At 58.9% G+C, this 55,706-nt stretch carries 54 protein-coding genes and 1 pseudogene (2 of these 55 running past the window's edge); 34 read left to right on the top strand and 21 right to left on the bottom strand.

Going from position 1 to position 55,706, the window contains the following annotated elements:
- The 10 genes in view from tssK to JFT91_RS05190 are tightly spaced (at most 51 nt apart) and all read left to right on the top strand, a layout consistent with a single transcriptional unit that may run on beyond the window.
- On the top strand, positions 1-1,274 hold the 3' portion of the coding sequence (tssK, locus tag JFT91_RS05225; RefSeq protein WP_201229337.1) for a type VI secretion system baseplate subunit TssK. 58 nt of this gene lie to the left of the window's left edge; only the last 1,274 of its 1,332 coding nucleotides appear in the window; the start codon falls outside the window, past its left edge; it ends in the stop codon at positions 1,272-1,274.
- A gap of 5 nt (positions 1,275-1,279) precedes the next feature.
- Positions 1,280-2,155, top strand: a complete 876-nt coding sequence (gene icmH, locus JFT91_RS05220) for a type IVB secretion system protein IcmH/DotU (protein ID WP_008078709.1) — start codon at positions 1,280-1,282, stop codon at positions 2,153-2,155.
- A gap of 13 nt (positions 2,156-2,168) precedes the next feature.
- Entirely contained in the window at positions 2,169-5,708 is a 3,540-nt protein-coding gene (gene tssM / locus JFT91_RS05215; protein WP_201231743.1) for a type VI secretion system membrane subunit TssM, read from the top strand.
- Complete coding sequence (locus JFT91_RS05210; RefSeq protein WP_008078706.1) at positions 5,708-6,436, top strand: PP2C family protein-serine/threonine phosphatase; 729 nt, start codon at positions 5,708-5,710, stop codon at positions 6,434-6,436. The genes tssM and JFT91_RS05210 overlap by 1 nt, the downstream gene beginning before the upstream one ends.
- Positions 6,433-7,434: a serine/threonine-protein kinase gene (locus JFT91_RS05205; RefSeq protein ID WP_201231742.1), complete on the top strand. Its 1,002-nt coding sequence runs from the start codon at positions 6,433-6,435 to the stop codon at positions 7,432-7,434. Before JFT91_RS05210 ends, JFT91_RS05205 begins: the two co-directional genes overlap by 4 nt.
- 28 nt (positions 7,435-7,462) lie before the next feature.
- Positions 7,463-9,517: a type VI secretion system Vgr family protein gene (locus JFT91_RS05200; RefSeq protein ID WP_201231741.1), complete on the top strand. Its 2,055-nt coding sequence runs from the start codon at positions 7,463-7,465 to the stop codon at positions 9,515-9,517.
- A gap of 51 nt (positions 9,518-9,568) precedes the next feature.
- Positions 9,569-10,921, top strand: coding sequence for an SH3 domain-containing protein (locus JFT91_RS29455; protein WP_242489215.1), 1,353 nt, complete (start codon positions 9,569-9,571; stop codon positions 10,919-10,921).
- The gene (locus JFT91_RS29450) at positions 10,866-11,789 is read left to right on the top strand and encodes a hypothetical protein (RefSeq protein WP_242489214.1); all 924 of its coding nucleotides are present in this window, start codon (positions 10,866-10,868) and stop codon (positions 11,787-11,789) included. The genes JFT91_RS29455 and JFT91_RS29450 overlap by 56 nt, the downstream gene beginning before the upstream one ends.
- On the top strand, positions 11,786-12,271 hold the full coding sequence (locus tag JFT91_RS29445; RefSeq protein WP_242489213.1) for a hypothetical protein: 486 nt from the start codon (positions 11,786-11,788) through the stop codon (positions 12,269-12,271). The genes JFT91_RS29450 and JFT91_RS29445 overlap by 4 nt, the downstream gene beginning before the upstream one ends.
- Before the next feature lie 13 nt (positions 12,272-12,284).
- On the top strand, positions 12,285-12,821 hold the full coding sequence (locus JFT91_RS05190; RefSeq protein WP_201231740.1) for a hypothetical protein: 537 nt from the start codon (positions 12,285-12,287) through the stop codon (positions 12,819-12,821).
- Between the two features lie 307 nt (positions 12,822-13,128).
- Here the strand turns inward: JFT91_RS05190 and JFT91_RS05185 are convergent, their stop codons facing one another.
- Positions 13,129-13,515: a DUF6124 family protein gene (locus JFT91_RS05185; protein WP_201231739.1), complete on the bottom strand. Its 387-nt coding sequence runs from the start codon at positions 13,513-13,515 to the stop codon at positions 13,129-13,131.
- Positions 13,516-14,019: 504 nt separating this feature from the next.
- Here JFT91_RS05185 and JFT91_RS05180 point away from each other — a divergent pair.
- The 13 genes from JFT91_RS05180 to JFT91_RS05125 all read left to right on the top strand — a co-directional run bounded on the left by JFT91_RS05180 (position 14,020) and on the right by JFT91_RS05125 (position 25,569).
- Entirely contained in the window at positions 14,020-14,451 is a 432-nt protein-coding gene (locus JFT91_RS05180; protein ID WP_207196823.1) for a hypothetical protein, read from the top strand.
- A 10-nt stretch (positions 14,452-14,461) separates the two neighbouring features.
- Positions 14,462-14,923: an XAC2610-related protein gene (locus tag JFT91_RS05175; protein ID WP_201198975.1), complete on the top strand. Its 462-nt coding sequence runs from the start codon at positions 14,462-14,464 to the stop codon at positions 14,921-14,923.
- Positions 14,924-14,934: 11 nt separating this feature from the next.
- Positions 14,935-16,311, top strand: coding sequence for a lysozyme inhibitor LprI family protein (locus tag JFT91_RS05170; protein ID WP_201198974.1), 1,377 nt, complete (start codon positions 14,935-14,937; stop codon positions 16,309-16,311).
- Between the two features lie 138 nt (positions 16,312-16,449).
- Positions 16,450-17,844 (top strand): TIGR01777 family oxidoreductase, encoded by a 1,395-nt coding sequence (locus tag JFT91_RS05165; RefSeq protein ID WP_201231737.1) that lies wholly within the window; start codon positions 16,450-16,452, stop codon positions 17,842-17,844.
- A 9-nt stretch (positions 17,845-17,853) separates the two neighbouring features.
- Positions 17,854-20,304 (top strand): PEP-utilizing enzyme, encoded by a 2,451-nt coding sequence (locus JFT91_RS05160; protein WP_201231736.1) that lies wholly within the window; start codon positions 17,854-17,856, stop codon positions 20,302-20,304.
- Between the two features lie 97 nt (positions 20,305-20,401).
- Positions 20,402-20,851, top strand: a complete 450-nt coding sequence (locus JFT91_RS05155; RefSeq protein ID WP_201205067.1) for a hypothetical protein — start codon at positions 20,402-20,404, stop codon at positions 20,849-20,851.
- A gap of 10 nt (positions 20,852-20,861) precedes the next feature.
- The gene (locus JFT91_RS05150; RefSeq protein WP_201198968.1) at positions 20,862-21,233 is read left to right on the top strand and encodes a hypothetical protein; all 372 of its coding nucleotides are present in this window, start codon (positions 20,862-20,864) and stop codon (positions 21,231-21,233) included.
- A 19-nt stretch (positions 21,234-21,252) separates the two neighbouring features.
- Complete coding sequence (locus JFT91_RS05145; protein WP_201198966.1) at positions 21,253-21,801, top strand: hypothetical protein; 549 nt, start codon at positions 21,253-21,255, stop codon at positions 21,799-21,801.
- The gene (locus JFT91_RS05140; RefSeq protein WP_201198964.1) at positions 21,788-22,633 is read left to right on the top strand and encodes a tetratricopeptide repeat protein; all 846 of its coding nucleotides are present in this window, start codon (positions 21,788-21,790) and stop codon (positions 22,631-22,633) included. Before JFT91_RS05145 ends, JFT91_RS05140 begins: the two co-directional genes overlap by 14 nt.
- Positions 22,630-23,052, top strand: a complete 423-nt coding sequence (locus JFT91_RS29440) for a lysozyme inhibitor LprI family protein (RefSeq protein ID WP_242489212.1) — start codon at positions 22,630-22,632, stop codon at positions 23,050-23,052. Before JFT91_RS05140 ends, JFT91_RS29440 begins: the two co-directional genes overlap by 4 nt.
- On the top strand, positions 23,049-23,390 hold the full coding sequence (locus JFT91_RS29435) for a hypothetical protein (RefSeq protein WP_242489211.1): 342 nt from the start codon (positions 23,049-23,051) through the stop codon (positions 23,388-23,390). Before JFT91_RS29440 ends, JFT91_RS29435 begins: the two co-directional genes overlap by 4 nt.
- The gene (locus tag JFT91_RS05130; RefSeq protein ID WP_242489210.1) at positions 23,387-24,391 is read left to right on the top strand and encodes a hypothetical protein; all 1,005 of its coding nucleotides are present in this window, start codon (positions 23,387-23,389) and stop codon (positions 24,389-24,391) included. Before JFT91_RS29435 ends, JFT91_RS05130 begins: the two co-directional genes overlap by 4 nt.
- A 74-nt stretch (positions 24,392-24,465) precedes the next feature.
- Positions 24,466-25,569, top strand: coding sequence for a hypothetical protein (locus JFT91_RS05125; RefSeq protein WP_242487229.1), 1,104 nt, complete (start codon positions 24,466-24,468; stop codon positions 25,567-25,569).
- A gap of 62 nt (positions 25,570-25,631) precedes the next feature.
- Here the strand turns inward: JFT91_RS05125 and JFT91_RS05120 are convergent, their stop codons facing one another.
- Positions 25,632-26,003, bottom strand: coding sequence for a DUF6124 family protein (locus JFT91_RS05120; RefSeq protein WP_201229289.1), 372 nt, complete (start codon positions 26,001-26,003; stop codon positions 25,632-25,634).
- A gap of 527 nt (positions 26,004-26,530) precedes the next feature.
- Between JFT91_RS05120 and JFT91_RS05115 the strand changes: the two genes are divergently transcribed.
- The gene (locus JFT91_RS05115) at positions 26,531-26,914 is read left to right on the top strand and encodes a helicase (protein ID WP_201231735.1); all 384 of its coding nucleotides are present in this window, start codon (positions 26,531-26,533) and stop codon (positions 26,912-26,914) included.
- A gap of 279 nt (positions 26,915-27,193) precedes the next feature.
- On the opposite strand, the gene JFT91_RS05110 is transcribed toward JFT91_RS05115, so the two are convergent.
- The 6 genes from JFT91_RS05110 to exbB form a co-directional block, all read right to left on the bottom strand.
- Positions 27,194-28,594 carry an aminoacyl-tRNA deacylase and HDOD domain-containing protein gene (locus JFT91_RS05110; RefSeq protein WP_201231734.1) on the bottom strand — a complete coding sequence of 467 codons (1,401 nt, stop codon included), beginning with the start codon at positions 28,592-28,594 and terminating at the stop codon, positions 27,194-27,196.
- 79 nt (positions 28,595-28,673) lie between these two features.
- Positions 28,674-30,749, bottom strand: a complete 2,076-nt coding sequence (recG, locus tag JFT91_RS05105; RefSeq protein WP_201229285.1) for an ATP-dependent DNA helicase RecG — start codon at positions 30,747-30,749, stop codon at positions 28,674-28,676.
- Between the two features lie 9 nt (positions 30,750-30,758).
- Positions 30,759-31,688 (bottom strand): hydrogen peroxide-inducible genes activator, encoded by a 930-nt coding sequence (locus tag JFT91_RS05100; protein WP_201229284.1) that lies wholly within the window; start codon positions 31,686-31,688, stop codon positions 30,759-30,761.
- A gap of 276 nt (positions 31,689-31,964) precedes the next feature.
- A complete protein-coding gene (locus JFT91_RS05095) occupies positions 31,965-32,711 on the bottom strand; it encodes a TonB family protein (RefSeq protein ID WP_201229283.1) in 747 nt (248 codons plus the stop codon).
- Positions 32,708-33,136 carry a TonB system transport protein ExbD gene (gene exbD, locus JFT91_RS05090; RefSeq protein ID WP_201149356.1) on the bottom strand — a complete coding sequence of 143 codons (429 nt, stop codon included), beginning with the start codon at positions 33,134-33,136 and terminating at the stop codon, positions 32,708-32,710. Before exbD ends, JFT91_RS05095 begins: the two co-directional genes overlap by 4 nt.
- 6 nt (positions 33,137-33,142) lie before the next feature.
- Entirely contained in the window at positions 33,143-34,096 is a 954-nt protein-coding gene (gene exbB, locus JFT91_RS05085) for a tonB-system energizer ExbB (protein WP_201231733.1), read from the bottom strand.
- A 188-nt stretch (positions 34,097-34,284) separates the two neighbouring features.
- Here exbB and JFT91_RS05080 point away from each other — a divergent pair, with 188 nt between their 5' ends.
- Positions 34,285-35,142, top strand: a complete 858-nt coding sequence (locus JFT91_RS05080; RefSeq protein ID WP_201231732.1) for an SDR family oxidoreductase — start codon at positions 34,285-34,287, stop codon at positions 35,140-35,142.
- Between the two features lie 139 nt (positions 35,143-35,281).
- Here JFT91_RS05080 and JFT91_RS05075 read toward each other — a convergent pair whose 3' ends face one another.
- From JFT91_RS05075 to JFT91_RS05050, 6 genes are all read right to left on the bottom strand, one after another.
- The gene (locus tag JFT91_RS05075; protein ID WP_201231731.1) at positions 35,282-36,022 is read right to left on the bottom strand and encodes a putative periplasmic lipoprotein; all 741 of its coding nucleotides are present in this window, start codon (positions 36,020-36,022) and stop codon (positions 35,282-35,284) included.
- Between the two features lie 69 nt (positions 36,023-36,091).
- The gene (gene ridA, locus JFT91_RS05070) at positions 36,092-36,472 is read right to left on the bottom strand and encodes a deaminase RidA (RefSeq protein WP_003229509.1); all 381 of its coding nucleotides are present in this window, start codon (positions 36,470-36,472) and stop codon (positions 36,092-36,094) included.
- Positions 36,473-36,496: 24 nt separating this feature from the next.
- Positions 36,497-38,602, bottom strand: a complete 2,106-nt coding sequence (spoT, locus tag JFT91_RS05065) for a bifunctional GTP diphosphokinase/guanosine-3',5'-bis pyrophosphate 3'-pyrophosphohydrolase (RefSeq protein ID WP_007920338.1) — start codon at positions 38,600-38,602, stop codon at positions 36,497-36,499.
- Positions 38,603-38,659: 57 nt separating this feature from the next.
- A complete protein-coding gene (gene rpoZ / locus JFT91_RS05060; RefSeq protein WP_007894670.1) occupies positions 38,660-38,923 on the bottom strand; it encodes a DNA-directed RNA polymerase subunit omega in 264 nt (87 codons plus the stop codon).
- A gap of 167 nt (positions 38,924-39,090) precedes the next feature.
- Entirely contained in the window at positions 39,091-39,711 is a 621-nt protein-coding gene (gmk, locus tag JFT91_RS05055; RefSeq protein WP_201231730.1) for a guanylate kinase, read from the bottom strand.
- 10 nt (positions 39,712-39,721) lie between these two features.
- Entirely contained in the window at positions 39,722-40,585 is an 864-nt protein-coding gene (locus tag JFT91_RS05050; protein WP_201229277.1) for a YicC/YloC family endoribonuclease, read from the bottom strand.
- Positions 40,586-40,854: 269 nt separating this feature from the next.
- Between JFT91_RS05050 and rph the strand changes: the two genes are divergently transcribed.
- The 3 genes from rph to gltS all read left to right on the top strand — a co-directional run bounded on the left by rph (position 40,855) and on the right by gltS (position 43,585).
- Positions 40,855-41,577, top strand: a complete 723-nt coding sequence (gene rph / locus JFT91_RS05045; RefSeq protein WP_201231729.1) for a ribonuclease PH — start codon at positions 40,855-40,857, stop codon at positions 41,575-41,577.
- Between the two features lie 28 nt (positions 41,578-41,605).
- Positions 41,606-41,974 carry a DUF4870 domain-containing protein gene (locus JFT91_RS05040; protein ID WP_201229275.1) on the top strand — a complete coding sequence of 123 codons (369 nt, stop codon included), beginning with the start codon at positions 41,606-41,608 and terminating at the stop codon, positions 41,972-41,974.
- Positions 41,975-42,376: 402 nt separating this feature from the next.
- On the top strand, positions 42,377-43,585 hold the full coding sequence (gene gltS / locus JFT91_RS05035) for a sodium/glutamate symporter (protein WP_201231728.1): 1,209 nt from the start codon (positions 42,377-42,379) through the stop codon (positions 43,583-43,585).
- Positions 43,586-43,693: 108 nt separating this feature from the next.
- On the opposite strand, the gene crc is transcribed toward gltS, so the two are convergent.
- The gene (gene crc, locus JFT91_RS05030; protein WP_007920349.1) at positions 43,694-44,473 is read right to left on the bottom strand and encodes a catabolite repression control protein Crc; all 780 of its coding nucleotides are present in this window, start codon (positions 44,471-44,473) and stop codon (positions 43,694-43,696) included.
- Positions 44,474-44,555: 82 nt separating this feature from the next.
- Here crc and pyrE point away from each other — a divergent pair, with 82 nt between their 5' ends.
- Entirely contained in the window at positions 44,556-45,200 is a 645-nt protein-coding gene (gene pyrE, locus JFT91_RS05025) for an orotate phosphoribosyltransferase (RefSeq protein WP_076564544.1), read from the top strand.
- 161 nt (positions 45,201-45,361) lie between these two features.
- Here pyrE and argB read toward each other — a convergent pair whose 3' ends face one another.
- From argB to coaBC, 4 genes and pseudogenes are all read right to left on the bottom strand, one after another.
- Positions 45,362-46,267, bottom strand: coding sequence for an acetylglutamate kinase (gene argB / locus JFT91_RS05020; protein WP_003229488.1), 906 nt, complete (start codon positions 46,265-46,267; stop codon positions 45,362-45,364).
- A gap of 17 nt (positions 46,268-46,284) precedes the next feature.
- A pseudogene (locus tag JFT91_RS05015) lies at positions 46,285-47,661 on the bottom strand (phosphomannomutase/phosphoglucomutase); the annotation flags it as partial.
- Between the two features lie 317 nt (positions 47,662-47,978).
- Entirely contained in the window at positions 47,979-48,434 is a 456-nt protein-coding gene (gene dut / locus JFT91_RS05010) for a dUTP diphosphatase (protein ID WP_034152055.1), read from the bottom strand.
- A gap of 5 nt (positions 48,435-48,439) precedes the next feature.
- Positions 48,440-49,648 (bottom strand): bifunctional phosphopantothenoylcysteine decarboxylase/phosphopantothenate--cysteine ligase CoaBC, encoded by a 1,209-nt coding sequence (gene coaBC / locus JFT91_RS05005; RefSeq protein WP_201231726.1) that lies wholly within the window; start codon positions 49,646-49,648, stop codon positions 48,440-48,442.
- A 135-nt stretch (positions 49,649-49,783) separates the two neighbouring features.
- On the opposite strand from coaBC, the gene radC reads away from it, so the two are divergent.
- A complete protein-coding gene (gene radC, locus JFT91_RS05000) occupies positions 49,784-50,458 on the top strand; it encodes a RadC family protein (protein WP_201147456.1) in 675 nt (224 codons plus the stop codon).
- 135 nt (positions 50,459-50,593) lie between these two features.
- Here radC and JFT91_RS04995 read toward each other — a convergent pair whose 3' ends face one another.
- Positions 50,594-52,180: an ABC transporter substrate-binding protein gene (locus JFT91_RS04995; RefSeq protein ID WP_201231725.1), complete on the bottom strand. Its 1,587-nt coding sequence runs from the start codon at positions 52,178-52,180 to the stop codon at positions 50,594-50,596.
- A gap of 448 nt (positions 52,181-52,628) precedes the next feature.
- Between JFT91_RS04995 and rpmB the strand changes: the two genes are divergently transcribed.
- Entirely contained in the window at positions 52,629-52,862 is a 234-nt protein-coding gene (rpmB, locus tag JFT91_RS04990) for a 50S ribosomal protein L28 (protein ID WP_007920377.1), read from the top strand.
- 11 nt (positions 52,863-52,873) lie between these two features.
- On the top strand, positions 52,874-53,029 hold the full coding sequence (gene rpmG / locus JFT91_RS04985) for a 50S ribosomal protein L33 (protein WP_003177274.1): 156 nt from the start codon (positions 52,874-52,876) through the stop codon (positions 53,027-53,029).
- Between the two features lie 179 nt (positions 53,030-53,208).
- Here the strand turns inward: rpmG and JFT91_RS04980 are convergent, their stop codons facing one another.
- On the bottom strand, positions 53,209-53,571 hold the full coding sequence (locus tag JFT91_RS04980; RefSeq protein ID WP_150649022.1) for a cupin domain-containing protein: 363 nt from the start codon (positions 53,569-53,571) through the stop codon (positions 53,209-53,211).
- A gap of 240 nt (positions 53,572-53,811) precedes the next feature.
- On the opposite strand from JFT91_RS04980, the gene JFT91_RS04975 reads away from it, so the two are divergent.
- Complete coding sequence (locus JFT91_RS04975) at positions 53,812-55,305, top strand: aldehyde dehydrogenase (RefSeq protein WP_016985821.1); 1,494 nt, start codon at positions 53,812-53,814, stop codon at positions 55,303-55,305.
- Between the two features lie 261 nt (positions 55,306-55,566).
- Positions 55,567-55,706 carry the 5' portion of an MFS transporter gene (locus JFT91_RS04970; protein ID WP_201231724.1) on the top strand. The gene runs 1,006 nt beyond the window's last position, so 140 of the gene's 1,146 nt are visible here — the first part of the coding sequence; its start codon is at positions 55,567-55,569; its stop codon lies beyond the right edge, outside the window.

Here is a 55,706-nt window from a genome sequence, read left to right as displayed (position 1 = left end):
AGCACAACGATCGCTACTACGATCACCAGATGAAAACCCGCACCCAGTTGCTGGGGGGTTACACCTGGGGTTTCCTCAATCTGGAGATCGACCTGCAGTTTCTCAACATGGGCAAACTGGTGATCAGTGCTGCCTCGGGGATCTTGCCGGACGGCAGCCTGTTCGAACTCGGCGGCAACACCGAGCCGCTGGCGCTGGACGTGCCGCCGAATACCGGCAACACGCCGATCTACCTGGCGCTGCCGCTGGTCACCGGTAATCACATCGAGTCGCGCCGTCCGGAGCAGTCCGACGTTCTCGCGCGCTACACCGCGTACGACGCCGAAGTGGCCGACTCCAACGCCGGCGACGATTCCGCCAGCCAGGTCAGCTGTGGTCGCCCGGACTTCAAACTGCTGCTCGGCGAGCAGCAGAGCGATCAGGCCTACGTGAAGCTGAAGATCTGCGACGTGCTCGACACCACGCCCGACGGCGTGATCAGCCTCGACCCGGACTTCGTGCCGACCTACATTCAGGCCCACGCCTCCAGCTACCTGCTGTCGTGCCTGAAAGAAGTCATCAGCATGCTCAACCATCGTGGCGACACGATTGCCGAGCGGATTCGCTCCAACGGCAAGGTCGGCGGTGCGGAAGTCGGCGACTTCATGATGCTGCAACTGATCAACCGTACCGAACTGCTGCTGCGCCACTACCTGGGGCTGGAGCAGGTTCATCCGGAAGAGTTGTACCGCACGCTGCTGACCATGCTCGGCGATCTGGCGACTTTCTCAGGCGACAGCAAACGCCCGCGTCTGGACAGCCGCTACTCGCACGCCGATCAGGGCGCAAGCTTCCGCAAACTGATGGACGCAATTCGTCAGGTACTGTCGATGGTGCTCGAACAGCACGCCATCGAGCTGATCCTGCAAGCGCGTCAGTACGGCATCATCGTGTCGCCGTTGCACGACCACAAACTGCTTGGCACGGCATCGTTCGTGCTGGCGGCCAGTGCCAACTGCGACTCCGAAGAACTGCGCCACCGCTTGCCGGCGCACCTCAAGGTCGGCCCGGTGGAGCGCATCCGCCAACTGGTCAACCTGCACCTGCCGGGGATCAAGGTCAAACCGTTGCCGGTGGCCCCGCGGCAGATCGCGTTCCACTCGAACAAAACCTATTTCATCCTCGAACTCAGTTCCGAAGACCTGGCACAACTCGAGCGCTCCGGCGGCTTCGCGTTCCATGTGTCCGGCGAATTTGCCGAGCTTGAACTGAAATTCTGGGCCATCAGGAACTGACCGACATGATCAAGGACATGGAACACAATCAGGACGACAAAACCGTCCTGCTCGACCGTCAGGGCCATGGCCCGGCGTCGAGTCCGCTGACCGACTTCGCCGCGCCGCCGCGGTTCGAACAACTCGAAGAACGGATGATCTACGCCGCGCGTCTGCGCCCGGCCGAAGCGTTCAACATCAGCCTCAATTCGCTGGTGGCCGCTTCCTCCGAACTGCTCTCGGAAGTGGTGCGCCTCAAGCACAGCGAAACCCGCGAAGATCTCTACGCGCTCAACGAGCGCCTGACCGCCGGGCTCAAGCTGTTTGAAGTGCGCGCCCTGCACAACGGCGCCGAGAGCAGCCAGGTGATGGCCGCGCGTTACGTGCTCTGCACCGTGGTCGACGAAGCTGTCGTGACCACGCCGTGGGGCAACGAAAGCGAATGGTCGCAGATGAGCCTTTTGAGCAGCTTCCACAACGAAACCTTCGGTGGCGAGAAGTTCTTCCAGTTGCTCGATCGGCTGTCGAAGAACCCGGTCAAGCACCTGCCGATGCTCGAACTGATGTACCTGTGCCTGTCCCTCGGTTTCGAGGGCAAGTACCGCGTCCAGGCACGCGGCATGCTCGAACTTGAAGGCATCCGCGACGCCTTGTACCGGCAGATCCGTCAGTTGCGTGGCGACGTGCCGCGCGAGTTGTCGCCGCATTGGGAAGGCTTGAACGATCAGCGCCGCAACCTGGTGCGCATCGTGCCGGCGTGGATGGTGGTGTTGTTCACCTTCGTCTGCCTGGTGGTGATGTATTCAGGCTTCGCCTGGGTCTTGGGCGAGCAGCGCGACACCGTTCTGCAACCATATCAGCCGCTTGATCCGGCCGCGGTCCAGCCGCAGTCGCAGCCGTAAACAGGGACGTGTGATGAAAAAGTTTTTCAAGAAAGTCGGCGCCTTCCTGCGCCAGACCTGGGTCTGGACCCTGCTGCTGGTGCTGTTCGTGGCGCTGCTGGTGTGGTTCGTCGGCCCGTTGTTGGCGGTTGATGATTACAAGTTCTGGGAAGGTTCGACCTCCCGTCTGTTGACCATCAGCGTGCTGTTCCTGATCTGGGGCCTGACCATGGTCTTCGTCAGCTGGCGCTCGGGCATTCGCAAGAAAGCCGAAGAAGAGTCCGAAGACGGTCAGGATCGCATCCGCCGCGAAGAGCAGATCGACGAAGAACAGAAAGAGTTGAAGGCGCGCTTCAAAGACGCGCTGAAAACCCTGAAGACTTCGAGCCTGTATCGCGGCCGCAGCGAACGCTGGCGCAGCGACTTGCCGTGGTACCTGTTGATCGGCCCACAGGCCTCGGGCAAGACCAGCCTGCTGGACTTTTCCGGTCTGGAATTCCCGATCAACAAGATCGACCGCAAACTGACCCGCGACACCCTCGGCACCCGTCATTGCGACTGGTACTTCGCCGATCACGGTGTGCTGATCGACACCGCCGGCCGTTACCTGACGCAGCCTGACGCCGAAGTCGACGGCAGCGCCTGGACCACCTTGCTGGAGCTGTTGCGCAAGCGTCGTCGTGGCCGTCCGTTGAACGGCGTGCTGGTGACCATTCCGGTGGAAACCCTGCTCGGCGGCAGCGAACAAGATATCGACACCCTGGCGCGCCAGGTGCGTGCTCGCCTGCAAGACGTGCATCAGAAACTGCACGTCGACGTGCCGGTGTACCTGGTGCTGAGCAAGGCTGACAAGCTGCTTGGTTTCGACGAGTTCTTCGATCAACTGACCCGCGAAGAAAGCGATCAGGTGCTGGGTACCAGTTTCCGCAAGGATCAGGTCGGTACCGACGTGACCGTGCTGCGCAACGAGTTCGAAGAACTGCTGCGTCGCCTCAACAGCCAAGTGATCATGCGCATGCACTCCGAGCGCGACACGCAGCGCCGTGGCCGCATCCTCGACTTCCCGCATCAACTGGGGCAGATCGGCGAGCGCATGTGCCTGTTCGTCGACATGGCGTTCACCGGCAACCGTTATCAGCGTGCTACGCAACTGCGCGGTTTCTACCTGACCAGCGCACCGCACCTGACGCAAGAGATGGATTCGACCACCGCCGGCATCGGCGCCAGCCTCGGCCTGAACGCCGGTGTGTTGCCGACCCTGCGCAGCGGCCGTTCGCGATTCATTCATCACCTGCTCAGCCGAGTGATTTTCCCTGAAGCCGATCTGGCCGGTCTCGACAAGCGCGAGCGCAGCCGCATCCATTGGGGTCAACGTGCGTTATACGTCGGCGCACTGGCGGCATTGGCACTGTTCGGCATGCTTTGGGCTGGCGGTTTCTCGGCCAACTACGAGCGTCTGGAAAACCTGCGCAACCTGGCGCAGAACTGGACACAGCAGCGCTCGGCCTTGTCGCCGCGCGATGATGCGATGGGTGTGCTGAAAACCCTCGACACCAGCTACGCCGCGACCCAGGCCTTCCCGAAAAAAGGTGACGTCTCGTACCTTGAACGTGGCGGTCTGTATCAGGGTGAAACGGTTAATCCGGTGGTGAAAGAGGCTTACGAGCGCGAGCTTGAAAAGCAGCTGCTGCCACGCGTCGCGACCATGCTCGAAGGGCAGATTCGCGCCAACATGAAGGACCGCGAAAAGCTGCTCAACAGCCTGCGCGCGTACCTGATGCTGAACATGAAAGACCGTCGTGACGCCGCATGGCTGAAGGACTGGGTCGCCACTGACTGGTCGCAGCGCTACACCGGCAACACCGCGGTGCAGAACGGTCTGAACACCCACCTCGAACGCCTGCTGAAGCTGCCGTTTATCTACCCGCTGAACGACCAGTTGGTCACGCAGGCGCGTCAGGTATTGCGCAGCGAATCGCTGGCCACCGTGGTTTACCGCATGCTCCGCGAGCAGGCGCGCAACCTGCCGGAATACCGTTTCAGCCAACACCTCGGCCCGCAAGGCGCGCTGTTTATCGGCACCGAATATGTGATCCCGGGCTTCTACACGCAGACCGGTTATCAGCAGTACTTCTCGGTGCAGGGTTCGGCGCTGGTCACCGACATCCTGCGTGACAACTGGGTGCTGGGCGAAGGTGCGGGCATCAGCGACATGGACTTGCGTCGCCTGATGGTCGAACTGGAGCAGCTGTATTTCCGCGACTACGCCAACTACTGGAGCGAAGCCGTTGGCCAGGTAGCCTTGCCGCCGATCAGCGACGCCGGTGAAGGCGCCGAGCAACTGGCGGGCCTGACTTCGGCCAACTCGCCGGTGCTCGCATTGCTCACTGAAGTGCGTGAAAACACCCGCTTCCCTGCAGCTGCCGATCCGGTCGATGAAGCCGGTGATGCCGCCGATGCACTGGCGGGGCAAAAGGGCAAACTGGGTAAAGTCGGCAAACTGGCGTCTGCCGTGGCGGATAAGGCTTCGGCCCTGAACGTCGCCAAGAGCCTGCCGGACACCGCGAAGAAGTCGCTGCAACGTCGCTTCGAACCGCTGCATCGTTTGCTCGATGACAACAACGGTCCGGGCGCCGACCTGACGCCTGCCTTCACCGCGCTCAACGACCTGCAACTGCAACTGTCCGGTCTGGCCCGTTCCAGCACGCCGGAACAAGCCGCGTTCGAACTGGCGAAAACCCGCATGAGCGGCCAGCGTGATGCGCTGACCAACCTGCGCACCGCTTCCGGTCGCCTGCCGCGTCCACTGAGCGTGTGGTTCAACGTGCTGGCCGAAGACTCCTGGCGTCTGGTGCTCAACGATGCTTACCAATACCTCAACGGCCGTTATCAGAACGAGCTGTACAGCGTGTATGGCAAGACCATCAGCAAGCGTTATCCATTCAGCGCCAGCAGCACCAGCGACGTGGCGATCAGCGACTTCCGCGAGTTCTTCAAGGCGCAAGGCACCGTTGACCGCTTCTTCGACAGCTACATGCGTCCGTTCGTCAGCGGCGATCCGGGCAACTACCGCATGCGCAGCATCGACGGTCACAGCCTGCCGGTGTCCAAGGTCTACCTCGATCAGATGGCGGCGGCACTGACGATTCGTCAGAGCTTCTTCTCGATCAACCCGGCCGAACCGACCGTGCAGTTCAAACTGGAGCCGTACACCCTCGACCCGGCCGTCAGCCGTTCCGAGTTCAAGTTCGGCGACAAGACCATGGAATACCGTCACGGCCCGATCCTGCCAATGTCGTTCAAGTGGCCGACCGATGCTGAAGACGGTCGCACCAGCCTGGTCATGGACAAAATGGCCGGCCGCCCGATCGGTATCGAGAAGAACTCCGGCCCATGGTCGCTGTTCCGTCTGTTCGACCTGATGCAGACCGAGTATCTGACCGGTCGCGACGTGCTGGTGCTGAAAGCTGACGTAGGCGGCCTGCGTGCCAACTACCTGCTGACCAGCCAGCGCACGCCGAACCCGTTCGACATGGGCGTGCTGCGCACCTTCCGTATGCCGGTGCAGCTCTGATGCTGGTGGCCAGTCCCTGGCGCAGCGCGGCGCGTACTGACCCGGGCAAGGTGCGGGCGCGCAACGAAGATGCCTTCCTCGACCATCCGCAGCAGGGGCTGTGGGTGGTCGCGGACGGCATGGGCGGTCATCAGGGTGGCGACGTCGCCAGCCAGTTGATCGTCGCCAGCCTGGCTGAACTGCCGGCACACGACGAGTTCGACGAACGCCTCAAAGCCATTCGCCAGTGCCTGCACTGGCTGAACCGGCGCCTGGGGCAGGAGTTGACCGTCACTGCCGGCCGTCACGACAGCATCATGGGCAGCACCGTCGTGGCGCTGCTGGTGGAAGGCAATCGCGCGGCCTGCATCTGGGCCGGCGACAGCCGCTGCTACCTGTGGCGCGGCCAGCGTCTGTATCAACTGTCCAAAGACCATTCGCTGCAACAGCAACTGATCGACGAGCAACAGATGAGCGTCGAACAAGCGGCAGCGCACCCGTCGGCTCAGGCGTTGACCCGAGCCGTCGGCGCCGCCGAACAACTGACCCTGGATGTCCTAGAACTCGAGGTCTATCCGGGCGATGCGTTTTTGCTCTGCAGCGATGGTTTGTATCAAGGCCTGAGCAGCGATGCCCTCGGCAACGCCCTCAGCCTCAGCGCGCCGCACGTGGCGCTGGAACGTTTGTTCGACGGTGCCCTGCGGGGCGCCGCTCGGGACAATTTGACCGCCGTGGTAATCCGCCAATGAGTGAAATCGAATCGCCAATCGATGACTTGCTGATGAGCGAAGAACAGGCCAACAACCTGACCTACTTCGCCTTCGCCAAAGCCCATAACGCGGAACCCGCGCTGGCCCCCACCAAGGCCAGCATCGGCGCGTTGCCGGACGTGCTGGCCGGCCGTTATCGCCTCGAGCGCCTGCTCGGGGCCGGCGGCATGGGCGCTGTATACCGGGCGAGGGATCTGCTGCACGAACAGTTCGGCGATCCCGACCCTTACATCGCGCTGAAAATCCTCAGCGAAGAATTTGCCGAATCGCCGGACGCCAGTGCCTTGCTCTACAGTGAGTTCGCCCTGACCCGACGCCTGCGCCACGACAACGTTGTGCGCGCACACACCTTTGAAGTCGACACCGATTGCCAGCGGGCCTTCATCACCATGGAATACATGCGTGGCCTGACCCTGGACAAATTGCTCTGCGAGCGGCCCCTCGGCCTGCCGTGGAAAGAACTGCGCGACATCGTCCTGCCGCTGCTCGACACGCTGGCCTACGCCCACCGTCGCGGCGTGCTGCACGGTGACATGAAACCGAGCAACGTCATGCTCAGCGAGGAAGGCTTGCGCCTCTTCGACTTCGGTCTCGGCCAGGCAGAAGAGGGCACGTTGCCCGGCCTGCCACACCTGAGCCGCGAGCGCTTCAACGCCTGGACCCCGGGCTACGCCGCCCCCGAACTGCTTGAGGGCCAACCCTTGTCGGCCAGCGCAGACGTGTACGGCGTGGCCTGCGTGATCTACGAACTGGCGGGCGGCAAACACCCGTTCCGCCGCTTGCCCTCGACCCAGGCCCGCGACGAGCACCTGGAGCGCGAGCTGCAAGCCCCGCAGAACTTACCGAAACACTGTTGGCCAGCGCTGCAAACCGCGCTGAGCTTCGATGCGGCAGAACGCACCATCACTGCCGAACAACTGCGTGACGCCTTGGGCGCCACTTCATCCTGGCTGCAACGTCTGCGGTTTCGGGCGTAACGGATGACATTCGAACAGGGAGCACACAATGTTCAACTCAGCTAACGAGACCCACTTCAGCCTCAAGGTCGAAGACTACGTGGGCGACCTGCAAGTGCTGGCGTTCACCGGCACCGAAGGCATCAGCCAGCCGTTTCGTTTCGACCTCGAACTGGTCAGCGAAAACCCCGATCTGGACCTGGAAAAGCTCCTGCACAAGCAGGCCTTCCTCGCCTTCGATCCACAAGGTTCGGGCATTCACGGCCAGATCTACCGCGTCGCCCAAGGCGATGCCGGCAAGCGCCTGACCCGCTACAAAGTGTCGCTGGTGCCGCAACTGCAATACTTGCATCACCGCACCAACCAGCGCATCTACCAGCAGATGTCGGCGCCGAAAATCATCGCACTGATCCTCGAAGAGCACGGCATCAAGGGCAACGCCTACAACTTTCAGTTGAGCCAGCCGTGCCCGGATCGCGACTACTGCGTGCAGTACGACGAAACCGACCTGCACTTCGTCCAGCGCCTGTGCGAAGAGGAAGGCATTCACTACCACTTCCAGCACACCCCGAAAGGCCACCTGCTGGTATTCGGCGACGACCAGACCGTGTTCCCCAAACTCGGCCAGCCGACCGCCTACATTCAGGGCAGCGGCATGGTGGCTGATGAACCAGTGATCAAAGGCTTCCGCCTGCGCCTGGAAACCCGCACCAGCCGCGTCACCCGCCGCGATTACGACTTTGAAAAGCCGCGTCTGCAAATGGAAGCGGCCTACAAACCTGACGCCGCTCCCGATAGCCAAAGCACCGAACCGGATCTGGAAGACTACGACTACCCCGGCCGCTTCATCGACCGCGCGCGCGGCAAATTCCTCAGCCAACGCGCCCTCGAACGCCACCGCGCCGACTACCGTCAGGCCGAAGGTCGCGGCGACCAGACCCGTCTGGTCAGCGGCCACTTCCTGGAAATGTCCGACCACCCGCGCAGCGAGTGGAACGACCTGTGGCTGCTCACCGAAATCTTCCACGAAGGCAAACAACCCCAAGTCCTCGAAGAAGGCGTGACCAGCGACACCACCGACAACAAGGACGACTTCCATCAGGGCTACCGCAACACCTTCCTCGCCACCCCGTGGGAAGTGTTCTACCGCCCGGCCCTCGAACATCCGAAACCCCGCGTGCTCGGCAGCCAGACCGCCCACGTCACCGGCCCCGCCGGTGAAGAAATCCACTGCGACCAATACGGCCGCATCAAAGTCCAGTTCCACTGGGACCGCGAAGGCCAGGCCGACGACAAAACCAGCTGCTGGCTACGCGTCTCCAGCTCCTGGGCCGGCGACCGCTACGGCGCCATCAGCATTCCGCGCATCGGCATGGAAGTCCTCGTCACCTTCCTCGAAGGCGACCCCGACCAACCCCTCGTCACCGGCTGCCTGTATCACAAGGAAAACCCGGTGCCGTACGCCTTGCCAGCGAACAAAACCCGCAGCGTGTTCAAAACCCTCAGCTCACCGGGTGGCGGCGGCTACAACGAACTGCGCATCGAAGACAAAAAAGGCGCCGAGCAGATCTACATCCACGCCCAGCGCGACTGGGATGAAAACATCGAGCACGACCAGAAGATTCGGGTCGGCAACGAACGCCACGACACCGTCGAGAAGAACACCTACACGGAGCTCAAGGCCGAAGAACACCGCACCACGGTTTCCGACCGCAAGGTTGAAACGCGAGTCGATGATTACCTGACAGTTGGACAGAACCAGCACATCAAGCTGGGGACTGCGCAACTGACCAGCGCCGGGAAAGAGATTCACCTCAAGGCTGGGGACAAGATCGTTATTGAAGCCGGGACTGAGCTGACCATTCTTGGCGGTGGCAGCTTTATCAAGCTCGATGGCGGCGGCGTGACGGTGGTTGGGCCGGTGGTGAAGATTAATGCTGGCGGGGCGCCTGGGAATGGGACCGGGATCGGGATTAAACCGCCGGTGCTGCCGGGGGCGGCGGATAAGGATAAGGCGGGGAGTTTGATGGATCAGGCGTTGGCGAATTCGCCTGAAGAACAGGTCAAACGCAAGCCGAAACGAATGCTCAATTTTTCCGGGTAAGACATCGACGGCAATCCAAGCCACCAGGGATCAGAATTCAGGTAATTGGTAATGACAGAGACAACCAAGAAAGTAGAAAAATGGTCGTATCCCCTGAAAGTAGGGGCAGCAGCAGCGACGGATCCGCATCAGTTTTATAAGGCTTTAGCCAATGCCAAAGATGGGTTCTATCCATTGGGGGCCAATGGCCTTTGGCATGGTGGTGTTCATTTCGATGAAGCCTCGGGTTTGGTAACTGACTTGGCGGAAGTTAAATGCATCGCTGACGGTGAAGTAGTCGCTTATCGCATTGACAGCACGTACCCGAAATCCGCTTATGGTACGGCTGAGGCTGAGTTTTCGACCGGTTTTGTATTGGTTAAACACCGATTGGAAGCGCCGGTGCAACCAGCACCCCCAGCTCCTGCTGGATCGCCCGCTTCACCGCCAGCGGCTGGTCCAAGCCTGAATTTTTTCAGTCTTTACATGCATTTGTTGCAGTGGAAGAACTACGAAGAAACTCCAGCATTGTCGCGACCACCCTTTTGGGGTGGGGGCACGTTGCAAGTCAAATCGACGGCTGACGACGAAATCCTCGGTTTGCGTGTACGTCAGGAACCGCGTGGTAAGCCAGGGTACGCAACCGTGTTAACGGTTTTGAGCCGCGGTACGGTCGTCGAGACGGGTGAAGAAGAAAACGGCTGGCTTAAGGTGGTCAGCGTCATGCCCGCTAACACCGACCTCCAGCCCGGCGCAGGCTGGGTATTCAAGAGAGAAATGACAGCGGGATCGACACCCAACACTTACGTCATTGGTACCGCTGCAAAAGACCCGATGAATCCACCTCAGAAAGGTCTCGTTGTTCGTGCTACTGCGAGCCAGTCAGGCGCTGCAAAAGCCATTTTGCCCCACGGCACGCAAGTCAGGATCGGGAGCGACGGGACGCGTGGCAAATACCAGAAACTGTTGGAAATTGTCAGCGGGAATGCTGTTCCACCGTTGGCTCCTGCTGAGGTGCTCGGTTATGTCTGGGAGGGGCAACTTGAAACCAAAAGTGAGCCTGCCGAAAAGGACGCTGTGCATATCCTGACAACTCCATTCCCGATTACGGCGGGGAGTCTGATCGGCCATGTGGGGAAATATCAAAACCATTCGGATTCGGCCCCGAAGAATTTATTGCACGTCGAGGTGTTTAGCTGCGAAGACGTAAAGGCATTTACCGGACTGAGTAAAGAAAAAGCTGCGGGGTTGCCTGCGGCTGGAAAAACGCTCGTAAAAATTCCACAAGACAGCGTGTTGGTCACTCACACGCAAGGAATGAGCGCAACAAATCCACCTAAGGTGACCGATCCCCACAAAAAAGTTGGATATGACTTCTTTGTTCCAGTCGGAGTGTTGGACGCGCTACCAGCGGAAAAAAGATAAAAGTTCCTGTTGTTATGGGGGAACCACCACCTACACGCTTTGGTGGCGTCTGGATGGATTGCTTGGTGATGCAGAGGGGAATGAAATTAGCGGGTGGTTTGCAGAGCCGGATACTGCGTTGTCACGCCATTCTCCTTTTGAATGGGAAGGTTTCAGCTTTATAGATGAGGCTGGGAGTAACGTGGATCATTTGGCCGCGTTTCTTCATGCACAGGAAGGCCTTAGTGAGGAAGAGCAAGCTAACTACCAGCCTAATATCGGTAATGCCGAAGAAGGTTCTACAAAGCAAAAGCTTTACAAAATTCTAGACAGAAACGGTGATAAAAAGCTCACGCCTTCGGAAATAAAAGAGGCTTTGAGTAAGCCATGGTTCGCACAGCCGATTTCTCAGATGGTTACACGCTATGAAAACGAGTGGCAATTCAAACAAGAAAAATGGGATTCTCTGGATGAATTGATGGGCCATAGTGAATCAGAGCCACATAATGAATGGATTGAAGAAAAGGCAAGAATTAAAAAGTTGAGCTGGTGGGACAAGCTTGTCGGGCAACATGGAATTACCAGTGATACTAATGTTCGGCATTTTCATCCGATTGCGCTTATTGGGAGTTTTACTGCTCCACGTGATCTTATTACCTTGGAAATGCTTCGGGCTGCTAATCCAGCAGGAGAGGAGGCGCATCACGCCAATATTTTACCCTATCTCAATAAATATGCTTTGGCGTATAAGCTTGAACAACCAAAGGCTATTGCGCATTTTCTGTCTCAAGTTGGTCATGAAAGTCAACTCAGAGTTGTCGAAGAAGGTTTGAAGTTTAGCGCGCGGCAAATGAAAAAACTTATGGGTGCAGATACCATAATAAAGTGAATGGCTATAATGAGCAGACGGATAGCTGTGATTTTGGTGTGTTGAGAAGCAAGCTTTGGACAGAGACAAGTCATTACGCGCTGAATGCTGAAAATCTTGCCAGTTACGTCTACGCCGATCGAATGGGTAATGGCAATGAGGCTAGTCGAGATGGCTATCGATACCGCGGCCGCGGGATGTTGCAGGTGACGGGAAAATCGGAATATCAACGGTTTACTAACGTACATAATCAACGCAACCCCTCGGATATTCAGGATTTTGTGGCAAACCCGGATCTTCTGGTATCGTCGACCGAATACGGTGTTGAGTCTGCGTTCGTATTCTGGTTCACGAAAACTGGTCAGGGAGGCACTAAGTTGTGCGAAGTCGCCAAGACAGGCAGTGTCGCCGACGTAACTCAAATGGTGAATGGTGGCCAAAACGGATACGCGGACAGGAACACTAGATTTCAAGCACTTGCTGCACTCATGAACATTAATTAAGAGGTCATTGGCTATGCTCCGTTTTTTCATGTTTGCTTTTGTTTTTCTTCTAGCAAATTCCAGCAGTGCGCAGGATGCGGATTATTTGCAGGGGCAGTTAATACAGGGTCCGTTTAAAACTGACGTCGTAAGCGGAGGCGCATTATCGTTCCTGCAGACGACTAGCGAGGAGTTCCCTGTTTCTCTGGTGCTGGATGTTGTTGGAGTCGACAATAAAAAAAATAGAAGTCTTGTCGATAAATACGATGTGGCTGGCTCAGATCCAAAAATTGAGTCGATTTTCTTTTATCCGGTAAAGGGTAAGAAAAATGTGCTTGTTTTGGTTTCTTGGGAAATCACGAGCAGGGGAATTGGAACGTACGGAAGCCTTTATCAAGTTTATGGGTATGAAAAGAGTGCGGACAATAAGCTGGTTGTTAATAAGCTTATCAGGTTTGATAAAAACTTGAGTGGGATGGAAGGGTATCAAGAAGGAGAGGAGCAACATTTCCCTTATGTTAATGCCGGTTTGATCAAGTCCTATATTAATAAAATCAACGCTGCTAAATAGTGATGGCTAGCAATTTTTTGTGTGTCATGGGGGATCGCCATGCCTTATCACTTGCGGGTAGATGCGGCTTGTCCCCGGATTCACGGTTTTGAGCCTCCCCGAGCAATGCATCACCTGATTCACCAAACGCAAAACCTGAATGACTCAAAGATTGTGGTGAAATGGGGACAGACCACGTTTTAGTAATGATCCGAAAAACGTGGTCTGTTCCCACTTTCCCCTGAGAAGTGCGTTGCCAAGTTAAATAACTGACCGAAGAATAGTTTAACGGGGGACGGATTTACTTGAATCCGTCCCCTTCTTATCTTTACGTCTTCGCTTCCTGCCTTGCCGCAATTAACTCCTCCAGATGATCCAGCGCACGCTCCACCATGAGCTGTGCGCCATCGGCGATTCTGCTCAGGGACAACGCTACGGAGCGGTTTGAGCCTTCGACGTCGTCCGCTAGTTTGGCGGCGATGGCGCTGATGGACAGCATGTCTTCGGAGGCGTTAGCCAGGAGGGCTTCCGGGTCAATGCCGGTGGAGATGGTAAAGAGCCTGCCTTTGCGGCGTTTGGACGGTTTGTCGTTGGTGGGTGGGAAGTAATGGGCGAAGGCGCGGTCGGCGGCTTCTTTGTCGAGCATTTCTGTGTCGAGGGATTGCTCGGCGGGGTTGCCAGTGTTGTCTGGCGGGTTGGGCGTTACTTTGAACATGGATACATCCCGATATGAGTATTTAAAGGGACTGACACCCGTTCGCTTGCATTCGAATGAAGGTGGCAGCTGTACGCAGGTGTGCAAGACCGGGCATATCGGACCCGGCAGACCCCAAAGGACCTCCCGCGCACAGCCGCCATAAAGCGTCATAACGAGCACTTGAAAGCTCGAACCTCTGACTAGGCGTTTGTGCGGCGATATGTACCGGACTTGCACGTCCGTGTCACCGTTTTTTGCGGTGACAAATCAAGGTTAGCGGTGAATGCAAGGGGTGGATAGTTCATGGATGGCTCGGCGTCTTGCGGGAAATGTCCGACGAACATGACATCCGTTTAGCCGCAGATCGAAAAATCGTGACTTCTGTTTAAGTGATCGCGACACAAAGAGGATCGGTCTGACAACAAAGGGCTTATCTGCGTAAATCAGTGGCTACCGATCACGGTTTTTTTGCCGAGGAAAGTCGGAAGTAAAAAAGCAGTGAAGCCGATCTCTCATAAGGAAATGAACGTGAAAAAAGTACTTTTTCTGCTATCCAGCCTCTTCCCGCTGGTAGCCCACAGCGCAGTCAGCAGCGAATCCTTTTGCTTCGAACTCTCCGAATCCAGCCCGGTAAAGTTTGAGTTCCGTACCTTTTACGACGCGTCCAGCAAATGGTCTGGTGGCTTCGTCAGGTACGCCAAGTACAACGACCCCATCTCCATTGTGTTGACGGATTCCGAGGAGGAGATGCTCGGTCCCGACGCCCCTTGGCAGAGAGCCACAACGTGGTCTGAAGTCGTCAATGGCAAGGTTGCGGGAACCTACGATTTCGTGACTCAAGGGACGCAGATCGTCTCGATGAAGTACACGAAAAAGTCCAACGGAAAGGTTTACCACTTCTTGAATAACCCCAACATCGACTCCTCCCAGGAGTCCGGATGCAAGTGGGAGTAGGGGCGAGCACATGCAATTCAAAACTCTAGCGGTATCACTGCTTGGCCTGCTGTGGGCGATCCCGGCACTGGCTGAAACCACTAAGTTCAGCCCAGTCACAGGTGTCGAAGCGACGCTGGTTATTGAGGGCGCCACACTGAATGTCTCGGTTAAAGGCGAAACGCCCAGCGAGCCCCGGACCATAGATTTTGAAGCCATAAACGAACTCAAGGTACAGATCGGGGACTTCAATTTCGACGGTGCCAAAGATTTCGCGATCTGGCAGCTGGATGACGGCATGGGCACTTACGACTACTTCAGAGTTTTCGTTTACCAAGCCAAAACCAGCACCTTCAAAGAGTTGCAGCCGGATTGCGGCGATGGCTTCGTCAATCTGCGCGCCGACAAAAAACGCAAAGTGTTGCTCAGCACTTACTGGGAAATGAACAGACCGAAGCAGTGCGTCACCCGATTCACCCAACGCAAAACCTGAATGACTCAAGGATGAACAAAGTGAAACGCTTAATCTTAATGCTGTTGGCCTCGCTGTTGCTGCCAGTTTCGGCAGCCTATGCGCAGGATGACTGCAGCAACGTCACCTCAAGCATGGAAATGGTGCCCTGCTCTGAGGCGGCGAAGAAGGCTGCCGATGCGCAGTTGAACGTTAGCTACAAGCAGCTGATGGCGCGGCTTGAATCTGACTATCGAACAGATCCGGCGTTGGGCGCGGAGTACGCGGCGAAGGTTAAAGAGTCGCAGCGTGCGTGGTTGAAATTGCGCGACGCGAACTGTCCGTTGGAGGCGTTCGAGATCGAGGTGGGTAAGCCTGCTTACGTGGCGGTCGGCAACTTGTGCATCGCCAGAATGAGTCGCGAGCGCTCGGCGTATCTGGACGAGATCGTCCCTGCTCTTGCGTCCGACAAGAGTACTTCGACGGCGCCGACCAGCGACGCATGCCCGTCGGAGGAGTTCGCGCCTTTCCTGACGGCGTTTTCCGCCAACAGCGAATCGCAACGCCGTCTCACGGCGTTGACGGTCAAGTCGCTGGTGTTGAAACCGGTAGCGGGAAAGGATCGAAGTACTTTTGAGCCTTCGACCTCGGGTGTCAGTGGAGCTACCTTCACCTATCCACTGATGGCTGCAATCACACCCGGCAAGACACCTGGAGTCGAGATCGAAGAGGTCGACGACAGTCACGTCAACGTGGTGGATAAGCGAGCGGGAAACAGCAATGTGAAAATCTTTAACTTCTCTCGGCAGGCCTGTTGGGTGCTGGAGGGAATTGAGGATTGGTCGATCAGCGAAAAGGATCTCGTCGCAACGGAAACCTCTGGAAGGAGTCGCGCCGAGAACTTCTGTTATCAACGTGCCGAAGCGTTAGGTGGATTGGGATTTCTTGAGCAATACCCGCTTACGGTGGAGTTGATTGAAGCGTCCCTGGAAAACTATTTATGTGCTGCAGAGTCGGGTGATGCACAGGCGAGCTTGTCGGCAGCAAGCCTGAGTCTTTCGCAAATGGCGTCGCAGTTGGAAACCCCTAGAGTTGAGGCATTGTTCAAAGCAGCCTCGAAAATACCGAGTGGTGCGTTGGGCTATGCCACGTTTTTTTGTTTAGGCAATTCCACCGACTACAGCGGTCCTTGCCTCCATCCCGCGGAGGCAGAAAAACAGGTTATTCGTGCTGTTTCCATGGGTTCCACAGAGGCGATGATTTATTTGGCTTCTTCTTTCGAAAGTGGCGATTTGGGAACGAAGGATATGTCCCGAGCCTTAGCCTGTTATCAAATGGCGGCTGACAAAGGTATTCAGTCGAGCATCGACAGCGTGAAACGATTGGGATCGCAAGGCGCGGAATCGATCAAGGCCAGTCACTGTATTTGAAATGCCAGGTCATGTTTGATGCGTTTTCGCAGGCGTTAAGTCTGAATCCGTTCGGTAAAACGTTTAGTTTTTGAGCGTCTGACGACTGCGATTTTCCTTTAAACTCCCCACCCCCAAGGTATGCGCTCAGGACACGGAATGCCAGCCCCCTCGACCTCGCTTCGCCCCGCGCTAGTGCTGTGGCTATACGCCGCCGCGATCGTGCATATTCTCGCCGGTCTGACCCTGACCTGGGCCGGTCACTCCGGTTTACTCGACGGCTATTTGCACACCCTCGAACGCGCATTCTGGGGCGCTGAAGCGGTGCCCGCGGCCGGCCACGAACAGCAGGTCTGGTGGCTCGCGCTGTTTGGCGCGACGCTGCAAAGCTATTCGCTGTACATGCTCGCGCTGGTGCACATCGGCAATCGTTCGAAAGCGCCGAGTGTGTGGGGCTGGTTGATCGCTGGTGTCCTGTTGTGGGCGCCGCAGGACATGTGGCTGTCAGCGCAACAACAGGTCTGGTCGCACCTGTGGCTCGACGGTTTTGCGCTGCTGATGCTGTTGCCGCCGCTGGTCTGGCTGTATCGCCATGACTGCCGGAAATCCCCTCGAGTAAAACCTCAGAGTACGTCCAATCCGTTTGCGGGCAGCGCCTACAAGCGCGTGCTGATCACCGGTGGCACAGGGTTTATCGGCGAGGCGGTGGTCAATCAATTAATCGACACCGGCCACACCGTGAGTGTGCTGGCACGTGATCCATTGAAAGCAGCCAATCTGTTCGAAGGCCGCGTCCGCTGCGTGCAATCCCTGAGCGAACTCAGCCACGACGAGACCTTCGACGTGGTGATCAACCTGGCCGGCGCGCCGGTCGCCGGGCCTCGCTGGAGCCCCAAGCGCCAGGCGCAACTGATCGCCAGTCGGGTCAACACTACCGAAGCGCTGATGACCTGGCTGAAAAACGCTCGGCAAAAACCGGCGCTGTGGATTCAAGCCTCGGCCATCGGTTTCTACGGCGTGCGCGATGCCAGCGAAAGCCTCGATGAACAGGCGAGCAAGGGCGACGGTTTCATGGCCGAACTCTGCGCGCGCTGGGAAGCCGCCGCGCAACCGGCCACGCAGTTTGGTGTGCGTCAGGTGGTGCTGCGCCTCGGCGTGGTGTTCGGTCCGGGTGGTGCGCTGTTGCCGTTGCTGATTCCGTTTCGCCTGGGCTTCGGCGGGCGCATGGGCGATGGTCAGCAGATCATGAGCTGGGTGCACCGCGACGATGTGATTCAGGTGATCGCTCGATCCTTCCACGATGAAAATCTGCGCGGCACTTACAACATGGTCGCGCCGGAAACGGTCAGTCAGGCAGCGTTCGCCGAGAACGTCGGCAAGGTCCTCAAGCGTCCGGTGTGGTTCCACATTCCTGCTGCGCCAGTGCGGGCGCTGGCGGGGGAGATGGCGCAGTTGTTCTTCGACGGTCAGCGTGTGGTGCCTCAGCGTCTGAGCGAGGCGGGCTACACGTTCCGCTATCCGACCCTCGACGCCGCGCTGCGCGATCTGGCCTGAGGATCGCCCATGAGCAAGCCCCTGATGTACCTGCTGGCCGGCAACGGCGGCGCCGCCGATTGGTGGGACGACGCGCTGCCGCACTTTCAGCGCTACGACGTGGTGCCGCTGGAGTTGCCGGGCTTCGGCGCCAACCCGCAGCCGCCCTGCGAGGATCTCGCGGACTACGCGCAGACCTTGCTGGCGATGACGCAGCAGGGCAGCGCGATCATGGCGGTCGGGGTCAATGCGTTGCTGGTGCTGCATGCACTGCAACGTCGGCCTGGGCACTTTTCGCGCAGCGTTTTGCTGGCGCCGGTCGGTGCGTTTTTGTGGCAGCGGCGGTTGCCGGCGCTGATGTCGCCGCTGCCAATCCGCAAGACCATTCACTGGCTGCTGTCGAACAAACCGACGCTGTTCGCGCGCAAGTTTTCCAATCAGACCTGGACGCCCGCGCAGTACCAACGCATGGGCGCCGGTTATGCGCGTTGCCGGGCATTTGTGCCGCATTGGGACTTGGTCCGCGCTGACACCGCGCTGCCGTTGCTGGAGTGGATCACCGATCCGGTCGAGCTGGTCTGGGGCGATCAGGACAACGTGTTGGGTATTGAGCAAGCAGCGGCGTGGTCGGCGATTCTCGCCCGCGCTGATCTGACCATCAGCCTCAAACCCGGTTGGGGTCATTACCCGTGGATCGACTCGCCCGCTGAATTTGCCGCGTGGCTGGAGTCCGGCGAACGTGGTTTTGTCGCGCACACCAAGGGTGGCCGTTTGCGCCTCGCTGAACTGGCCCGGCAACCGGTGCCGGCCGCGCTGAACCTCAACGATTGCGATGATCCGCGCCTGTCAGCGTTCCTCGCCGCACAACCCGACGTGACCTGGGCGGTGCGCTCCTCCAGTTATGGCGAGGATCAGGCCGACTCGGCGAATGCCGGTTTGAGCACCACTTACCTGCGCGAGCCGCGCGCCAACGTGCCGAAGCGCATCGCCGAATTGACCGCCGAAGGCGTCGAGGAAGTGGTGGTGCAGCGCTTTATCACGCCGCAGGTTTCCGGCATCGCGTTTGTCCGGCATCTGTCGGTTGAACTGGAATGGGTGGAAGGTCATCTGGAGTCGTTGGCCGATGGTCACGTCAGCCCTTCGCGCGCCACTCTGTCGCGGGTTGGCGAGGCCTGGCGCAGCGGTGCATTTACCGCCACGCACGGTTTGACCGAAGCGCTGCTGTGGCAGTTTCTGCAAGACGTGCTGCGCGTTTTCCACTACGTGCCCGGCGACGTCGAATGGGCCTGGGACGGTGCGCAACTGTGGCTGCTGCAATACCGGCCGATCAGCGACTACGGCTGGCGCCGCCACCTGACCGCCGCCAACATCGCCGAGATTCTGCCGCGGCAACCGAGCGTGCTGGTGGAGTACGCCCAGCGCCGCGCGGCAGCGAGTATCCCGGCGATCATGGCGCGTTGGGATGCGCGAGTGTTGCAGGACAACGAACCGTTCACTGCGGTGTTCGGCGGCGCGTCCTACATCAACAATGACCTGTTTCTCGCCCGGCTCGCCGACTGGGGCATCAGCGCCATCAACTACGCCGGTGAAGTCGGCGGCGCGACCCCGCACTTGCCGTGGCAACCGCTAAAGCTGCTGCGTTCGCTGCCGCTGTTCCTGTGCATGCAACGCATCGCTCGCGGGCATCTGCTGAGCCTTGAGCGCGGCTTGCAACGCTTCGATAAAGAGCTAGCCGAACTCGTCGCCCAAAACGCTGACGGCCAGCAACTGGCGGACTGGTTCACCCGGTTTTACGTGTTCGTCGTGCAAGGCAATCTGTGCATCGCCACGGCGCTGGCCAGCAGTGGCGGCGATTGGCTGGGGCGCCCGCCGACCGCTTACGACAATCTTGAAAACAGCCCGCATCGACTGCCCTGGGAAACCGATCCGGCGACCCCGCGCCCGGCGCCGAGCGAGCTGCCGTTGCAGGCCTTTCCGCAGTGGTCGAGCCTGATCCGCCTCGCGCATTCGACCGGCCTGCCGGGCCTGCGCGGCTACTACCTGCAAGTGCGCGAGTGGTACCGCGACAACCTGATGCGCATCTTCTTCCGCCTGCACCACGCCATGCCGCTGGCCGACCGCGAACACTGGTTCGCACCGCACCCGGACGTGCGGACGCGTGATGGCAGCTTCTGGCAGGACGGCCGTGAAGGCGCCGAGCAAGCGACCGGATTCATGATTTATCCGGGGCAGGTGCAGGGCATTCTGGGCGAGGATATTTTGCTCGAAGACACCCTCGATCCGGGGCGTCATGCGCACTATCAAGCGGCGCGGGCGGTGATTGCGCGGATGGGCGGGCGCTTGTCCCACGGTTCGACGTTGTTGCGGGAATTGCGCAAGCCGTCGGCGGTGATGCCGCAGGTTGATCAGGCGTGGTTGGGCTGTGAGGTGTTGTATCGGGATGGGGAGTTGAGTCTGGTCAATCCGGGCAATCAGAAATAAGCCTGCAGCCGTTGTTTTTTCAGGTCTTCCATTAAGGAGTTACAGCGTGAAAGGATTTTTGGTTCTACTCGGCAGCTTGCTGCTGGCGGTCTCTTCCATGGCTTTCGCCGCCGACCCGGATTTCAAGGATTACACCGTCACCCCGGTCTTCACCGGCACTCACCCTGCGCTGGTGCCGCAGGAAAACAGCAACCCGGTGATTGACAGTGCGCGAGCGAAGGCCCTGAAAGGCAAGGTCAACTTCGCCGGCCACTACATCATCAACCCACTGGGTTGTGGCGGCGGTGCCATCTGCGCCGAAGTGCTCGATGCACAAACCGGAAAAGTGGTCGGGGGCCTGCCGAATGCCTACGACGGCAGCACGTTCGCCATGGCGTACCAACCCGACAGCCGCTTGATCTTCATCACCGGCATCACCCTCGACGGCGAAGAAGACGCCCAGGGGAATTCGCTGGAGAGCGTCAACCGGGATCGTTACTACGAGTTTGTGAACAACGAATTTCGGCTGCTGACCATGGCCGACACGGAATCGCCGCCGCTTGAATAAGGATGATGGGATGAACCGTTTTTTCATTCGGTACGTGCTGAGCGCGCTGCTGCTTTTGCCTTTCGCCCTGCCGGCGAGTGCCAGTGAAGGCAGTTGCTATGGCTACCTCACCGAGATGGTCAGGAGCAGCGATTTCCCGTTTCAGTATGTCGGCAAGGACAAGGTCAATCTGCTGATTGATGAGGACAATGGAGACATGGTCCGTGCTCAGCTGTTCTTCGACACCGATGGCACCGGCACCATCGGCTGGATCAAATACACCCCGGCGACACGCGTATTGCTCAACACCTCGGCCGAACTGGACGAGCCGGTGACGTTGTCCTTCGACGCCAGGTTCGCCGATGGCTACGCAAAATGCCTGACGGAAAAACAGGCAGGATAACGGCGAAAGGGAATTCTCGATGAATCAGTTTTATCTCGCGGGCAGCCTCGCGTTGCTGCTCTGCGCGCCTGCGTATGCAGCGCCGGCGGATGCCTACACCCAGCGCGACGTGATGCAGTGCGGTGGGGTTGAAGTGGTCTTGGTGTCGTCGTGTCGATCGGTGACGGTGGATGACGCGGAAACCCACCTCATCGCGGTTTGTTCTGACCAGACCATCAATATCGGCGGCAAAGTGCTGCGGCGTGACATCGGTAAAGTTCTGCAACGTACCTCCGACGGTGCGAAGACGAAGATGTTGAACAACGTGGTGGTGGCAATGGATTGCGTGACAGGCAGCAAGGGCAGCCTTGTTTCAATCGGTGGCTACGGCGGTTGCGGTGCCTGCCCGGAGTGGCACGGGTATTACTCGACCGCCGGGCGACTGGAGCAATACAGCTTCGACAATACCCAGCGCTCGTTTGGTTCGAAGGGTTCCTGGGAGGAGCTGATTGAGGCGTATGGCGTTACCAAAAGGCAGTTGCAATCGCCAAGCTCGGCGGTGAAAAGGATTGAATATGGCCAGCGTTAAGTGGGTGTTGCTTGGCAGTCTGTTGGTCACCGCCAGTGCCTTTGCCGAGGATCCACCAGTAGTAGGCGTGAACGGAAATACTGTGACGTTTCGGGCGACGAAATGGACGTTGCCCGGTGTGGATTCGACGACTGCATGGTTCACCGCCAATGGCAAAACCTTCCCAGTCTTCAGCGCCGACGTTGGCGCCGATGGACACTCCGATTGGCTCAGCCCTGACAAGAAAACCTTGTTGCTCGACCCGGTCGTCTTCGGCATGTTGTCGGATGAGAATCAAGAAGAAAAACTGGTGTCGCAACAGCATTGCGATGTGATTTCGATGGAGACCGGTTGCGTGCTGGCTGAGCGCTCTCCTCGTTTTTGTCTCGGCAAATGGGTGGGTAATCAGTGGTTTTCGGAAGATGGCGAAGTCCTCACGCCCACCCTGGAAACGCAGTCCCCAAAGGACTGGTTGAAATACATCTCGACGATTAAAACTGCGCAGTCCCGCGCTAACTCCATCGAAGGCAGCCTGGACTTTTTAAGTCCCGAATCCTACATGGCGTGCCATCCCCCGGCGCAAAACGTTCAGGCCTACAACGACCTGGGTTTTTACTTGGCCGAGGGCGGTAGAGATGAGCTGGCGCTGAAGTTTTATCGCGGTGTTGAGGCGGTCGGCAAACGCACAGTGTTGATGCTGAACATCGCGGATTCACTGTGGCGATTGAACAAGAAAGACGAAGCACAGCGTTATTACCGCGAGTACGGCGAAGCGATGACTGCTGCTGGCAAGGCACAGAAAATTCCGCAACGAGTCGCTGAGCGATCCGAACTTCAGGGAATGAAAAATTGAACAGGTTGGTGCGCTTTATCGCGTTGTCCTTTGGACTGCTGTTCGCTTCAACCGCGTTCGCTGAGAATAATTGCAAAGTCATTACCGTGAGCTGGCAATACCTTGAATGCATTGAAGCCGAAGGTAAGGCGGCCGACGCGAAACTGAATGCCAGTTACAAAAAGCTGATGGCGCGCTTCGCGTCAGAGCGAGCAGAAGACCCAGCAGAAGCTGAGGCTTTCATGGCGATAGCCAAAGATTCACAACGTGCCTGGCTCAAGTTGCGCGACACAACGTGCCTGCTGGAAGCCACGGATATCGACCCTGATGCGGTAATGCATTCCACATTAATCAATAGCTGCATCGCCAGAATGAGCCTGGAACGTGCGGTGTATCTGGACGGGATCGTGGCGGACGGTTCGGGGATGTGGTTGATATGAACAAGGTCTCCAGATCCGGCGCGAAGCGTTACCAAGACGTAGTCGCGCGCTATCTCTACTCGTTCGACAATCCTTGCCTGACTGTTCAGATCCTCGCGCCCGACGGCAACTGGAGAGTGCTGTCGTCCAGGCAGTTTTGCAGTTTCGATGGCAAGACGTTCTGGAGCGACTATGCCGACGCGGGTTTCAAGGATCATGCGTTTGCCGAGGATGGGTTACACGTAACGCTCCGCCTGACCGAGCGGAGTGCGCCCGGGGAGAAGCGGCTGGCCTGTGTGATTCCGATTCAGAACGAGCAAATCAAAGAGCTGAAATGTGGCGCACCTGAGACGGCATGAAGATTAACCACGGAAGGAAAACAAAATTGGGCAGGCTTCCAGGTTTTGTTTGTGCACTTGGGCTTACGGCTGGTGTGTCGACTCAACTGGCACTGGCGAGCGATCCGCAGACCATCGGTGAGTTACATCCGCCGGTGGTGGCGTCGTTGGGCAATCAAAAGATCACGGTGTTCTTTCTGAAGAACAACCTGAAGAAGCAGACGACGGAGGTTCATGTTCCTGCCGCCGAAATCTTCTACTCAGCTATGAACGCAACCATACCGACGCTGAATTATGTGTGGAAGGTGGAGGGCGATCAGATTGCATCGGTGTTTTTCCATGAGCGCAAATCGCCGGGGCGGGCAGGGAAGTCCATGTACGTGCTGACGGAAACGCGGGTGTCGAATCGAAGTTTCGAGGGCGCGTCCTACTCGGTTCTGGAACTGCCACTCATCAAGGACGGCAATCAGTTGTCTTTGAATTATTTCCGTGGGGATCCACCGGAACCTGAGTTTCAGAACTGTCGCGACGGGCTGGATCTGGAGGAAAGTAAGGAAGTGGTGTGCGCTTACAAAGACGCGGCAAGTGTGAAAAAGCGCTTGTCTGTACTTGATGGGCAGGCTGCTGAACAGCCTCAGCCGAAGCCGGTCACGGTCAGCGCTAACGCAACTGCCAGGGCGTGTCCTTCGCCCGACTTCTCATTTTTCCTCGCAGCCTTTTCCGAACACGCGGATGTGCAAAAAGCCTTTGTCCAGCAGCCTCTGCAGATGGTCACAACGGTAGCGGGCGATCCCGAGCCGGAGCTGCAAAAGAGCAGCCTCAGCGGTGATGAACTCAAGTTTCCAATCATTCCGGATCTGGCAAAGCGAGAGGGCCAGGGCCTGACGTTGACCGTCAAGGAAGAGCGGGGCAACAAAGCGACCGCAATCCTGCAGAAACCGGATACCGACTATGTCTTCGAGTATCGGTTTGAGCGTGGGCAGTGTTGGCAGTTGAAAGAAGTGATGGATTACTCGCTTTAGAACGCAGGGCACAGGGTTCAGAGGCGAAATGCCTTCTGTTCAATCAGACCCGTAAATCATGACAGGAAGGCAAGTTGAAAAGATTAGGTTTGGTCGCGCTGTTGCTGTGTTCTTTCTCTGTGGCAGCGGGGCCGATGTTTCCGTCGCTCAAGTCGTGTAGGGACGTCGGCAGCGACTGTGCGCTGGCGCTGAAAGACGATTTCTTGGTGGACGCAAAGTCCGGGCAACGTCTCTCCGAAAGGCCGGTATCGGCGGGCGCGATGAGTGTTTTCTGGCTGTATCGAGATGGCGAGCGTTACATCCTGGAGGAAGAAAACTCCTCACAGGCGAAGTCGCGTCGTTGGCTGGTTTTTACCTACGACAGCGGCAAAGTGGTACTCGACGGCGCCTATATCTTCTCGATAGACATTGATATGAACACCGGGCCTTACTGGCATGGCTACGATTGCCGAGGTGATGCCAAGCCGTTCACCGTGCCAACGAAAGATTCGTTCAATGAAGTCGCCTTGGAGGAGTTGTGCGGGGAGGCCGAAGGCTGGGTCGTCTCGGGCCGGGATGCCGAAGTGCCGGTGTCTGCCAAGGGGCTGGCCGTCAGTGTTCCCGTTTACCACGCCCGCAATCGTGAGGGCTCAGCGACGTACCTGTTTACTGAAAGCGATGTTCCGGATCTTTCCAAGTTGGTGTGTTTGTCCAATTGTGCCGATGTCGCTCAAACACCAGAACGCGTTTCGCAAGAAACAGCGCTATTGAAGGGCGGGCAGGATGGAACGTTGTGTTCGGACGACGAAGACATTTATTTCAGTTGCCCGTTACAGGGCGGCAAGACGGTTTCCATTTGTGCGCGCGGAAACAGCAAACCCACGGCCGGTTCTGTTCAGTACCGATATGGTATTCCGGGAAAAATAGAGATGGTCTATCCGAAGACGGTTTTGCCGCCCAAGGGCAAAATCTTCGTTGTTGATGCGTCGGAAGGCAGCGTGAACCTGAACATCATCAAGTTCAAAAGCGGTGCCTACACCTACTTCGTTAGTCAGGCATTCGTGAGTTATCTGAAGGTGCTCAAAGAGGACAAAGTTGTGTTCCGCCAGTCTTGCAATGCCGGTGGCAACGCTTACGTCCACCGATTGGCGGACTTCGGGTTGGAAGCACGCGCAAAAAGCGCAGAGGACTTTCGCTAGTCGCTTTGGCTTAGGATCAGAAAAGGGGACTTACCGTCCCCTTTTTTCATCCAAACCTCTGGCTACGGCTTGATCGCCGCGCGCCGTATTTCGATGTGGTCGAGCGTGCCTTCCACCATCAGTCTCACTCCGTCCGCCATTCTGCTCAGGGCCAGCGCTACCGAGCGGCGTGAGCCGTGGAGGTCGTCGGCGAGGTCGGAGGCGATGACGCTGATGGACAAGAGGTCTTCGGAGGCGTTGGCCATGAGTGCTTCGGCGTCGGTGCCGGGGGAGAGGCTGAAGAGCCCGGTTTCGCGTTTGGGTTGCGGTTCGAGGGGCGGTTTGAAATGGTGGTCGAGGGCGCGCTCGGCGGCTTCGTGGAATTTCTTTGATTCCAGCGATTCGTAGGGCGAGATATCCGGGGTTTCGGGGGGATTGGGTGTTGGTTTGATCATTTGGTCTTACTCCAGTTTCAGGAGCCGACACCGTTTCGCTCGCACTTCGAAAGTGGTGGCAGCTGTGCATAGGTGTGCAAGACCGGTGGAGTCACCCGGCAGACCCGAAGGCCTCCCATACACAGCAGCCATAACGATCCGCGAGCATAGGAAAACGCTCGGCGAATTGCCATAACCAATGTGGACTCCCACCGAACTTGCACGTCCGAGTCACCGATTTTGCGGTGACACACAAAGCCTATCCACATCGCACCTGCTCGCCTAGTTCATGGACAGCCCCGCGGTTTGCAGGAAATTTCCCATAGATGTGCGGGGCGGAAGATCAAAAGATCGCAGCCTTCGGCAGCTCCTACATGAATGTGATTCTTAAGGTGTAGGAATGGTCGGTGGCTGGACTTTGTATCGTGACTTGGTGGTCATCGTGCGGGAAATGGTCTGCATCCTCTTCCAACAGTGGCGGATAGTGGCGTTATTGTGCGAATCCCTTACACTGCCCCGCCGTTCATTTTCCTTTTGAGGCTGTGCGCATGAAATTTCGTTTTCTCCTGTGGATGCTGGGTCTGTTGATGGGTAAGGCCAGTCGGAAAAATCCTGCGTTCCAGCAGCAGTTGGGCGACAAGGATCTGGTGTTTCAGCTACAGACCCTGGACGGCAAGGTGGCGCGGCATTTCGTGGTCAAGGATCAACGCATCACCAGCAAGGCCGGCGTGGTCGCGGAGCCGGCGTTTGCGATTGCCTTCAAAGATGCGGAGTATGGTTTTGCCACGATGCAGGCGAAGAACAAGCAATTGGCGTTCATGCAGGGGATTCAGGACAAGTCGATCCAGATCAAGGGCAACCCGGCGCTGGTGATCTGGTTTCAAGGGCTGACCAAGTATCTGAAACCGCGCAAGGCCAAGCCGAAGGCTTGAGAAGTAGAAGGACCTGAGTAGAAGAACTGTTGTGGCGAGGGGATTTAGCGAAACGTCGCACCGCCCCGCTGGGCTGCGAAGCGGCCCCAAAACCTGAGACCTCGGTTTTTCTGAAACACATTGTTGGCTGGGTTTGCGACTGCTACGCAGCCGAACGGTGCGGTGCGACGTTTCGCTAAATCCCTTCACAACAGGTTTTTTTGTGAGTCAGGTAAATCGGGGGGAATTCATCGCGGGCAAGCCTTGCTCCTACAGGAGTGTGGCTTGCCCGCGATGCATTCAGGCCTGGCTGAACTGTGAGGCCAGCTCACGCAGCAGGACTTCGGCTTCGAGGACTTTGCTGACGACGTCGTTGGCTTTTTCGCGGCTCAGGCCGACGCGTTCGAGCAGGGCGTCGGGGATGTCTTCATCCGGCCCCGAGCCAATCCCGCGACCGCGCAGCAGGCGCACGGCCAGGCAGACGAGATTCGGGTATTCGGCGTAGGCGCCGTCGTAGCTTGGGTCGTGCTGGAAGCGCAGGGCGGTGGCCAGCTCGTCCGGCATGTCCCAGTAGCGCATCAGCCACGAGCCGATCTGTTCACGGCTGATACCGAGCAGGTGTTGCTCGATGTAGCTGTGGCACAGGTGCGGGTTGACCTCCAGGTGGCGGCAGATCAGCGAGAAGTGCGGCGGAAAGACGTGGGCCAGCAGCAGATAACCGAAGTTGTGCAGCAGACCGGCGAGGTAGGTCAGGCCGGCTTCCGGGCGCTGGGCGCGCGGCATGGCGCGGGTCAGGCCCTCGATGACAGCGGCGGTGTAGATCGACTGCTGCCAGTACGGCGTGGTGTGTTGCGGGTGATCTTTGGGCAGGCTCAGCGTCTTGCCGAGGGCCAGGCCCAGCGCCAGGTTGATCACCAGATCGAAGCCGAGCACGCGGACGATGGCGTCTTCCACCGAACGGATCTTGCCCGGCGATGCGTAGTACGGCGACGCCGCCCAGCTCACCACTTGTGCGGCCAGCGCCGGGTCGGTTTCGACCACGCCGGTGATGTCGTCGATGGTGGCATTAGGGTCAACGCGCAGCTTGATGATTTTTTGCGCGGTTTCGGCCAGCGGTGGAATCTCGATGGTCGCTTCCAGGCGCTGCTGGATGCGTCGCGCGGTGAACGCTTGCACGGCCTGGGTGATTTCCTCGCGGTCATCGTCCGGGCGGTCGAGGTTGGGGCGAATGCTGCTCAGGGCTTCGCCGAAGTTGGCGGCGCTGGCCTTGGTCAGCATGGTCTTGAAGTCTTCGCTGGCGATTTCCAGCAGCAGGCCCGGCTCACCGGAGTTGATCAGCAGCTTCGGTTCGCGCAGCAGGCTTTCTTCGTACAGGCACGGCGAACTGGTCAGCGCCGGCAGGCCCGGCAGTAGGCTCAGGCTGTGTTTGCCGAGCATCTTTTCCAGACGCTCGGTGGACACCGCAGTCAAACGCCGGCCAGTCAATTCGGCGAGGCGATTGAGGTCGAGCAATTGGCTCTGTGGAAACAGCACCATCAGCGCGCCCACGGCGTCGTCGAGCAATACGGCTTGTACCTTGCGCGAGGCATTGAGGCCGTGATGGTCGAGCACTTCTTCGTAGGCGATACCCAGCTTGCCGAGCAACAGCCGAATTACCGACGGCGCGTGCAAGGGTTCGGGGGCGAGAGCTGCGTCAGTCATGGTGTGTATCCGTTTTTGAAACAATGGCAGGAGTATAACCAGCTCTGTCGGAACGAGCTGTCAGAAACTGCGACGGTGCTCACACTTGGCCATATTGCTGCCCGTGCCGCAGCCAGCGGTCGAGCAAGGGGCTGACGTGGGTCGGCCAGCGTTCCAGCAAGGCTTGCGCGGCGTCGCGTACGGCGGGCAACAAGTCGGCATCGCGCATCAGGTCGGCGACTTTGAATTGCAGCAGGCCGGTCTGGCGGGTGCCGAGCATTTCGCCGGGGCCGCGCAGTTCGAGGTCCTTTTCGGCAATGACGAAACCGTCGTTGGTCTCGCGCATGATGCCCAGGCGCTGACGACCGATCTGCGACAGCGGCGGATGGTAGAGCAGCACGCAATGGCTGGCGGCGCTGCCCCGACCGACGCGGCCGCGCAACTGGTGCAGTTGCGCGAGCCCCAGGCGCTCGGGGTTTTCGATGATCATCAGGCTGGCGTTGGGCACGTCGACGCCGACTTCGATCACCGTGGTGGCGACCAGCAGTTGCAGGTTGCCGGCCTTGAACTCGGCCATCACGGCGGCTTTCTCGACGGGTTTCATGCGCCCGTGAATCAGCCCGACTTTCAACTCGCCGAGGGCGAGGGTGAGGTCTTCAAACGTGGTTTCTGCAGCCTGGCAAGTCAGCTCTTCCGATTCTTCAATCAGCGTGCACACCCAATAGGCCTGACGCCCTTCGGCGCAAGCGCCGCGTACCCGCTCGATGACTTCGACGCGGCGCGTGTCGGTGACCAGCACGGTGTTGACCGGCGTTCGACCGGGCGGTAATTCGTCGAGGATCGAGGTGTCGAGGTCGGCGTAGGCGCTCATCGCCAGGGTGCGTGGAATCGGCGTGGCGGTCATGATCAGTTGATGCGGACACATGCGCCCGCCAACACCTTTCTGCCGCAACGCGAGACGTTGCTGCACGCCGAAACGGTGTTGTTCGTCGATGATCACCAGTGCGAGATTCTTGAACTGCACTTCGTCCTGAAACAGCGCGTGAGTGCCGACCACCATCGGCGTACCGCTGGCGATCTGCTCTAACGCCGCGACACGATTCTTGCCCTTGAGCTTGCCGGCCAGCCACGCCACTTCAATGCCCAGCGGTTCGAGCCAGCGCTTGAAGGTGATGAAGTGTTGTTCGGCGAGAATCTCGGTCGGCGCCATCAGCGCGACCTGATAGCCAGCCTCCAGCGCTTGCAGCGCGGCGAGGGCGGCGACCACGGTTTTACCGGCGCCCACGTCGCCCTGAATCAGCCGCAGCATGGGTTCATGCTGGCTGAGGTCGTAGGCTATTTCGTTGCCGACGCGCTGTTGCGCGCCAGTCGGGCTGAAACCGAGATTGGCGAGATATTTCGGTGGCAGCTTTTTCGCTTTCGGCATCGCTGGCGCGCGCAGCGAACGCATGCTTTCGCGCAAACGCTGTTGCGACAGTTGATGGGTCAGCAGCTCTTCGAAAGCGAGGCGATGTTGCGCCCAGTGATGGCCGAGGGCGAGTTCATCGACGTCGGCATCGGCGGGCGGGTTGTGCAGGTAGCGGATTGCATCGGCCAGTGGCGCCAGTTGATAGTCGCGGGCGAGCTCGGTCGGCAACCAGTCGGGCAGGGTGTCGGGCTTGAGCATCGTCAGCGTTTGCATGCACAACTGGCGCAGGCGCGCTTGGGTCAGGCCTTCGGTGAGCGGGTAAACCGGCGTCAGGGTTTCATCCACTGGCGGCGGCTCGTCGCCGGTGATGGCGCGATATTCCGGGTGGTAGATTTCCAGTCCTGACGCGCCGGGCCGCGCTTCGCCGTAGCAGCGAATCCGCGTGCCGCGCTTGAGGCCTTCTTTTTGCGCGTTGCTGAAATGGTAGAAGCGCAGGCTGAGGCCGCCGGTGCCGTCCTGCAAACGCACGACGAGGCTGCGACGGCGGCCCATGACCACATCGGCGCCGCTGACGGTGCCTTCGACCACGGCATCCTGTCCCGGTCGCAAATGGCCGATCGGCACCACGCGGGTGCGATCCTGATAACGCAGCGGCAGGTGAAACAGCACGTCCTGGAGGTTCTCCAGACCGACCTTGGCCAATTTCTCGGCCATGGCTTCACCGACACCCTTGAGTGCCGTCACCGACACTTGCGACAGCTCAGTCATGACGCTCGCTTAACCGGCCGTAACCGGTGCCGCTGGCTTGGCCACCGAACACAGGCGAATGGAGTCGGCGAGGATCTCGATGGCTTTCGGCCGTGGGAAACTCGCGCGCCAGGCAATGGCCACGGTGCGAAACGGTACCGGTGGCGACAAAGGGCGCACTTCGATCACGCCCGGGGCGTAGTGGTGGCTGTCGACTGCCGACAGCGGCAGGATCGAAATACCCAGCCCCGACGCGACCATGTGGCGAATGGTTTCCAGCGAGCTGGATTCGACCGTGGTGTGCTTGGCGCCGTCGTTGCCTTTGGTCAGGGTCGGGCAGGCTTCCAGCACCTGATCGCGGAAGCAGTGACCTTCGCCGAGCAGCAGCAGGCTCTTGTCGTTGAGCAGGCCGGCGTCGATGGTTTCCTTTTGCGTCCACGGGTGTTGAGCCGGCATCAAGACGTAGAACGGCTCGTCGTAGAGTTGCAGGGTCAGCACGTCGGCTTCGTTGAACGGCAGGGCGATGATGATCGCGTCGAGCTCGCCGTTGCGCAGTTTGTCGCGCAGCACGTGGGTAAAGTTTTCTTCGATGTACAACGGCATCTGCGGGGCGACCCGGTGCAGTTGTGGAATCAGGTGCGGGAACAGGTACGGGCCGACCGTGTAGATCGCGCCGACTTTCAGCGGCGCGGTCAGCTGGTTCTTGCCGGCCTGGGCCAGTTCGCGGATGCCCTGAGCCTGCTCCAGCACTTTCTGCGCCTGGGCGACGATACCTTCGCCAACCGGAGTCAGGCGCACGGCGCTCTTGCTGCGCTCGAAAATCAGCACACCGAGTTCGTCTTCAAGCTTTTTCACGCCCACCGACAGGGTCGGCTGGCTGACGTGGCAACGCTCGGCGGCGTGGCCGAAATGCTGCTCTTGGGCGAGGGTAACGATGTAGCGTAATTCTGTGAGAGTCATAGCAAGCGTCCATGAAGATGCGGGCCAAGCATACCGGCTGCAATCGATAGACGCACGTTATCAGACTGAGTGCGGAATGCGACACCGGGCAATGTAGGTTTGCAGTGCGCAGATACGCAAAAGGCACCTTTCGGTGCCTTTATCTCGATCTAACCGTCGCCACATAACCCCTGTGGGAGCGAGCCTGCTCGCGAAAGCGGTGGGTCAGACAAACATGAGCTGACTGACACGACTTCTTCGCGAGCAGGCTCGCTCCCACAGGTATTGCGGTGTTGCTTAGCGGCGGCGTTCGAGGGAGTACACAAACGGCGCAACAATTTCGATCGAGCCATTGGTCAACATGTCGGCCGGTGGCTTGGGCAGCGGTTGCGCGCGGCGGATCATTTCCAGGGTAGCCCGGTCCAGATCGGCGTTGCCGGAGCGGCCCACCAGTTCGAACGACAACACATTACCTTCAGCATCGACCACGAAGCGCAGACGGTTCAAGCCTTCTTTGCCCCGTGCCTGAGCACTGGCCGGGTACTTTTTGTACTTGGCCAAATGCGCGAGCAGGGTGCCTTGCCAACTGGCTTTGGCTGCCATCTGGGCAGGCGACGGGCCTGGCGCAGGCTGGGCGGATTTCTCCGTCGGTGCTTGAGTCGGTTGGGTGTCGGCCGGTTTCTCCTCGGAAGGTTTCTCCTTCGGCGGATCAGGCTGCTTCTTCTCGACCGGCTTCGGCGGTTTAGGCTTTGGCTTCGGTTTTGGTTTGGGCACCGCAATTTCAGCTTTCGGTGCTTCGGCCAGTTTCGGGATCGGCAACTCTTCAACCGGAGCCGGTGGCTGCGGCGGTGTGACGACTTTCGGCGGAGCAGGCGGTGGCGGGGCCGGAACCGGGGCCAGCTCGACCATCATTGCCTGCGGTGGCAATTCGATGGGCGGGCGAGCGGTCCAGTTCAGCGCCAGCGCGATGGCCAGCGCATGAACGCCCAGCACCACGGCCAGGCTACCGCTGTAACGCGTCAACTTATGGCGCGTTGTGATCATTTTTTGGCTGCCGTCTCAAGTCCGACCAGACCGACCTTCAGGTAACCGGCGGCGCGCAGTTTATCCATCACGCTCATCAGGTCGCCGTAATCCACGCCCTTGTCGGCCTGGAAGAAGATGGTGGTGTCTTTCTTGCCCTGAGTCTTGGCGTCGAGGAAGGCGCCGAGGGTTTCCGGCTTCACTTCGTCTTCGCCGATGTACAGGCGTTGATCAGCCTTGACGCTGAGGAACACCGGTTTCTCTGGCCGCGGCGCCGGTTTGGCGGTCGAGGCAGGCAGGTCGACCTTGATGTCCACGGTGGCCAATGGAGCCGCCACCATGAAGATGATCAACAGCACCAACATCACGTCGATGAACGGAGTGACGTTGATTTCGTGGTTCTCGGCCAGATCGTCGTCTGCGCCTTCTTTCAAATGCAGGCCCATGGCCGATTACCCCACTTTGACCATGTGCGGCTGCGAGCTGCGCTCAGGCTGGTGGTCCAGATCACGGCTGACCAGCAGCAGCACTTCGGCCGATGCATCGGAAACCTGTGCCTTGTAACCGGCGATGGAGCGGGCGAACACGTTGTAGATCACCACGGCTGGAATCGCAGCAACCAGACCCAGTGCGGTGGCCAGCAGCGCTTCAGCGATACCCGGTGCTACCACGGCAAGGTTGGTGGTCTGGGTTTTGGCGATACCGATGAAGGAGTTCATGATGCCCCACACGGTACCGAACAGACCGACGAACGGTGCGGTGGAGCCGATGGTGGCAAGTACGCCGGTGCCGCTGCTCATGTTGCGACCGCAAGCTGCCACGAGGCGCTCGAGACGGAAGCTGACGCGTTCCTTGATGCCTTCCTTCTCGCGGCTGTTGACCGACAGACGCATCTCTTCGAGCGCGTCGTGCACCAGCAGGTTGGCGAGGGTGCCTTCCTTGCCCGCCGTTGCGCTGGCTTCTTTAAGGGTGGTGGCTTTTTTCAGGGCAGCGATTTCGCCACGCAGACGACGCTTGGCACCCATCAGCTCGAAGCCTTTGGCGATCCAGATGGTCCAGGTGATGATGGAAGCGATGGCCAGACCGATCATCACGATTTTCACGATGATGTCGGCGTTCTGGTACATGCCCCAAGGCGACAGGTCGTGGGCCATGCCCAGGCTGTTGTCGGCTTCGAGAACTTCCGGCACGTCAGCAGCATCTACAGCTTGTACCGGATCGGTAGCGGCCGGGGCGGCTGGTGCGGCAGCAGGTATGCTCTGCTCAGTGGCTGCTGGTGTCGCGGGCGCTTGTGCATCGGCGAAAGCGGCAGTCGGTGCCAGCATCAGGCTGAGCAGCAGAGCTGCCACCGCGCTCCAGGCGCGAGGTCGAGTGGTTGGCGAAGCGGGGATTTGATTACGTGTCATGCTGGCCGGACCTGAGATAGAAAAACGTTGATGCTCTTCCAGGCCTCGTAAGGCCGAGAACAAAAGTGGCAGGCATTATTGCAAGTAATTCTTGTTAACAAAAGTAATAGAGTATCTTTTTTTCCTTGATTGCTAGCCGCTCGTCCTTTGCCGGCGCTAGTCTATGCCTTTGCGATGGGAGTTTTTTGATGTCTGCGCCTTCTGTTTTGATTGCCGGTTGTGGTGATGTCGGCAGTCGTCTGGCCACGCAATTGTTGGCGGCTGGCTGGGAAGTTCACGGTCTGCGCCGGGACGTTTCGAAGCTGCCTGACGGGGTGATCGGCGTTGCCGGCGACCTGTTCAACGAAGACTGTCCGGCGACCTGGCCGGTGGGGGCGGTGGATTACCTGGTGTACTGCGCGGCTGCCACCGATCACGATGAGGCCGGTTATCGCGCGGCTTACGTGCAGGGTTTGCAGAATGTGCTGAGCTGGCTGGAAGACTACGGGCAGGTGCCGGAGCGGCTGATCTTCGTGTCCAGCAGCAGTGTGTATGGACAACAGGACGGCGGATGGGTGGATGAGACTTCCGAGACCGTCGCTACAGGTTACTCAGGTCGTTTGATGCTCGAAGCCGAACAAGTGGCGATTAATAGCGGCATTCCGGCCAGCGTTTTGCGCCTGACCGGCATCTATGGCCCGGGCCGCGAGTGGCTGCTGACTCAAGTGCGTCGCGGTTATCGAGTGGCGGTCGATCCGCCGCTGTATGGCAATCGCATACACGCTGATGACGCGGCGGGGTTGTTGGCGTTTCTGCTCGAAGCGGACCGTCGTGGCGTGAAGCTGGATCAGTTCTACATCGGCGTCGACGATGCTCCGGCACCGCTGGCCGAAGTGGTGGCCTGGTTGCGTGAGTATCTGGGCGTGACCGAGTGGGCTGATGATGCCAGCGTGCGTCGCACAGGCAGCAAGCGTTGCAGCAATGCGCGGGCGAAAGCATTGGGCTGGGAGCCGAAGTACCCAAGCTACCGTGAAGGCTACGCCGCGATCCTAGAAGGTAAATGCTGACGCCCTGACACCCCAAAAACTACTGTGGGAGCGAGCCTGCTCGCGAATCGGTGTGTCAGACAACATTGCTTTGTCTGACACACCGCTTTCGCGAGCAGGCTCGCTCCCACATTTGATCTTCAGTGGTTTCAGAGGCGAGTTACTGCTTCTCCAGCAACCACTTGCGCTCGCCCGGCGTGTACTGCGGCATCTCATCTGCCAGCGCCGTGTTCACGGCCTGGAAAATCTCCAGTTCCTTGCCCTTGCGCGCAAAGATGTAGGCATTGCCCTGGCCGTTGAGCTGCAACCACATGTTGTCGTTGGTGCTGCTCATCGACGCGCAATCGCCCGCCAGGCACAAGGCATAACGGTCGGCGCCAGGCAGGCCGGACACTTGGCCGTCAGCCTGGAACTGCACGGTGCCGCCTTCACCCTGGCCACTGGCGATTGTCCAGTTGCCGCCCATGTAGGCGGAATACAGGGCACGTTCGAAACTGGCACCTATCGGCGCGCCTTCCGGCACGGGAATCTGTGCGCGGTCGAAGTGCTGTTCGGGTTCGTTATCGCTGGCGGCCTGCTGCAGTTGGCTGCCATCACGTTTCAGCTCACTGGCGGAGCTGCCATAGAAGTCGACTTTCCAGGTGCCGGATTGTTCGCCCAGCAGCCGTCCTTCGACGTTCTCAAAACCGTTGGTGTAGCGGGCCTGACTGGCCTTGGTGTTGACGTCCCACTCCAGGTTCGGGCCGTAAGCCTGAAGCGCTTCGCGCAGGGGGCCGCCCTTGGCTGCGGCATCGATCGCCACCTGATTGATCCAGGTGCCGCTGATGTCACGGTCGGCAGGGTTGCTGGCGCAGCCGCCGAGGAAAATGGCGAGCAGCGGGAGAGCTAGCGCTTTGCGCATGGTGGAATCCTTTCAAAACCTTGTCTTGCTGAGCAGTCGGCGCGGCATTTGAAGGCCGCGCCGCGCGCATCACTCGATGACCAGAATGGCATCCATTTCAACCTGCGAACCCTTTGGCAGGGCAGCTACGCCGATGGCGGCGCGAGCCGGGTACGGCTGGTCGAAGTACTTGCCCATGATCTCGTTGACCTTGGCGAAGTGGCTCAGGTCGGTGAGGAAGATGTTCAGTTTGACGATGTCCTTGAACGAACCGCCGGCAGCTTCGGCCACGGCTTTAAGGTTCTCGAACACTTGAACGGTCTGGGCTTCGAAGCCTTCAACCAGTTCCATGGTTTTTGGGTCCAGAGGAATCTGGCCCGACATGTAGACGGTGTTGCCAGCCTTGATTGCCTGGGAGTAGGTGCCGATGGCAGCCGGGGCCTTGTCGCTGGTGATAACAGTCTTGGTCATGTATGACTCCTTGTTAGGTGTGAGTTATGCGCGCATGCGGGTAATGCGGATTACCCCGGTCAAGGCGCGCAGCTTCTTGATCACGCGGGCCAGGTGCACACGGTCGTGGACGCTGACCACCAGTTGCACGACGCTGATGCGACCATCGCGTTCGTCCATGCTGATTTTCTCGATATTGCCGTCGGCCGCGTTGACGCTGCTGGCCAGCAGAGCGATCAGGCCGCGCTGGTGTTCCAGTTCGACGCGCAGCTCGACGTTGAATTCGCCGGTGACATCCTTGGCCCACGAGAGCTGGATGCATTTTTCCGGGTTGTGCCTGATTTCGCTGATGTTGCGGCAGTTGTCCAGGTGCACGACCATGCCTTTGCCCGCCGACAGGTGCCCGACAATCGGGTCGCCCGGAATCGGCGTGCAGCACTTGGCGTAGCTGAGCACCAAGCCTTCGGTGCCGCGAATCGCCAGCGGGCCTTCCGGGCTCGGCAACTGTTCGCCTTCGCCGAGCAGGCGGCGGGCGACCACATAGGCCATCCGGTTGCCCAGGCCGATGTCTTCGAGCAGGTCTTCAATCAGTTCGAGGCGGTATTCAGTGAGCATCGCCTTTACGCGTTCGGCCGGGATTTTCTCCAGCGAACTGTCGAAACCGTTGAGCACCTTGTTCAGCAGGCGTTCGCCGAGGCTGATCGATTCGGAGCGGCGTTGCAGCTTCAGCGCATGACGGATGTGCGTGCGCGCCTTGCCGGTGACGACGAAATTCAGCCACGCCGGGTTTGGCCGTGCGCCCGGAGCACTGACGATCTCGACCGTGGAGCCGCTTTGCAGCGGTTCGGACAGCGGCGCGAGACGCCGGTTGATCCGGCAGGCAATGCAGCTGTTGCCGACGTCGGTGTGTACCGCGTAGGCAAAGTCGACCGCCGTGGAGCCTTTCGGCAGCTCCATGATCCGGCCTTTGGGCGTGAACACGTAAACCTCGTCCGGGAACAGGTCGATCTTCACGCTCTCGATGAATTCCAGCGAGTTGCCGGCACGTTGCTGCATTTCCAGCACACCCTTGACCCACTGGCGGGCGCGGGCATGGGTGCCTTTCGGCTGCTCGTCACCGCTGGATTTGTACAGCCAATGGGCGGCGATGCCGTTGTTGGCCATCTCTTCCATTTCGCGGGTGCGGATCTGGATTTCGATCGGTACGCCATGCATGCCGAACAGCGTGGTATGCAGAGACTGATAGCCGTTGGCCTTGGGGATCGCGATGTAATCCTTGAAGCGCCCTGGCAACGGTTTGTACAAATTATGTACAGCGCCTAGCACGCGGTAGCAGGTATCGACCTTGTCGACGATGATCCGGAACGCGTAGACGTCCATGATCTCGTTGAAGGCCCGACGCTTGCCGCGCATTTTCTTGTAGATGCCGTAAAGGTGTTTCTGGCGACCGCTGACTTCGCCCTGTATGCCGTCGATCGCGAGGCAATGACCAAGGGATTCTTCGATCTTGTTGACGATTTCCTTGCGATTGCCCCGGGCGCGCTTGACCGCCTGGTAGATCCGCGCGGAACGCATCGGGTGCATGGCCTTGAAGCCGAGGTCTTCGAATTCGATGCGAATGGCGTGCATGCCCAGCCGGTTGGCGATGGGTGCATAGATTTCGAGGGTTTCCTTGGCGATGCGCCGGCGCTTTTCGCCGGACAGCACTTCCAGCGTGCGCATGTTGTGCAGGCGGTCGGCGAGCTTGACCAGGATCACGCGAATGTCGCGGGCCATGGCCATGGCCATTTTCTGGAAGTTTTCAGCCTGGGCTTCGGCCTTGGTCTCGAAATTCATCTGAGTCAGTTTGCTGACCCCGTCGACCAGTTCGGCCACGGTTTCACCGAACTGCGCTTGCAGCGCTTCTTTGGCGATACCGGTGTCTTCGATCACGTCATGCAGCATCGCCGCCATCAGGCTTTGATGGTCCATGTGCATGTCGGCAAGAATATTGGCCACGGCAAGAGGATGCGTGACGTACGCCTCGCCGCTGCGACGGCGCTGACCGTCATGGGCTTGTTCGGCGTAGAAATACGCTCGGCGGACCAGGTTGACCTGGTCGTTGCCGAGGTAGGTCGATAAGCGATCGGCGAGGGCGTCTATGCTCGGCATGATGATTCCTGCCGTAGGCTGTGATCCCGCGCCGTGCTACGTCGACCAGGCATAGGCTTAGACGGCCTCGTTGGACTCGTCCTCGAACGCTGCGAACAGCGGTTCGTCTTCGACGATTTCAGCGTTGGCGATGAACTCGTAGCTCATCAGGCCTTCAGCGATTTCACGCAGCGCTACAACGGTAGGCTTGTCGTTTTCCCACTGAACCAGTGGCTCTTTGCCGCCGGTGGCCAGTTGACGGGCACGTTTGGTAGAGAGCATGACCAGCTCAAAACGGTTTTCCACGTGGTTCAGGCAGTCTTCAACGGTTACGCGGGCCATGGTATTCCTCGGAGCGAATGCAATATGCGCGCTGCCCGGTTGGGCGAGCGGACTCAACAGTTTAAAAAATCACCAGCGATTAGGGAAGCGCTGATTTTTTGACCAAGCCCTTCAACGCGCTGCAAGTGCCAATGTAAAGCGCTTGCAGGCATTTTGGGAAGTGCTGATTAACCGAGCAATTCGGCCAGCAATTTGCCATGAAGCTGTTGCTGACGCTTCTGAATGAGCTGATTGGCACGGAAAATCGCCTTCAGATCGTCCAGCGCATGGGCGAAATCGTCGTTGATGATCAGGTAGTCGTACTCGACGTAGTGGCTCATCTCGCTGACCGCTTCACGCATCCGGCCATCAATGATTTCGTCGCTGTCCTGGCCACGGTTGGTCAGGCGCTGGTGCAGCGCTTGCAGCGATGGCGGCAGGATAAAGATCGAACGCGCCTGCGGCATCAGCTTGCGTACCTGCTCGGCGCCTTGCCAGTCGATTTCCAGAATCAGGTCATGGCCTTCGTCCAGGGTCTGCTGCAAGTGGCTCTGCGAAGTGCCGTAGAGGTTACCGAAGACTTCGGCGCGCTCAAGGAAATCGCCGTGCTCGATCATCTTCACGAACTCGTTGCGCTCGACAAAGTGATAGTTCACGCCGTTTTCTTCACCCGGACGCATGGCCCGCGTGGTGTGGGAGACCGACACGCGGATCTCCGGGTTGGCGTCGGTCAAAGCCTTGACCAGGCTGCTCTTGCCTGCGCCCGAAGGGGCGGAAATGATGTACAGGGTGCCGGTGCTGTGGGTCATGTCTGTTGCCTTACTCAATATTCTGCACTTGTTCGCGCATCTGCTCGATCAACACCTTAAGGTTGACCGCCGCCTGGGTGCTGCGCGGGTCGAAGGCCTTGGAGCCCAGTGTGTTGGCTTCGCGGTTGAGCTCCTGCATCAGGAAGTCCAGGCGACGCCCGGCTGCACCGCCGGACTTGAGCACCCGGCGAACTTCGATGATGTGAGTGCTCAGGCGATCCAGTTCTTCAGCCACGTCGCTCTTTTGCGCGAGGATGACCATTTCCTGTTCCAGACGCTGCGGATCCAGCTCGGCCTTCATGTCGGCAAAGCGGTCGAGGACTTTCTGGCGCTGAGTGGCGAGCATTTGCGGCACCAGTTCGCGCAAGGTCACGACGTCTTCTTCGATGGACGTCAGGCGCTCGTTGATCAGGCGTGCCAGCTCCGCGCCTTCGCGCTCGCGGCCGGCCTTCAACTCTTTCAGGCCCTGATTGAACAGGGCCAGCGCGTCGGCATTCAGTGCTTGCGGGTCGCTGGCATCGGCGACCAGTACGCCGGGCCAGGCCAGCACTTCCAGTGGATTCAGCGCTGCCGGGTTTTTGATCAGGCCGGCGATGGTTTCGGCGGCAGCGACCAGTTGCGCGGCGCGCTCGCGATCGACTTGCAGGGGTTTGCCGGTGCTTTCTTCAGTGAAACGCAGGGTGCATTCCAGTTTGCCCCGCGACAGCCCCTGACGCAGCGCTTCGCGCACTGCGCCTTCGAGATCGCGAAAGGACTCCGGCAGGCGCAGATGCGGCTCCAGATAGCGGCTGTTGACCGAGCGCAGTTCCCAGCTCAGGGTGCCCTGTGCGCCGGCTTTCTCGACGCGGGCGAAGGCAGTCATGCTGTGCACCATGGTGGTACCTCGCAATGCAGATCGGCGCGAAACTTGGGTTCCGCAGGCGCGATATGAATGAATTTAAGCCGACTGGCAGCAAAGGCGCAGGATTGTAGCGCAGTGCGGCGAATGCGCCCAAACACACGGTGTGACAAAGGGCTGCAGCCCGTCGGTAATGCGTGTTTCAAGGCCTTCGATCGTCGGCCCGAATTTTTAACAAGTGCCCAGTCGCAGTGCAGCGCTCTATAATGCTCGGCAGTTTTCCGTCCTCAGTACAGGTATCTCCTATGAAACGTCCAAGTGGTCGCGCTGCCGATCAGCTCCGCTCGATCCGCATTACCCGCAACTACACCAAACACGCCGAAGGATCGGTGCTGGTCGAATTCGGTGATACCAAAGTCATCTGCACCGTCAGCGTCGAAAACGGCGTGCCGCGTTTCCTCAAGGGTCAGGGCCAGGGTTGGTTGACCGCCGAGTACGGCATGCTGCCGCGCGCCACTGGCGAGCGTAACCAGCGTGAAGCGAGCCGTGGCAAGCAGGGCGGCCGCACGCTGGAAATCCAGCGTCTGATCGGCCGCTCCCTGCGCGCGGCGCTGGACATGTCCAAGCTGGGCGACGTCACCCTGTACGTCGACTGCGACGTGATCCAGGCTGACGGCGGCACCCGCACGGCGTCCATCACTGGCGCCATGGTTGCACTGGTCGATGCGCTGAAAGTGATCAAGAAGCGCGGCGGCCTGAAAGGCGGCGACCCGCTCAAGCAAATGATCGGCGCGGTATCGGTCGGCATGTATCAGGGTGAGCCGGTACTGGATCTGGATTATCTGGAAGACTCCGCCGCCGAGACCGACCTCAACGTGGTGATGACCAGCACCGGTGGTTTCATCGAAGTGCAGGGCACCGCTGAAGGCGCGCCGTTCCAGCCGGAAGACCTCAACGCCATGCTGGAACTGGCCAAGAAAGGCATGAACGAGATCTTCGAATTGCAGAGCGCCGCACTGGCTGACTGAGCACATTGATAACCGCAAGGAGAATGCGATGAGTGACCAGCAAGAGCTACTGCCCAAGCCGAGCCAGGAGGTTCGTCAATGGGCGATGTTTTGTCACTTGTCGGCCTTGCTGGGAGTCTGGATTCCGTTCGGCAATTTGATCGGGCCGTTGATCCTCTGGCAGATGAAGCGTGAAAAGGATCCGTTTATCGATGCCCAAGGCAAAGAGGCGCTGAATTTTCAGATCACCGTGGCGATTGCCTCATTGGTCTGCTTCCTGCTGATGGTGCTGATCGTTGGTTTCTTCATGATCGGCATTGTGGCCATTGGCGCACTGGTGTTGACGATCATTGCCGGGGTCAAGGCCAACGAAGGTTATCCGTACCGGTATCCGTTTACCTGGCGGTTGATCAAATAACGGTCGGCGCAAACTCCCCCGTGGGAACTGTTGTAATTCGTAGCGCTTAAAAATAAATGCCCTGACTAGTCAGGGCATTTGTATTTTTGCAACTGGATTAATTTCCTTGGTGCGTAGGATTAGTCTATTTGCGATGACTGGACGCATAAGCTGTTACATCAATTTCGTGTTTACACTTTTAGTCACAACTGCGGCGCCATAGTGCTGTCCGCGATCTTGGCAATTGGACTTCGTGGTTGTTAAAGTCGTCGCACGTTATATTCCTGTTGAAATATTTCGATATATTCAGACCATCGAAGGTTCTTGAATTTCACAGCAATCAGTGTTGAGACGATCAGCCGGTTCATGGGGCGTGGTTAGGTAAAACGTGCGCCTCTGAATTTATAGCCAAGAATAATCCCAATGATTCAGCTTGATTTTTATGGAACGCTTGTAGCTGCCTCCTTAGTGCTTCTGCTGGGACGCGGACTTGTTACACGTGTCGGATGTTTGCGTAATTACAATATCCCCGAGCCCGTCGCAGGCGGTTTAGTGGTTGCTCTGGTTTTATTGGTGTTGCGCACTTTCGATATTGAGATTCGATTCGACACTTCCCTGCAGATGCCGTTGATGTTGGCATTTTTTGCCACCATCGGATTGAGTGCAGACTTTGCCAGCCTGAAGAAGGGTGGCCGGGTCGTCGGTATATTTCTATTGGCGGTCACCGGGCTTCTGGTCGTTCAGAACGCCATGGGCATCGGCCTGGCGACAATGCTCGGGCTGGATCCGTTGATGGGCTTGCTGACGGGCTCGATCACCTTGGCGGGCGGCCACGGTACGGGTGCTGCGTGGGGAACGGTGTTCAGCGAGAAATACGGCCTGGCGTCTGCTTCCGAACTGGCGATCGCCTCTGCGACATTCGGCCTGGTGCTGGGTGGCTTGATTGGTGGCCCGGTGGCTCGCCTGCTGATCAAGCGCGTTCAAGTGCCGGGCTGCAATCCACAGGAAACGCCACGGTTGCCAAAGGGGTTTGAGCAGCCGAACAAAGAGCGCTCGATTACGCCGTTTTCGTTTATCGAGACCCTGGCCTTGATCGCAGTCAGCCTGCTGGGCGGCAACCTCTTGAATGGCCTGCTGCAAGGAACGGCGTTTGAGTTGCCGACGTTTGTCTGCGTGCTGTTCGTCGGGGTCGTTCTGCGTAACGGGTTGTCAGCGCTGGGCTTGTATCAGGTGTTCGAGCGCGAAGTTTCTGTGCTGGGAAATGTCAGCCTGTCGCTGTTCCTCGCAATTGCCTTGATGTCGCTCAAATTGTGGGATCTGGCCGCTCTGGCGTTGCCGATCTTCATCATTCTGGCTGTACAAGCCTTGGTCATGGCGCTCTTTGCGATCTTCGTGACGTTCAGAATGATGGGTAGCAACTACGATGCGGCGGTATTGGCAGCAGGCCACTGCGGTTTCGGGCTGGGCGCGACGCCAACGGCCATCGCCAACATGCAGGCGGTGACTCAGCGCTACGGGCCTTCGCAGATTGCGTTTCTAGTGGTGCCGATGGTGGGCGCGTTCTTCATCGACATCATTAACGTGATCGTTATCAAGCTGTACCTGGCACTGCCGTTTTTCGCTGCCGTCTGATCCACGGCTCATGTCCGGCAGATCGTTGATCTGCTTTAGCGTGGGTTAGCGCATAAAAAATGCCCGTATCTCGCGATACGGGCATTTTTTATGTCTACGAATCGACGCTTAGATGGTCAGCGTCCAGTCGTAGTCGACGATCAGCGGCGCGTGCTGCGAGAACCGTGGCTGACGTGGCAGGCGTGCGCTGCGCACAAAGCGGCGCAGACCCGGCGTCAGGATCTGGTAGTCGAAGCGCCAGCCGAGATTGAGCATCTCGGCCTGTTCGTTGTCCGGCCACCAACTGTACTGATCGCCTTCACGGCTGACTTCGCGCAGGGCATCGACATAGCCCATGTTGCCGACAATCTCGTCCATCCAGGCGCGTTCTGGCGCCAGGAAGCCCGGGGATTGCTGGCTGTCGCGCCAGTTCTTGATGTCGAGCTTCTGCTGCGCGACGTACAGCGAGCCACAATAAATGTACTCGCGACGTTTACGCCGCTGTTTGTCCAGATACTTGCCGAAGTCGTCCATGAGCTTGAACTTCTGATTCAAGTCCTCATCGCCGTTCATCCCCGAAGGGAGCAGCAAGGTGGCAATACTGACTTTGTCGAAATCTGCTTGCAGGTAGCGCCCGTAGCGGTCGGCCGTCTCGAAACCGAGACCGCTGATGACAGCCTTCGGTTGCAACCGCGAATACAAAGCCACGCCACCTTGGGCAGGGACTTCAGCATCGCAGGCATAAAGGAAGTAGCCATCCAGTTGGAAGGCTGGGTCATCCAGTTCAAAGGCGGAGGCACGGGTGTCCTGCAGGCAGATGACGTCGGCATTCTGAGCTTGCAGCCAACTGAGCAAACCGCGCTCGACTGCCGCCTGAATACCATTGACGTTCACACTGATGATCCGCATAAATGGCCCCAAAAATCGCGTGCGTGTATGATACACGGCGTCAAGCTAATTAGCTAAATCCGTGGTATTTGGGGTTTTTTTCATGCAAGCGTATCAGCGCGATTTCATTCGTTTTGCCATCGATCGCGGCGTTTTGCGCTTCGGTGAGTTCACCCTGAAGTCCGGGCGCACCAGTCCCTACTTCTTCAACGCCGGCCTGTTCAACTCGGGCTCGGCCCTGGCGCAGTTGGGGCGTTTCTACGCCGCAGCCATCGCTGAAAGCGGCATTTCCTTCGACGTCCTGTTCGGCCCGGCCTATAAAGGCATCCCGTTGGCGGCAACTACCGCCGTGGCATTGGCCGAGCACCACGACCGTGACCTGCCATGGTGCTTCAACCGTAAAGAAGCCAAGGCACACGGCGAAGGCGGCAGCCTGGTCGGCGCACCACTGACCGGTGATGTACTGATCATCGACGACGTAATCACCGCCGGCACCGCCATCCGCGAAGTGATGCAGATCATCGCTTCCCAGGATGGCGCGAAGGCCGCCGGTGTGCTGATCGCCCTGAACCGTCAGGAGCGCGGCAATGGTGAGTTGTCGGCGATCCAGGAAGTCGAGCGTGATTTCGGCATTCCGGTGATCAGCATTGTTTCGCTGAATCAGGTGCTGGAATTCCTCGCGGACGATCCACAGCTCAAGCAGCACTTGCCGGCCGTGGAAGCGTACCGCGCTCAATTCGGCGTCTGATACGACATCATTCTGTAGGAGCTGGCGCAGGCTGCGATCTTTTGACTTCGGCTTATAAAAACCAGATCAAAAAATCGCAGCCTTCGGCAGCTCCTACGGGGATTGCAGGCAAAAGACCCCGCTCAGTCAGGCTGAGCGGGGTCTTTTATGTGCGCTTCCGGTTAAGGACGCTTGCGATTGCTGATCAGCGTGCCCACACCGGTATCAGTGAAGATTTCCAGCAGGATCGCATTCGGCACACGACCGTCGATGATCAGCGAGCTGCCCACGCCGCCCTGAACCGCTTCGAGCGCGCAACGGATCTTCGGCAGCATGCCGCCGTAGATGGTGCCGTCGGCGATCAGATCGTCGACCTGCTGGGTGCTCAGGCCGGTCAATACGGTGCCCGACTTGTCCATCAGGCCGGCGATGTTGGTCAGCAGCATCAACTTCTCTGCTTTCAGCGCTTCGGCAACTTTACCGGCGACCAGGTCGGCGTTGATGTTGTACGACTCGCCGTTCTCACCCACGCCAATCGGCGCGATGACCGGGATGAAGTTGCCTTTGACCAGCAGGTTGAGCAGTTCGGTGTTGATCCCGACCACTTCGCCGACCTGACCGATGTCGATGATTTCCGGCTGGGTCATCTCCGGCGTCTGACGGGTGACAGTGAGCTTCTTCGCGCGGATCAGCCCGGCGTCTTTACCGGTCAGACCGATGGCGCTACCGCCGTGACGGTTGATCAGGTTGACGATGCTTTTGTTGACCTGACCGCCCAAGACCATTTCCACCACGTCCATGGTCGCGGCGTCGGTGACGCGCATGCCATCAACGAAGTGGCTTTCGATCGACAGGCGCTTGAGCAGATCACCGATCTGCGGGCCGCCACCGTGAACCACGACCGGGTTGATGCCCACGGCTTTCATCAGCACGATGTCGCGCGCAAAGCCGGTTTTCAGCTCCTCGCTTTCCATCGCGTTGCCGCCGTATTTGATCACCAGGGTCTTGCCGACATAACGTCGGATGTAAGGCAACGCTTCGGACAGGACCTGGGCGGTATGGGCGGCGGCTTCGCGTTCGAGGGTCATTCAGGGCTCCGGGTGGATCAAAACGGTAGTTGGAGATCAGGTGCAACGCGTTTCAGTTGGGCGTGGAACACATCCTTGATGCGCTGCAATTCAGCCTCGTCATCGGCCTCGAAGCGCAGCACCAGCACCGGCGTGGTGTTGGACGCGCGCACCAGGCCCCAGCCTTTGGCGTAGTCGACTCGCACGCCGTCGATGGTGGTCAGGTCAGCGCCTGCGCCCCACTGTGCGTCGTGCAGTGCATCAATGATGCTGAATTTGCTCTCTTCGGTCACATGGATATTGATTTCCGGCGTAGAAATATCGTTCGGGAAGGTCGCAAACAGCTCCTCCGCCGTGGATTTTTCCTTGCTGAGGATCTCCAGCAGCCGGGCGGCGCTATAGATACCGTCGTCGAAACCGAACCAGCGCTCCTTGAAGAAGATGTGCCCGCTCATTTCACCGGCCAATAGCGCGCCGGATTGTTTCATTTTCTTTTTGATCAACGAATGACCAGTCTTCCACATTAGCGGCCGACCGCCATATTCCTTGATCAGCGGTACCAGGCGACGGGTGCATTTGACGTCGAAGATGATTTCCGCGTCCGGGTTGCGCGCCACCACGTCACGGGCGAACAGCATCAGCAGGCGATCCGGGTAGACGATGCTGCCAGTGTTGGTTACCACGCCGACGCGGTCGCCGTCGCCGTCGAACGCCAGACCGATGTCGGCGTTGGTTTCCTTGACCTTGGCGATCAGGTCGACGAGGTTCTCAGGCTTGCCCGGGTCCGGGTGATGGTTAGGAAAATTGCCGTCGACTTCGCAGAACAGCGGGATGACTTCGCAGTTCAGCGCTTCGATCAGTTGCGGGGCGATCACCCCGGCCGCGCCGTTGCCGCAGTCGACCACGACCTTCATGCGCCGGGCCAGTTTGATGTCCTGGACGATTTCGGTGTTGTAGCGGTCGAGGATCTCGACTTGGGTAACGCTGCCGTTGCCGCTGCTCAGGTTGTTGGTCTTGAGGCGTTCGTGCAGGGCCTGGATCTGTTCGTTGGCGAGGGTGTCGCCGGCGATGACGATCTTGAAACCGTTGTAGTTCGACGGGTTGTGGCTACCGGTGAGCATCACCCCGGATTTACCGGCCAGCACGTTGGCGGCGTAGTACAGCGCCGGCGTTGGCACCAAGCCAACGTCGCTGACGTGGCAGCCGCTTTCGGCGATACCGCGAATCAATTCTGCGACCAGCTCCGGGCCGGACAAGCGACCGTCACGACCGACGGACACATTCGGCTCGCCTTGCGCCAGGCTCTGCGAACCGATGGCGCGGCCGATCCAGTAAGCGGTTTCGGCATTGAGGAATTCCGGCACGGTGCCGCGAATGTCATAGGCGCGGAAAATGCTGTCGGGCAGCGTCGGGGCGATCTTGGCTGGGGTGCTCATCTACGGAAATGCTCCATCTCGAAAGTGGCGGGACAGACCGACGAATCGTTCGACGGCAGGCTCAAACTGAAGGGTATGACGGCGTTTTCCACAGAGAGTTCGTGGTGTGAAAGGGCCATGACGCCTCGGCTGGCGTGGCTTTCGGCCGGCAAAACCTTGATTTACGGTGTTAAAACCTGCCGCACAAATTGCACAAATTTCTCTCCTGTAGGAGCTGCCGCAGGCTGCGATCTTTTGATTTTGTTTTTAAAGAATCAAGATCAAAAGATCGCAGCCTGCGGCAGCTCCTACATGGGTTATTTGGTGCCGGTATGGCCAAACCCGCCGGTGCCGCGTTCGGTTTCGACGAACTCTTCAACCATTTCGAAGTGTGCCTGCACCACCGGTACCAGCACCAGTTGCGCCAGACGTTCGCCGACGGTCATGGTGAAATCGGACTGGCCACGGTTCCAGCACGACACCATCAGCGGGCCCTGGTAATCGGAGTCGATCAGGCCAACGAGGTTGCCCAGCACGATGCCGTGTTTATGGCCCATGCCCGAGCGCGGCAGGATCAGCGCGGCGAGGTTCGGGTCGCCGATGTAAACCGACAGACCGGTCGGGATCAGCACGGTTTCACCCGGTTTGATCACGATGTCCTGATCCAGCATGGCGCGCAGGTCGAGGCCGGCGGAGCCTGGCGTGGCGTATTGCGGCAGCGGGAAATCGGTGCCGATGCGTGGGTCGAGGATCTTGGCTTGCAAAGCGTGCATGTAAATTAAACCTGGTTCAGACGTTCGGCGATAAAAGTGACCAGTTGGCGAGCGATCTTGCTCTTGCTGGTCTGGGCGAAAACCGTGGCGTGCAGCGCACGGTCAATCACGCTGCAGGCGTTTTCTTCGCTGTTGAAACCGATGCTCGGGTTGGCGACGTCATTGGCGACGATCAAATCGAGATTCTTGTCCTTCAGCTTGCGCGCAGCGTAGTCGAGCAGGTGTTCGGTCTCGGCGGCGAAGCCAACACTGAACGGACGGTCGGGACGGGTCGCAATGGTGGCCAGGATGTCCGGGTTACGCACCATTTGCAGGACGAAACCGTCGCCGCTCGTAGGATCTTTCTTGAGTTTTTGCGGGGCGACGACTTCCGGGCGGTAGTCCGCAACTGCTGCCGAGGAAATGAACACGTCGCAGGGGATCGCGGCTTCACACGCGGCGAGCATGTCGCGAGCGCTGACCACGTCGATGCGGGTGACACGATCCGGGGTCGGCAGGTGCACCGGGCCGCTGATCAGGGTCACACGGGCGCCGGCTTCCACCGCAGCTTCGGCGAGGGCGAAGCCCATTTTGCCGGAGCTGTGGTTGGTGATGTAGCGCACCGGGTCGATATTTTCCTGAGTCGGGCCGGCAGTGATCACCACGTGTTTGCCGGTCAGTGCCTGACGCTGGAAGCAGTCCGCCGCGCATTGCGCCAGATCGGTAGCTTCCATCATGCGGCCCATGCCGACGTCGCCACAGGCCTGGCTGCCAGAGGCCGGGCCGAAGGTCTTCAGGCCACGGCTTTCCAGGAGTTGCAGGTTGGCCTGGGTCGCCGGGTCGCGCCACATCGCCTGATTCATCGCCGGCGCGACGGCCACGACGGCGTCGGTGGCCAGTACCAGCGTGGTCAGCAGATCGTTGGCGATGCCTTGCGCCAGGCGGGCGATCAGGTCGGCGGTGGCCGGGGCGATCAGCACCAGATCGGCCCACTTCGCCAGCTCGATGTGGCCCATTGCTGCTTCGGCAGCCGGGTCGAGCAGGTCGAGGTGAACCGGGTGCCCGGACAGCGCCTGCATGGTCAGCGGGGTGATGAATTCGGCGCCGCCGTGGGTCATGACCACGCGCACTTCAGCGCCCTGATCGATCAGGCGACGAACCAGATCGGCGCTCTTGTAGGCCGCGATGCCGCCGCCGACGCCCAGAACGATGCGTTTCCGATACAGCCGCTGCATAGGTCTGCCTTTCATTTCGTGGGTGACATACGTGGCGAAACCCCCTCCCCAGGGTGAATCCGCCCGCAAAAAAGATGGGCTAAGATATCACAGCGACCGCTACGGAACAGCGGCGCCCACAGACAGGGAAGTGCTATGAGTATTCGCGATTGGCCTGCGGCGGAACGGCCGCGGGAAAGGTTGTTGGAACACGGTGCAGCGAGCCTTTCGGACGCTGAGTTATTGGCCATATTTCTGCGTACCGGATTGCCCGGATTAAGTGCTGTGGATCTGGCGCGCAACCTGCTGACTCAATTTGGCAGCCTGCGTTTGCTGCTTGAGGCCGATCAGGACGCATTCAGCAAACAATTGGGTCTCGGGCCGGCGAAGTTTGCGCAACTGCAAGCGGCTCAGGAAATGAACAGGCGGCATCTGGCTGAGAAATCACGGCAGAAACCGGCCCTGGAAAACCCTCAGGTCGTTCGCGATTATCTGAAGTCGATGCTGCGTCACGAGCCGCATGAGGTGTTTGGTTGTCTGTTTCTTGACTCCAAACATCAGGTCCTGAATTTCGAGATACTTTTTCGTGGCTCGATCGACAACACCAGCGTGCATCCCCGCGAGGTAGTTAAGCGATGTTTGGCCAATAACGCGGCGGCGTTGATCCTGTGCCACAACCATCCATCGGGGAACACCGATCCGAGCCAGGCTGATCGATTGCTGACCAAGCGCCTGCAAAAGGCGCTGGAGCTGATTGATGTGCGGGTGCTGGATCACTTCATCATCGGTGACGGCGAGCCGCTGTCGATGGCGGAATGTGGCTGGATGTAACTCTCAAAGACAAACACTAAACCCTTGTGGGAGCGAGCCTGCTCGCGAAGGCGTTATGTCAGCCAGCATGGTTTTTACTGACAGACCGCTTTCGCGAGCAGGCTCGCTCCCACATTGGGCAATGTGCTGGACAGGTTATTTGAGGTTGACCCTGGAGTAGTCCTGGCGGCCGAATGGGCTCACGGAGTAACCCTGCACGTCCTTGCGGGTCAGTGCGTACGCGGTCGGGTGCGCCAGCGGCAGCCACAGCGCCTGCTGCTGAATCTGCGCCTGTGCCTGCTCGTAGAGCTTGGTGCGTACGCCTTGTTCGCTGGTGGTCTTGCCGGCGCTGATCAGCTTGTCCAGATCGGCGTTGCAGTAGCGCGCGAAGTTGGTGCCGGACTTGACTGCCGCGCAGGAAAACTGCGGCGTGAGGAAGTTGTCCGGGTCGCCGTTGTCACCGGCCCAGCCCATGAACAGCAGATCATGCTCGCCCGCCTTGGCGCGACGAATCAGTTCGCCCCACTCGATCACGCGGATCTCCGCCTGAATGCCGATTTCTGCCAGATCCGACTGCAACATCTGTGCGCCGAGGCTTGGGTTCGGGTTGAGCAAGCTGCCCGATGGGCGTGTCCAGATGGTGGTCTGGAAACCGTCCTTCAGTCCGGCCTTGGCCATTAGCGCTTTGGCTTTCGCCACGTCGTGCGGGTAGCCCGGCAGGTTTTTCGCGTAGCTCCAGGTGTTCGGCGGGTAAACGCCGTTGGCGGGTTCGGCAGTGTCTTCGAACACAGCCTTGATGTAGTTGGCCTTGTCGAACGCAAGGTTGATCGCCTGACGCACTTCCGGCTTGTCCAGCGGCGGATGCTGGCTGTTGATGCCGACGAAAGCGGTCATGAATGCGTCAGTCTTTTCGACTTTTAATGTCGGCTCTTTCTGCGCAGCCTGTACGTCCAGTGGTTTTGGTGACAGGGCGATCTGGCACTCGTTACGCCGCAGCTTTTGCAGGCGCACGTTGGCGTCCGGGGTAATGGCGAAGATCAGCGGATCCACCGATGGCTTGCCGCCGAAGTAATCCGGGTTGGCCTTGTAGCGAATTGCTGCGTCTTTCTGGAAACGAGTGAAGACGAACGGGCCAGTGCCGATCGGCTGGCTGTTGAGCTTTTCCGTCGCGCCGGCCTTCATCAGTTTATCGGCATATTCGGCAGAGTAGATCGAGGCGAAACCCATGCTCAGCGTCGCCAGGAAGGTTGAGTCCGGGTGATCAAGGGTAAACCGCACGGTCAGCGGATCGAGTGCGTCGATCTTCTTGATCAGTGCCGGCAACTGCATCGATTGCGCGTGGGGGAAGCCGCTCTGGGCCACTTTGTGCCACGGATTCGCCGGGTCGAGCATGCGGTCGAAGCTGAATTTGACGTCTTCAGCGCTTAGCTCACGGCTCGGCTTGAAGTAGTCGGTTGTATGAAACTTCACCTGTGGATGCAGCTTGAACACGTAAGTCAGGCCGTCGGTGCTGACTTCCCAGCTGTCTGCCAGACTCGGCACCACTTTGCCGCTGGCGGTATCGAAGTCCACCAGGCGGTTCATCAGCACGTCGGCCGAGGCATTGGTGGTGGTCAGCGAGTTGTATTGCACCACGTCGAACCCTTCAGGGCTGGCCTCGGTGCACACGCTCAGCGCGGCGGCCTGGGCCAATGGGCTCAGCAGGAGCGGGGCGAGCAACAGGGGTAGGGCAGCGAGGCGCATGGTCGGTTTCCTTTTACAGATCGAAGGCCCATCTGCAAGTGCAGTCTGGAAAAGGCCTACCCTAGAGGGCTGGATTACAAATGACTATCCCCTTTTTGCATTTTCGGGGCACAGTGATGGCGGTTTTTCAGACCGCGGCGCGCCGCAAAAAGTCTGTAACCGCCGCGCAGGTGATTTTCTGCGACGAGTGGTAAAAACCGGTGCCAGCCTTTATCCAAAGCGTTCGCAGGTCGAAAAAGCGCTTTTTTGTGGATTGATTGCACACGGAAAGTTGTTGCACCCCGGTCTTTCTGGTATAAAGCAGCGCTCTTTTCTAGGGGCCCGGTTCCTTCACTGTAGGTGTAGCCGGTAAGACCTCTAAAGAAACGCGGCGCCTGGCGCCAAATGACTGAGAGATTAAGCGGCCAACCCATGCCGGGTTGGGCATGTGGTTTTAGAGGGCTGAGGCATGTCGAGAGTATGTCAAGTTACCGGTAAGGGTCCGGTGACTGGGAATAACATTTCCCACGCAAACAACAAAACCCGTCGTCGTTTCCTGCCGAACCTGCAGCATCACCGCTTCTGGGTTGAAGAAGAGAAACGTTTTGTGCGTCTGCGCGTATCTGCCAAAGGCATGCGTATCATCGACAAGCGTGGCATCACTGTCGTGCTCGCCGAACTTCGCCGCGATGGCAAGATTTAAGGGAGCTAATCATGCGTGAATTGATTCGTTTGATCTCGAGCGCCGGTACTGGTCACTTCTACACTACCGACAAGAACAAGCGTACTACCCCGGACAAAATCGAGATCAAGAAATATGATCCGGTTGTTCGCAAGCACGTGATCTACAAGGAAGGCAAAATCAAGTAATTGATTTTTCCCGACTTACGAAAAAGGCCCGTATCGTGAGATGCGGGCCTTTTTTGTTGCCTGGAGTTTTGTGCTGACTGTTGCGACGCTTTCGCGAGCAGGCTCGCTCCCACAATGGAATGCGGTCGAATGTGGGAGCGAGCCTGCTCGCGAAGGGGCCGGTAATATCAGCGAAAGACTCAGGCCTTCTGTTCGAAAATCACATAGATCTTGCGGCACGCCTCCAGCACTTCCCAAGTGCCACGAAACCCCGCCGGAATCACAAAACGGTCGCCAACACGCAAGGTCTTGGCATTACCGTCGCTATCACGCAGCACCGACACGCCCTGCAAAATCTCGCAGTACTCATGCTCGGTGTAATTCACCGTCCACTGCCCAACCGCACCTTCCCACACGCCGACGCCCATTTGCCCACAAGGGCTGTCGTATTGATGGAACACGGCTTGCTCAGGATCGCCCTTGAGCACTTTGGCCGGGTCCGGGCGATAGCGTTCGGCTTCGCTGCTGGTGAGGCTGATGTCGACGACGTTCTGGATGTTCATTGTTGTTATCCCCCGTGAATACGGCGCGATTGTCTGGAAAGGGCCAAAGTCTATGTTGATTAAAATCAACACCGCAAGGCCGTACGGCCCCCTTATGTCAAATATATTGAAACAAGCCCGGTGCCTGGTTTAGGGTGGCGGGTGCCTCTGGCCGAAAAAACCGGCTGGCCGGGCAGAATTTCTGAGGACGCTGGCGAAGATCGCGCGGCGCTCGTATTCAACAAGCGGAGGACACTCGAAATGACCACCCTGACTCGTGCCGACTGGGAACAACGCGCCCGCGACCTGAAAATCGAAGGCCGCGCCTACCTCAACGGCGAATACACCGACGCTGTCTCCGGCGAAACCTTTGAGTGCATCAGCCCGGTCGATGGCCGTCTGCTCGGCAAGATTGCCAGCTGTGACGCCGCCGACGCCCAGCGCGCTGTAGAAAATGCGCGGGCCACTTTCAATTCCGGCGTGTGGTCGCGCCTGGCACCGACCAAACGCAAAGCCACCATGATCCGTTTTGCCGGCCTGCTGAAACAGCATGCCGAAGAACTGGCCCTGCTCGAAACCCTCGACATGGGCAAGCCGATCAGCGATTCGCTGTACATCGACGTTCCGGGCGCGGCACAAGCGTTGAGCTGGAGTGGTGAAGCGATCGACAAGATCTACGACGAAGTCGCTGCCACGCCGCACGATCAACTGGGTCTGGTAACCCGCGAGCCGGTCGGTGTGGTTGGCGCCATCGTGCCGTGGAACTTCCCGCTGATGATGGCCTGCTGGAAACTCGGCCCGGCGCTGTCGACCGGTAACTCGGTGATCCTCAAGCCGTCGGAAAAATCGCCACTGACCGCCATTCGCATCGCTGCGCTGGCCGTTGAAGCCGGCATTCCGAAAGGCGTGCTCAACGTGCTGCCGGGCTACGGCCACACCGTCGGCAAGGCCTTGGCCCTGCACAACGATGTCGACACTTTGGTGTTCACCGGTTCGACCAAGATCGCCAAGCAACTGATGATCTACTCCGGCGAATCGAACATGAAACGCGTCTGGCTCGAAGCCGGGGGCAAGAGCCCGAACATCGTGTTTGCCGATGCGCCGGACCTGCAAGCCGCTGCCGAATCCGCTGCCAGCGCCATCGCTTTCAACCAGGGCGAAGTCTGCACCGCCGGTTCGCGTCTGCTGGTCGAGCGTTCGATCAAGGACACATTCCTGCCGATGGTGATCGAAGCACTGAAAACCTGGAAGCCGGGCAACCCGCTGGATCCGGCGACCAACGTCGGTGCGCTGGTCGATACGCAACAGATGAACACCGTGCTGTCGTACATCGAATCCGGGCATACCGATGGCGCCAAACTGGTGGCTGGCGGCAAGCGCATCCTTCAGGAAACCGGCGGCACTTATGTTGAGCCAACGATTTTCGACGGCGTGAGCAACGCGATGAAGATCGCTCAGGAAGAGATCTTCGGGCCGGTGCTGTCGGTTATCGCTTTCGACACGGCCGAAGAAGCCATCCAGATCGCCAACGACACGCCGTACGGCCTGGCGGCGGCGGTATGGACGCAGGACATTTCCAAAGCACACCTGACCGCCAAAGCACTGCGCGCCGGCAGTGTGTGGGTCAACCAGTACGATGGCGGCGACATGACCGCACCGTTCGGTGGCTTCAAGCAATCGGGCAACGGCCGCGACAAGTCGCTGCACGCGTTCGACAAATACACCGAGCTGAAAGCGACGTGGATCAAGCTGTAAGCCGCTAAAGGGAGCCTGCCTGGTCAGGTTCCTCAATGACAATGTGATCCCTGTGGGAGCGAGCTTTTGTGGCGAGGGGATTTATCCCCGTTCGGCTGCGAAGCAGTCGCAAAATCATTGCACGCGGTGTACCTGATGCATCGCGGTTGCAGGTTTTGGGGCCGCTACGCGACCCAACGGGGATAAATCCCCTCGCCACAAAAGCGCGCTCCCACAGTGGTTTTGTGGTGCACATAAAAATAATCCACAGGAGCGTGGAACATGCGTTGGGCGACGTATTTCGCCGTGTTGGCGTCTGTCTTGAGTGTCGGCCTGGCCCTGGGGGTCAGCATGCCGCTGGTGTCGTTGCGCCTGGAAGGTTGGGGTTACGGCGCTTTCGCCATCGGCGTAATGGCGGCGAT

It is taken from the genome of Pseudomonas sp. TH08 (assembly GCF_016651275.1).
Taxonomy (GTDB): domain Bacteria; phylum Pseudomonadota; class Gammaproteobacteria; order Pseudomonadales; family Pseudomonadaceae; genus Aquipseudomonas.
This window is presented reverse-complemented; position numbering and strand designations above follow the sequence as displayed.

Excerpts from the sequence above, each read along its gene's own strand:
- icmH (WP_008078709.1), top strand. The coding sequence starts at position 1,280 with ATGATCAAGGACATGGAACACAATCAGGACGACAAAACCGTCCTGCTC.
- tssM (WP_201231743.1), top strand. The coding sequence starts at position 2,169 with ATGAAAAAGTTTTTCAAGAAAGTCGGCGCCTTCCTGCGCCAGACCTGG.
- JFT91_RS05210 (WP_008078706.1), top strand. The coding sequence starts at position 5,708 with ATGCTGGTGGCCAGTCCCTGGCGCAGCGCGGCGCGTACTGACCCGGGC.
- JFT91_RS05205 (WP_201231742.1), top strand. The coding sequence starts at position 6,433 with ATGAGTGAAATCGAATCGCCAATCGATGACTTGCTGATGAGCGAAGAA.
- JFT91_RS05200 (WP_201231741.1), top strand. The coding sequence starts at position 7,463 with ATGTTCAACTCAGCTAACGAGACCCACTTCAGCCTCAAGGTCGAAGAC.
- JFT91_RS29455 (WP_242489215.1), top strand. The coding sequence starts at position 9,569 with ATGACAGAGACAACCAAGAAAGTAGAAAAATGGTCGTATCCCCTGAAA.
- JFT91_RS29450 (WP_242489214.1), top strand. The coding sequence starts at position 10,866 with ATGACTTCTTTGTTCCAGTCGGAGTGTTGGACGCGCTACCAGCGGAAA.
- JFT91_RS05190 (WP_201231740.1), top strand. The coding sequence starts at position 12,285 with ATGCTCCGTTTTTTCATGTTTGCTTTTGTTTTTCTTCTAGCAAATTCC.
- JFT91_RS05185 (WP_201231739.1), bottom strand. The coding sequence starts at position 13,515 with ATGTTCAAAGTAACGCCCAACCCGCCAGACAACACTGGCAACCCCGCC.
- JFT91_RS05180 (WP_207196823.1), top strand. The coding sequence starts at position 14,020 with ATGAACGTGAAAAAAGTACTTTTTCTGCTATCCAGCCTCTTCCCGCTG.
- JFT91_RS05175 (WP_201198975.1), top strand. The coding sequence starts at position 14,462 with ATGCAATTCAAAACTCTAGCGGTATCACTGCTTGGCCTGCTGTGGGCG.
- JFT91_RS05170 (WP_201198974.1), top strand. The coding sequence starts at position 14,935 with ATGAACAAAGTGAAACGCTTAATCTTAATGCTGTTGGCCTCGCTGTTG.
- JFT91_RS05165 (WP_201231737.1), top strand. The coding sequence starts at position 16,450 with ATGCCAGCCCCCTCGACCTCGCTTCGCCCCGCGCTAGTGCTGTGGCTA.
- JFT91_RS05160 (WP_201231736.1), top strand. The coding sequence starts at position 17,854 with ATGAGCAAGCCCCTGATGTACCTGCTGGCCGGCAACGGCGGCGCCGCC.
- JFT91_RS05155 (WP_201205067.1), top strand. The coding sequence starts at position 20,402 with ATGGCTTTCGCCGCCGACCCGGATTTCAAGGATTACACCGTCACCCCG.
- JFT91_RS05150 (WP_201198968.1), top strand. The coding sequence starts at position 20,862 with ATGAACCGTTTTTTCATTCGGTACGTGCTGAGCGCGCTGCTGCTTTTG.
- JFT91_RS05145 (WP_201198966.1), top strand. The coding sequence starts at position 21,253 with ATGAATCAGTTTTATCTCGCGGGCAGCCTCGCGTTGCTGCTCTGCGCG.
- JFT91_RS05140 (WP_201198964.1), top strand. The coding sequence starts at position 21,788 with ATGGCCAGCGTTAAGTGGGTGTTGCTTGGCAGTCTGTTGGTCACCGCC.
- JFT91_RS29435 (WP_242489211.1), top strand. The coding sequence starts at position 23,049 with ATGAACAAGGTCTCCAGATCCGGCGCGAAGCGTTACCAAGACGTAGTC.
- JFT91_RS05130 (WP_242489210.1), top strand. The coding sequence starts at position 23,387 with ATGAAGATTAACCACGGAAGGAAAACAAAATTGGGCAGGCTTCCAGGT.
- JFT91_RS05120 (WP_201229289.1), bottom strand. The coding sequence starts at position 26,003 with ATGATCAAACCAACACCCAATCCCCCCGAAACCCCGGATATCTCGCCC.
- JFT91_RS05115 (WP_201231735.1), top strand. The coding sequence starts at position 26,531 with ATGAAATTTCGTTTTCTCCTGTGGATGCTGGGTCTGTTGATGGGTAAG.
- JFT91_RS05110 (WP_201231734.1), bottom strand. The coding sequence starts at position 28,594 with ATGACTGACGCAGCTCTCGCCCCCGAACCCTTGCACGCGCCGTCGGTA.
- recG (WP_201229285.1), bottom strand. The coding sequence starts at position 30,749 with ATGACTGAGCTGTCGCAAGTGTCGGTGACGGCACTCAAGGGTGTCGGT.
- JFT91_RS05100 (WP_201229284.1), bottom strand. The coding sequence starts at position 31,688 with ATGACTCTCACAGAATTACGCTACATCGTTACCCTCGCCCAAGAGCAG.
- JFT91_RS05095 (WP_201229283.1), bottom strand. The coding sequence starts at position 32,711 with ATGATCACAACGCGCCATAAGTTGACGCGTTACAGCGGTAGCCTGGCC.
- exbD (WP_201149356.1), bottom strand. The coding sequence starts at position 33,136 with ATGGGCCTGCATTTGAAAGAAGGCGCAGACGACGATCTGGCCGAGAAC.
- exbB (WP_201231733.1), bottom strand. The coding sequence starts at position 34,096 with ATGACACGTAATCAAATCCCCGCTTCGCCAACCACTCGACCTCGCGCC.
- JFT91_RS05080 (WP_201231732.1), top strand. The coding sequence starts at position 34,285 with ATGTCTGCGCCTTCTGTTTTGATTGCCGGTTGTGGTGATGTCGGCAGT.
- JFT91_RS05075 (WP_201231731.1), bottom strand. The coding sequence starts at position 36,022 with ATGCGCAAAGCGCTAGCTCTCCCGCTGCTCGCCATTTTCCTCGGCGGC.
- ridA (WP_003229509.1), bottom strand. The coding sequence starts at position 36,472 with ATGACCAAGACTGTTATCACCAGCGACAAGGCCCCGGCTGCCATCGGC.
- spoT (WP_007920338.1), bottom strand. The coding sequence starts at position 38,602 with ATGCCGAGCATAGACGCCCTCGCCGATCGCTTATCGACCTACCTCGGC.
- rpoZ (WP_007894670.1), bottom strand. The coding sequence starts at position 38,923 with ATGGCCCGCGTAACCGTTGAAGACTGCCTGAACCACGTGGAAAACCGT.
- gmk (WP_201231730.1), bottom strand. The coding sequence starts at position 39,711 with ATGACCCACAGCACCGGCACCCTGTACATCATTTCCGCCCCTTCGGGC.
- JFT91_RS05050 (WP_201229277.1), bottom strand. The coding sequence starts at position 40,585 with ATGGTGCACAGCATGACTGCCTTCGCCCGCGTCGAGAAAGCCGGCGCA.
- rph (WP_201231729.1), top strand. The coding sequence starts at position 40,855 with ATGAAACGTCCAAGTGGTCGCGCTGCCGATCAGCTCCGCTCGATCCGC.
- JFT91_RS05040 (WP_201229275.1), top strand. The coding sequence starts at position 41,606 with ATGAGTGACCAGCAAGAGCTACTGCCCAAGCCGAGCCAGGAGGTTCGT.
- gltS (WP_201231728.1), top strand. The coding sequence starts at position 42,377 with ATGATTCAGCTTGATTTTTATGGAACGCTTGTAGCTGCCTCCTTAGTG.
- crc (WP_007920349.1), bottom strand. The coding sequence starts at position 44,473 with ATGCGGATCATCAGTGTGAACGTCAATGGTATTCAGGCGGCAGTCGAG.
- pyrE (WP_076564544.1), top strand. The coding sequence starts at position 44,556 with ATGCAAGCGTATCAGCGCGATTTCATTCGTTTTGCCATCGATCGCGGC.
- argB (WP_003229488.1), bottom strand. The coding sequence starts at position 46,267 with ATGACCCTCGAACGCGAAGCCGCCGCCCATACCGCCCAGGTCCTGTCC.
- dut (WP_034152055.1), bottom strand. The coding sequence starts at position 48,434 with ATGCACGCTTTGCAAGCCAAGATCCTCGACCCACGCATCGGCACCGAT.
- coaBC (WP_201231726.1), bottom strand. The coding sequence starts at position 49,648 with ATGCAGCGGCTGTATCGGAAACGCATCGTTCTGGGCGTCGGCGGCGGC.
- radC (WP_201147456.1), top strand. The coding sequence starts at position 49,784 with ATGAGTATTCGCGATTGGCCTGCGGCGGAACGGCCGCGGGAAAGGTTG.
- JFT91_RS04995 (WP_201231725.1), bottom strand. The coding sequence starts at position 52,180 with ATGCGCCTCGCTGCCCTACCCCTGTTGCTCGCCCCGCTCCTGCTGAGC.
- rpmB (WP_007920377.1), top strand. The coding sequence starts at position 52,629 with ATGTCGAGAGTATGTCAAGTTACCGGTAAGGGTCCGGTGACTGGGAAT.
- rpmG (WP_003177274.1), top strand. The coding sequence starts at position 52,874 with ATGCGTGAATTGATTCGTTTGATCTCGAGCGCCGGTACTGGTCACTTC.
- JFT91_RS04980 (WP_150649022.1), bottom strand. The coding sequence starts at position 53,571 with ATGAACATCCAGAACGTCGTCGACATCAGCCTCACCAGCAGCGAAGCC.
- JFT91_RS04975 (WP_016985821.1), top strand. The coding sequence starts at position 53,812 with ATGACCACCCTGACTCGTGCCGACTGGGAACAACGCGCCCGCGACCTG.